53 protein-coding genes (2 of these 53 cut by a window edge) are annotated in these 57,671 nt (G+C 45.5%); 11 read left to right on the forward strand and 42 right to left on the reverse strand.

Annotated elements, in window-relative coordinates:
- The 4 genes from AZ46_RS17960 to AZ46_RS17975 all read right to left on the reverse strand — a co-directional run.
- Nucleotides 1–711 carry the 5' portion of a sensor histidine kinase gene (locus tag AZ46_RS17960; protein WP_029285798.1) on the reverse strand. Its footprint begins 330 nt before the window's first position, so 711 of the gene's 1,041 nt are visible here — the first part of the coding sequence; its start codon is at nt 709–711; its stop codon lies beyond the left edge, outside the window.
- The gene (liaF, locus tag AZ46_RS17965) at nt 708–1,439 is read right to left on the reverse strand and encodes a cell wall-active antibiotics response protein LiaF (RefSeq protein WP_029285796.1); all 732 of its coding nucleotides are present in this window, start codon (nt 1,437–1,439) and stop codon (nt 708–710) included. The genes AZ46_RS17960 and liaF overlap by 4 nt, the downstream gene beginning before the upstream one ends.
- A gap of 504 nt (nt 1,440–1,943) precedes the next feature.
- Nucleotides 1,944–2,585, reverse strand: coding sequence for a PspA/IM30 family protein (locus AZ46_RS17970; protein ID WP_029285794.1), 642 nt, complete (start codon nt 2,583–2,585; stop codon nt 1,944–1,946).
- A 21-nt stretch (nt 2,586–2,606) separates the two neighbouring features.
- Nucleotides 2,607–2,957 (reverse strand): lmo0954 family membrane protein, encoded by a 351-nt coding sequence (locus tag AZ46_RS17975; RefSeq protein WP_029285792.1) that lies wholly within the window; start codon nt 2,955–2,957, stop codon nt 2,607–2,609.
- 554 nt (nt 2,958–3,511) lie between these two features.
- On the opposite strand from AZ46_RS17975, the gene AZ46_RS17985 reads away from it, so the two are divergent.
- From AZ46_RS17985 to AZ46_RS22470, 4 genes are all read left to right on the forward strand, one after another.
- Nucleotides 3,512–3,712, forward strand: coding sequence for a DUF3311 domain-containing protein (locus AZ46_RS17985; RefSeq protein WP_029285788.1), 201 nt, complete (start codon nt 3,512–3,514; stop codon nt 3,710–3,712).
- Nucleotides 3,712–5,199, forward strand: coding sequence for a sodium:solute symporter family protein (locus tag AZ46_RS17990; protein WP_029285786.1), 1,488 nt, complete (start codon nt 3,712–3,714; stop codon nt 5,197–5,199). Before AZ46_RS17985 ends, AZ46_RS17990 begins: the two co-directional genes overlap by 1 nt.
- Nucleotides 5,200–5,296: 97 nt before the next feature.
- Complete coding sequence (locus tag AZ46_RS17995; protein WP_029285784.1) at nt 5,297–6,076, forward strand: SDR family oxidoreductase; 780 nt, start codon at nt 5,297–5,299, stop codon at nt 6,074–6,076.
- Between the two features lie 63 nt (nt 6,077–6,139).
- Nucleotides 6,140–6,265 carry a hypothetical protein gene (locus AZ46_RS22470; protein ID WP_267881666.1) on the forward strand — a complete coding sequence of 42 codons (126 nt, stop codon included), beginning with the start codon at nt 6,140–6,142 and terminating at the stop codon, nt 6,263–6,265.
- 445 nt (nt 6,266–6,710) lie between these two features.
- On the opposite strand, the gene AZ46_RS18000 is transcribed toward AZ46_RS22470, so the two are convergent.
- From AZ46_RS18000 to AZ46_RS18040, 9 genes are all read right to left on the reverse strand, one after another.
- The gene (locus AZ46_RS18000; RefSeq protein WP_029285782.1) at nt 6,711–8,609 is read right to left on the reverse strand and encodes an ABC-F family ATP-binding cassette domain-containing protein; all 1,899 of its coding nucleotides are present in this window, start codon (nt 8,607–8,609) and stop codon (nt 6,711–6,713) included.
- A gap of 117 nt (nt 8,610–8,726) precedes the next feature.
- Nucleotides 8,727–10,151: an SLC13 family permease gene (locus tag AZ46_RS18005; protein ID WP_029285780.1), complete on the reverse strand. Its 1,425-nt coding sequence runs from the start codon at nt 10,149–10,151 to the stop codon at nt 8,727–8,729.
- Nucleotides 10,152–10,260: 109 nt separating this feature from the next.
- Entirely contained in the window at nt 10,261–10,659 is a 399-nt protein-coding gene (locus AZ46_RS18010; RefSeq protein WP_029285778.1) for a VOC family protein, read from the reverse strand.
- 13 nt (nt 10,660–10,672) lie between these two features.
- Nucleotides 10,673–11,287, reverse strand: coding sequence for a flavodoxin family protein (locus tag AZ46_RS18015; protein ID WP_029285776.1), 615 nt, complete (start codon nt 11,285–11,287; stop codon nt 10,673–10,675).
- Nucleotides 11,288–11,419: 132 nt separating this feature from the next.
- Nucleotides 11,420–12,577 (reverse strand): endonuclease, encoded by a 1,158-nt coding sequence (locus AZ46_RS18020; protein ID WP_029285774.1) that lies wholly within the window; start codon nt 12,575–12,577, stop codon nt 11,420–11,422.
- A 218-nt stretch (nt 12,578–12,795) separates the two neighbouring features.
- On the reverse strand, nt 12,796–15,075 hold the full coding sequence (locus AZ46_RS18025; protein ID WP_035319475.1) for an ATP-dependent DNA helicase: 2,280 nt from the start codon (nt 15,073–15,075) through the stop codon (nt 12,796–12,798).
- 418 nt (nt 15,076–15,493) lie between these two features.
- Complete coding sequence (locus AZ46_RS18030; protein ID WP_029285770.1) at nt 15,494–15,697, reverse strand: YbdD/YjiX family protein; 204 nt, start codon at nt 15,695–15,697, stop codon at nt 15,494–15,496.
- The gene (locus AZ46_RS18035) at nt 15,690–17,765 is read right to left on the reverse strand and encodes a carbon starvation CstA family protein (RefSeq protein ID WP_029285768.1); all 2,076 of its coding nucleotides are present in this window, start codon (nt 17,763–17,765) and stop codon (nt 15,690–15,692) included. Before AZ46_RS18035 ends, AZ46_RS18030 begins: the two co-directional genes overlap by 8 nt.
- A gap of 108 nt (nt 17,766–17,873) precedes the next feature.
- On the reverse strand, nt 17,874–19,127 hold the full coding sequence (locus tag AZ46_RS18040; RefSeq protein ID WP_029285766.1) for an ATP-binding protein: 1,254 nt from the start codon (nt 19,125–19,127) through the stop codon (nt 17,874–17,876).
- Between the two features lie 201 nt (nt 19,128–19,328).
- Between AZ46_RS18040 and AZ46_RS18045 the strand changes: the two genes are divergently transcribed.
- Nucleotides 19,329–19,517, forward strand: a complete 189-nt coding sequence (locus AZ46_RS18045) for a hypothetical protein (protein WP_051827396.1) — start codon at nt 19,329–19,331, stop codon at nt 19,515–19,517.
- A 121-nt stretch (nt 19,518–19,638) separates the two neighbouring features.
- Here AZ46_RS18045 and AZ46_RS18050 read toward each other — a convergent pair whose 3' ends face one another.
- From AZ46_RS18050 to AZ46_RS18065, 4 genes are all read right to left on the reverse strand, one after another.
- Nucleotides 19,639–20,676 (reverse strand): DUF4179 domain-containing protein, encoded by a 1,038-nt coding sequence (locus AZ46_RS18050; protein WP_081870234.1) that lies wholly within the window; start codon nt 20,674–20,676, stop codon nt 19,639–19,641.
- Nucleotides 20,666–21,196, reverse strand: a complete 531-nt coding sequence (locus tag AZ46_RS18055; RefSeq protein ID WP_029285763.1) for an RNA polymerase sigma factor — start codon at nt 21,194–21,196, stop codon at nt 20,666–20,668. Before AZ46_RS18055 ends, AZ46_RS18050 begins: the two co-directional genes overlap by 11 nt.
- 220 nt (nt 21,197–21,416) lie before the next feature.
- Nucleotides 21,417–22,943: a solute symporter family protein gene (locus AZ46_RS18060; RefSeq protein ID WP_029285761.1), complete on the reverse strand. Its 1,527-nt coding sequence runs from the start codon at nt 22,941–22,943 to the stop codon at nt 21,417–21,419.
- Between the two features lie 15 nt (nt 22,944–22,958).
- The gene (locus tag AZ46_RS18065) at nt 22,959–23,291 is read right to left on the reverse strand and encodes a DUF485 domain-containing protein (protein WP_029285759.1); all 333 of its coding nucleotides are present in this window, start codon (nt 23,289–23,291) and stop codon (nt 22,959–22,961) included.
- Nucleotides 23,292–23,506: 215 nt separating this feature from the next.
- Between AZ46_RS18065 and AZ46_RS18070 the strand changes: the two genes are divergently transcribed.
- Complete coding sequence (locus AZ46_RS18070) at nt 23,507–24,712, forward strand: MFS transporter (protein WP_029285757.1); 1,206 nt, start codon at nt 23,507–23,509, stop codon at nt 24,710–24,712.
- 56 nt (nt 24,713–24,768) lie between these two features.
- On the opposite strand, the gene AZ46_RS18075 is transcribed toward AZ46_RS18070, so the two are convergent.
- The 17 genes from AZ46_RS18075 to AZ46_RS18155 form a co-directional block, all read right to left on the reverse strand.
- Complete coding sequence (locus tag AZ46_RS18075) at nt 24,769–25,290, reverse strand: type 1 glutamine amidotransferase domain-containing protein (RefSeq protein WP_029285755.1); 522 nt, start codon at nt 25,288–25,290, stop codon at nt 24,769–24,771.
- Nucleotides 25,291–25,355: 65 nt separating this feature from the next.
- Nucleotides 25,356–27,179, reverse strand: coding sequence for an ABC transporter ATP-binding protein (locus AZ46_RS18080; RefSeq protein WP_029285754.1), 1,824 nt, complete (start codon nt 27,177–27,179; stop codon nt 25,356–25,358).
- The gene (locus AZ46_RS18085; RefSeq protein WP_029285752.1) at nt 27,160–28,902 is read right to left on the reverse strand and encodes an ABC transporter ATP-binding protein; all 1,743 of its coding nucleotides are present in this window, start codon (nt 28,900–28,902) and stop codon (nt 27,160–27,162) included. The genes AZ46_RS18080 and AZ46_RS18085 overlap by 20 nt, the downstream gene beginning before the upstream one ends.
- A 215-nt stretch (nt 28,903–29,117) precedes the next feature.
- Nucleotides 29,118–30,617 carry an alanine/glycine:cation symporter family protein gene (locus AZ46_RS18090; RefSeq protein ID WP_051827397.1) on the reverse strand — a complete coding sequence of 500 codons (1,500 nt, stop codon included), beginning with the start codon at nt 30,615–30,617 and terminating at the stop codon, nt 29,118–29,120.
- Between the two features lie 208 nt (nt 30,618–30,825).
- Nucleotides 30,826–31,557, reverse strand: coding sequence for a glycerophosphodiester phosphodiesterase (locus AZ46_RS18095; RefSeq protein WP_029285748.1), 732 nt, complete (start codon nt 31,555–31,557; stop codon nt 30,826–30,828).
- Between the two features lie 87 nt (nt 31,558–31,644).
- Nucleotides 31,645–32,988 carry an ABC transporter substrate-binding protein gene (locus AZ46_RS18100; RefSeq protein ID WP_407656393.1) on the reverse strand — a complete coding sequence of 448 codons (1,344 nt, stop codon included), beginning with the start codon at nt 32,986–32,988 and terminating at the stop codon, nt 31,645–31,647.
- 23 nt (nt 32,989–33,011) lie between these two features.
- Nucleotides 33,012–33,824: a carbohydrate ABC transporter permease gene (locus AZ46_RS18105; protein WP_029285744.1), complete on the reverse strand. Its 813-nt coding sequence runs from the start codon at nt 33,822–33,824 to the stop codon at nt 33,012–33,014.
- Nucleotides 33,821–34,753 carry a carbohydrate ABC transporter permease gene (locus AZ46_RS18110; RefSeq protein WP_029285742.1) on the reverse strand — a complete coding sequence of 311 codons (933 nt, stop codon included), beginning with the start codon at nt 34,751–34,753 and terminating at the stop codon, nt 33,821–33,823. The genes AZ46_RS18105 and AZ46_RS18110 overlap by 4 nt, the downstream gene beginning before the upstream one ends.
- Nucleotides 34,750–35,862, reverse strand: coding sequence for an ABC transporter ATP-binding protein (locus AZ46_RS18115; RefSeq protein ID WP_029285740.1), 1,113 nt, complete (start codon nt 35,860–35,862; stop codon nt 34,750–34,752). Before AZ46_RS18115 ends, AZ46_RS18110 begins: the two co-directional genes overlap by 4 nt.
- Nucleotides 35,849–36,460, reverse strand: a complete 612-nt coding sequence (locus AZ46_RS18120; protein ID WP_029285738.1) for a glycerol-3-phosphate responsive antiterminator — start codon at nt 36,458–36,460, stop codon at nt 35,849–35,851. The genes AZ46_RS18115 and AZ46_RS18120 overlap by 14 nt, the downstream gene beginning before the upstream one ends.
- Nucleotides 36,461–36,714: 254 nt before the next feature.
- On the reverse strand, nt 36,715–37,161 hold the full coding sequence (locus AZ46_RS18125) for a threonine/serine exporter family protein (protein ID WP_029285736.1): 447 nt from the start codon (nt 37,159–37,161) through the stop codon (nt 36,715–36,717).
- A gap of 14 nt (nt 37,162–37,175) precedes the next feature.
- The gene (locus tag AZ46_RS18130) at nt 37,176–37,937 is read right to left on the reverse strand and encodes a threonine/serine exporter family protein (protein ID WP_029285734.1); all 762 of its coding nucleotides are present in this window, start codon (nt 37,935–37,937) and stop codon (nt 37,176–37,178) included.
- Nucleotides 37,938–38,565: 628 nt separating this feature from the next.
- Nucleotides 38,566–41,262, reverse strand: a complete 2,697-nt coding sequence (locus AZ46_RS18135) for a hypothetical protein (protein ID WP_029285732.1) — start codon at nt 41,260–41,262, stop codon at nt 38,566–38,568.
- Nucleotides 41,263–41,583: 321 nt separating this feature from the next.
- On the reverse strand, nt 41,584–41,970 hold the full coding sequence (locus AZ46_RS18140) for an SseB family protein (RefSeq protein WP_029285730.1): 387 nt from the start codon (nt 41,968–41,970) through the stop codon (nt 41,584–41,586).
- Nucleotides 41,967–42,371 carry a hypothetical protein gene (locus tag AZ46_RS18145; protein ID WP_029285728.1) on the reverse strand — a complete coding sequence of 135 codons (405 nt, stop codon included), beginning with the start codon at nt 42,369–42,371 and terminating at the stop codon, nt 41,967–41,969. The genes AZ46_RS18140 and AZ46_RS18145 overlap by 4 nt, the downstream gene beginning before the upstream one ends.
- Complete coding sequence (locus AZ46_RS21100; RefSeq protein WP_051827398.1) at nt 42,364–43,686, reverse strand: hypothetical protein; 1,323 nt, start codon at nt 43,684–43,686, stop codon at nt 42,364–42,366. The genes AZ46_RS18145 and AZ46_RS21100 overlap by 8 nt, the downstream gene beginning before the upstream one ends.
- A 42-nt stretch (nt 43,687–43,728) precedes the next feature.
- Nucleotides 43,729–44,052 (reverse strand): hypothetical protein, encoded by a 324-nt coding sequence (locus AZ46_RS18155; protein ID WP_029285724.1) that lies wholly within the window; start codon nt 44,050–44,052, stop codon nt 43,729–43,731.
- 332 nt (nt 44,053–44,384) lie between these two features.
- Between AZ46_RS18155 and AZ46_RS18160 the strand changes: the two genes are divergently transcribed.
- Complete coding sequence (locus AZ46_RS18160) at nt 44,385–46,055, forward strand: glutamine--tRNA ligase/YqeY domain fusion protein (RefSeq protein ID WP_029285722.1); 1,671 nt, start codon at nt 44,385–44,387, stop codon at nt 46,053–46,055.
- Between the two features lie 645 nt (nt 46,056–46,700).
- Here AZ46_RS18160 and nadE read toward each other — a convergent pair.
- The 8 genes from nadE to AZ46_RS18200 form a co-directional block, all read right to left on the reverse strand.
- Complete coding sequence (nadE, locus tag AZ46_RS18165; RefSeq protein ID WP_029285720.1) at nt 46,701–47,522, reverse strand: ammonia-dependent NAD(+) synthetase; 822 nt, start codon at nt 47,520–47,522, stop codon at nt 46,701–46,703.
- Nucleotides 47,523–47,534: 12 nt separating this feature from the next.
- Nucleotides 47,535–48,149: a nicotinate (nicotinamide) nucleotide adenylyltransferase gene (gene nadD / locus AZ46_RS18170; RefSeq protein ID WP_029285718.1), complete on the reverse strand. Its 615-nt coding sequence runs from the start codon at nt 48,147–48,149 to the stop codon at nt 47,535–47,537.
- A gap of 27 nt (nt 48,150–48,176) precedes the next feature.
- On the reverse strand, nt 48,177–49,652 hold the full coding sequence (locus AZ46_RS18175; RefSeq protein WP_029285717.1) for a nicotinate phosphoribosyltransferase: 1,476 nt from the start codon (nt 49,650–49,652) through the stop codon (nt 48,177–48,179).
- Between the two features lie 16 nt (nt 49,653–49,668).
- The gene (locus AZ46_RS18180) at nt 49,669–50,217 is read right to left on the reverse strand and encodes a cysteine hydrolase family protein (protein WP_029285716.1); all 549 of its coding nucleotides are present in this window, start codon (nt 50,215–50,217) and stop codon (nt 49,669–49,671) included.
- A gap of 54 nt (nt 50,218–50,271) precedes the next feature.
- Nucleotides 50,272–51,045: an NUDIX hydrolase gene (locus tag AZ46_RS18185; RefSeq protein ID WP_029285715.1), complete on the reverse strand. Its 774-nt coding sequence runs from the start codon at nt 51,043–51,045 to the stop codon at nt 50,272–50,274.
- Nucleotides 51,046–51,621: 576 nt separating this feature from the next.
- Complete coding sequence (locus AZ46_RS18190; protein ID WP_029285714.1) at nt 51,622–51,852, reverse strand: excisionase family DNA-binding protein; 231 nt, start codon at nt 51,850–51,852, stop codon at nt 51,622–51,624.
- A 45-nt stretch (nt 51,853–51,897) separates the two neighbouring features.
- Complete coding sequence (locus tag AZ46_RS18195) at nt 51,898–53,241, reverse strand: DUF6612 family protein (RefSeq protein ID WP_029285713.1); 1,344 nt, start codon at nt 53,239–53,241, stop codon at nt 51,898–51,900.
- Between the two features lie 128 nt (nt 53,242–53,369).
- Entirely contained in the window at nt 53,370–53,663 is a 294-nt protein-coding gene (locus AZ46_RS18200) for a hypothetical protein (protein ID WP_139015485.1), read from the reverse strand.
- A 160-nt stretch (nt 53,664–53,823) separates the two neighbouring features.
- Between AZ46_RS18200 and AZ46_RS18205 the strand changes: the two genes are divergently transcribed.
- From AZ46_RS18205 to AZ46_RS18220, 4 genes are all read left to right on the forward strand, one after another.
- Nucleotides 53,824–54,786, forward strand: a complete 963-nt coding sequence (locus tag AZ46_RS18205; protein ID WP_029285711.1) for a D-2-hydroxyacid dehydrogenase — start codon at nt 53,824–53,826, stop codon at nt 54,784–54,786.
- A gap of 88 nt (nt 54,787–54,874) precedes the next feature.
- On the forward strand, nt 54,875–56,389 hold the full coding sequence (locus tag AZ46_RS18210; RefSeq protein WP_029285710.1) for a UDP-N-acetylmuramoyl-L-alanyl-D-glutamate--2,6-diaminopimelate ligase: 1,515 nt from the start codon (nt 54,875–54,877) through the stop codon (nt 56,387–56,389).
- A gap of 103 nt (nt 56,390–56,492) precedes the next feature.
- Nucleotides 56,493–56,882, forward strand: coding sequence for a hypothetical protein (locus tag AZ46_RS18215; protein ID WP_029285709.1), 390 nt, complete (start codon nt 56,493–56,495; stop codon nt 56,880–56,882).
- A 216-nt stretch (nt 56,883–57,098) separates the two neighbouring features.
- Nucleotides 57,099–57,671 carry the 5' end (the start) of a sensor histidine kinase gene (locus AZ46_RS18220; protein ID WP_029285708.1) on the forward strand. It continues 1,173 nt past the right edge of the window, so 573 of the gene's 1,746 nt are visible here — the first part of the coding sequence; the start codon lies at nt 57,099–57,101; its stop codon lies beyond the right edge, outside the window.

Genomic DNA, 57,671 nt, shown 5'->3' on the forward strand with positions numbered 1-57,671 from the left:
GCTGACTTCCATCGGCACCTTCTGTGAAAGTTCCTGAAGCAGATCTTTCATGCCTTCCTGAAGCGTTTTTCCTTTCAGGGCGGCTGGACGCAAATGCAGCAGGAGCGCTCTCATTTCAAGCTGTGATTGATGAATCATCTGCTCAACCATCTGCAGCTGTCTGTTTTCCGCCTCCGTTCTGCTGTCGCTTGATTCGTTGATCGCAGACATCATCATGGATGCTGCGAACAGCTGCTGGCTGACAGAATCGTGAAGTTCGCGTGCAAGCCTGTTGCGTTCTTCGGAGACGATTTTCTGAATGCGTTTTTCCTGTTCTTCTGCTTTTTCATTTGCGAGTCTTTGCGACAGCTTTGTCTGCTCCGTCAAATGCTTCTGCAGCTGGCGCAAGGAATGCCACATCTTCTCAAAATCACCTGATTTTTTCGGAAAATCACCATCAGCATACTTTCCCCGGGCAAGCTGGGAAATCTCCTCTGAAAGCTGTCCAATATCACTGCGCAGAAAAATGCCAGAAAAAAGCCCCAGCACAAGCCCAATAGCCACACTGACGGCCGGCACAAAATAAATAAACGGAAGATCAAGCATCTCTTTCTCCCAAAGAATGCTCCAGTCGTTCAGAGGAAACATGAAAAAGTAACTTGCCGAAAGAAAAACAAGGACAGAAACCGAAATCGCAGCACCCAGAGCCATCTGTCTTAGAATGCTGCTCATATCCGCTTCACCTCTAAGTCTCCGACAATAGAAGATGTAATAATTTTCACCTTCTGAACGGAAGCGTCATACCCTGCTGTCTGATAGGAGATGCTCTGATTAAACAACTTAGGCTCATGATGGCCGAAAACGCGGACAGCTCCGGCAAATGAGGAATGCTGGACAGACACATCCACTTCATAAGGGACTAGGATCTTTACATTCCCTATAAAATTGCGGATGACAATCATATTTTCCTCTTTCGGCAGTACCGTATTGCTTAAATCAACAATCGTATCGCCGATGCCATTCTGTATATTAATATCATTCCACTCATAAATATCTTCAGGCGTTGACTGCTGCCCAAATACATTATTACCAAGAATCGGCCGTTTATAGAGCACATCTTCTTTTTTCAAAGTAAGAGATTCTTTTACCTGGGGTTCAACAACTGCAGGTTTTTTTTTCGACTGCCTGTATTGAACAAGCAGATAAATCGCCAGGGCACAGATCAGAAACTTCACTGCCCACAAATTCATGATGGTGATGATTAAACTGATCAACCCAAACCAAAACAATAGCTTCCCCGTCTTTTTGCTGAGCCGCTTCTTCCCGAAATAAACACAGACAGACGACAGAAGCAGAAAAAAGATAAGTCCACCGTGATCAAAAAAGACTTCAAGCATTAAAAGAACGACCCCAATTAAAAGAATATACGTAATCACATCGGCGTTTGCTTTTTTGAGCATGTGGGCTTACCCTCCTTATTAGAAAAGCGGAAGCGGCCGGTTAGCTCCGGGAGTCAGATAAGAACTGAACCGAAAAGTCCGCTTTTGACTTTTTGGGGCAGTTTGTTCTGACAGAGGAGTTGGCCGCTGCAGCTAGACAGTGTGCAGAACTCTATAATCTTCTTTACTCTGAAATGCGGAAGCGCTCGTTTAGCTCCGGAAGTCAGATAAGAAATCACCCGAAAAGTCCGGTTTTGACTTTTTGGGGGATTTTGTTCTGACGGAGGATCTGAGCGCTGCAGCTGGACACTAGAAAAGCGGAAGCGGCCGGTTAGCTCCGGAAGCCAGATAAAAAATCACACGAAAAGTCCGCTTTTGACTTTTTGGGGGATTTTGTTCTGGCGGAGGAGTTGGCCGCTGAAGCTAGACAGTGTGCAGAATTCTATATTCTTTCAATTAATATCTGTACAAAACACCTTCCAAAAAAGGCGCAGAAACCCGCGCCTTCTATAGGATACCATGTTTTCAGCCGGCAGAATCCTCTTTTTTCAGTTCTTTTTCAAGCTGGGCGATCCTTCCGTCAATTGTGCTGCGGTAGTAGCCCGTATTCACTTCATTTTCAAGGCGGTCAATATAGCTTTCCAATTCTTCAAAGCGTGTATGTGCTCCTTGTGTATAGCTGCTGCTGTCGAGAACCTTATTCATGCGGTGAGAAGCGCGGGCTGTATTTTCACGGCCCATAAGCTCCATGCGCTTGATGTACATGTCCTTTAGTTTATGCTTCATTTCTTCGTACTTGCGTTCAAGTTCCGCAAGCTGGCCTGACACTTCTTTGAGAGACTCAGTGATTCGCACTGAGCGTTCCTGATACTGTTCATGCTCTCTCACTGCAAACTCATGCAGCTCGCTTTCTCCTGCCTGTGCGGCAATGTCAGCCTGGCGTTTGCGTTTCCCGGCAAGCTCCTCTGCCTGTTTTAATTCACGGGAAAACTCTTCTTTCAGCAAATACTGTCTCTCCACAAGCTTGCGGACTTTATCTGTTTCCTGTTCGCATTCTCTTAAATACTGGTTCAATAGCGAGATCGGATTTTTCTTTTCCTTTTGATCCAGAATTTCATGGAAGTCTGCTGCAAGTGTTTCTTTAATTCGTGTCAATAAATTGCTCATCATGTATCTCTCCTCATTTTATTAATTGTTTTTTTTCATTTCCGCCCATTGGCGTTCGAAATTTGTAAATGGATCAGATGATTCTTTTTCTGCCGTCACTTCTTTGTTGTTCCATTTTTTGTATACTACATAAAGGATATATGCTGCTGCTGCGCCGATCACTGCCGGAAGGTTTGAAGCTGATGCACAAAGAGCAATGATTCCGGCGATTACCCAGAAAATTTTCATTCCTTTTGAATCTGTTTTCACGAACCCTTTATATGCGTAATAAAGGATGACCAGGCTGATAGCCAGTGCAAGCATCGGTGCAAGGTTTGCCAGCAGCACAATCGCTGCAATCCCTCCAATGATCAGTAACCCGAATTTTTTCATGTTCTGTTCCTCCTTTCTATAGTTCTATCCTACCTTCCATGCGGTTTTCCCATAACGAGCCTGAGCTTTAATTTGAACTAAGACCTGAGGCTTAGCTTCATACAGACCTTTATGATTTTTGTGTAAAAAACGGCTGTTAACACATGAATCGGCTGCGCTGAAAGGGCATTTTACACCCAACTTTGCTCGCGTATCTACCAACTTTCCCCGATTTACAGCCAACTCCCTATCTGAAAGCCAATTACCTCTTTTTCTAGCAAGATCTTGGGCATTTGGCAGTTGATTTGCTGCACTGGACCTTGTCAGGCAGCTAATCATGCACCTGTGAAGTCCCTCTTAACAGAGCAGTGCTTCACTTCCTTATGACCCTTCACACAACTCTGACCAGGCTGAAAGGTCATATCTCACACCTGCACAATCCGCCTCCAAAATCCCTCAATAAAAAATCCAAAATAATAAATTTTTAAACAATTTTAAAAATTCCCTCTTGTCCAATACTTCTTTCCTTGTTATCATAGTGAACATTCAACGAAGACGAGACAGGAGGCATTTTAGTGAAAAAGAAATATTTAATAGGTATTCTTATTTTCATCCCATTTTTACAGATTCTTTTGCTTCCTTTTGCCAATAGAATTGAACCGGTAATTCTCGGACTTCCGTTTCTTCAATTTTGGCTCTTCCTGTGGATCGCGGTTACGCCGCTTTGCACGTGGGCAATTTTCAGAATCCAGAAAAAACAGGGAGGTCTTGAATAATGCAGCAGGGAAATACAACAGCACTGGGCATCACGATTTGTATCATCTTAACCGTTGTCTTGATCGGTTTTCTTGCAGGCCGTGACAAGTCTTCCAGAAGTTCTGTGGAAGAATGGTCAGTCGGAGGCAGAAAATTCGGAGGGCTTCTCGTCTGGTTCCTCGTCGGGGCTGACCTATATACGGCCTATACATTTCTTGGCCTGACAAGTACAGCGTTTCAAGCTGGAAGCGTAGCTTTTTTCGCTATTCCTTATTCCGTTTTAGCTTATTTTATCGCCTATTTCTTTCTTCCAAAGCTTTGGAGAACGGCAAAGGAATTCCAGTTCACGACGCTTGCAGACTATGCGCGTGATCGTTTTGACAGCAAGCTCCTTTCTTCGCTGATTGCGATTGTCGGCGTATTGATGCTGATTCCTTATATCGACCTGCAGCTGAGCGGCATCATGGATACCCTGCGTGTCGCAGGAACAGGCTACATCAATGTTACGGTTGTCGTGATTACATCCTTTTTCCTTGTTGCCCTGTACACGTTTTTCAGCGGAATTAAAGGACCTACTTATACCGCGATCATCAAAGATGTTCTTGTATGGGCCATCATGCTGTTTATGGTCGCCTCCCTGCCGATTATCCATTTTGGCGGATGGACGCCGATGATTGATAAGGTCATCACAGACGCACCGCAGCTTTTGACCATACCGCAATCAGGTCCTAAAGGCATGATGTGGTTTGCTACAGCAGCCATCGTGTCGTCACTGGCACTTTTCATGTGGGCTCACGCAGCAACAGGCGTCTTTACAGCAAAAAGCGAAGATGCCATCAGGAAAAATTCTATGTTCCTGCCCCTGTATAACGTAGTTTTAATTCTCGTGATTTTCCTTGGCTTTATTGCTTATCTGGTACTGCCGGGCGAAACAGATCCGCGGTTTGCATTGCTTACACTGATTCAAACATCATACGGCGGCATTGCCCAGGGACTTGCTTATTCAACAATTGCTCTTGCATCCCTGATCCCATGTTCAATTATGGCCATTGGTGCATCCAACCTGTTTGCAAACAACATCTACAGAGATTTGATTAACCCAGGCGTGAAGCCGGCAAAACTGACAATGATTACACGCAGCATGGTCTTTTTGGTTATCGGACTTGCCCTTGTATTCGGACTCCTGTTCCCGACAGCGCTCGTTTCGCTTCAGCTGCTTGGAGTATCCGGAATGGTGCAGATCTTCCCTGCAGTCGTTCTAAGCCTCTTCTGGCAAAAACAGACGCGGGAAGCAACAATCATCGGTTTGCTTGTCGGACTTGGCGTAACATTCACCGTCTACGGTACAGGTCTTTCATTTGGAATTTATGAAGGATTCTGGGGACTTTCTGCCAACTTCCTGACGTTATTTATCTTAAATCCTTTATTCAAAGCTAAATCAACAAACGTTTCCGCCTTTCTTTTCCGAAAAAAAGACGGGGATTCAGCTCTCAAAAAGGGCGCTTAAACAGCAGGCACATCATGTGCCTGTTTTTTTCTGGTTTCCTTCTTTTTAAAAAAGGGGATAATATCTCCATTACATATAACAAAGGGAGGCTAAACCATTGAATCTTTCAGGAAAAGTTGCCATTGTGACCGGAGCAAGCTCAGGAATCGGAGAAGCGGCAGCGATCAAGCTTGCCGAACAGGGTGCAAAAGTGGCGCTGCTTGATATAAAAGAAGAAAATGCGGAAAGCGTCAAAAAGAAAATTGAAGAGATAAACGGTGAAGCCATCATTCTAGAATGCGACGTATCTGATGCCGAAAGAATGGAAACCAGCTATAAAAAAGTCATTGATACATGGGGCAGGCTCGATATTGTTTTTGCAAACGCCGGGATCAACGGAAGATGGACTCCCATTGAAGATCTGTCTCCGGAAGACTGGGACCAGACGATCAATACAAATTTGCGAAGTACCTTTTTAAGCGTAAAATATGCGATTCCCTATATGAAGAAAAAAGGCGGCAGCATCATTATCACAAGCTCTATCAACGGGACCCGCATGTTCAGAGGATTTGGACGCTCCGCCTACAGCACGTCAAAAGTCGGACAGGTCGGTTTTGGGAAGATGGCCGCCCTCGAGCTTGCGGGCTATAAAATCAGAGTCAACATGATCTGTCCGGGAGCAATCGAAACAAACATCGACAGCAACACCTTTGCCGAAGAAGAAAACATTGAGAAAGTGGAAGTTCCGGTTGAATTTCCTGAAGGAGAGCAGCCGCTTGAACAAAAAGCAGGGTCGCCTGAGCAGGTCGCAGATCTCGTTTACTTCCTGGCATCTGACCTTTCAAGCCACATTACAGGCACAGAAGTGTATATAGACGGCGCGGAATCCCTTCTCTAAGGCGAATGAAAACCTCCCTCCGGATGCAAAATAAGAACCAGCTGATCATAAGGAGGAATTTTCATGACAAACAAAAACGATAACCGCGAATCTAAAAACAAATACCCAAATAATAAAAAGCAGGACACTGAGTTCTCAAAAGAAATTAATATCCGAAGTGAACAAACGAAAAAGGATTTGGGGAAATAAATCGTAAAGGCAGTCAGGCTGAGTCCTGACTGCCTTTTTTATTGGGGGAAATTGATTGAGGTTGATAAGTGACACCAAACCCTGATTTTTTTGTGTTGATGGTTCTTATAAGCCCGATAAGTACCACCAAACTCTGCTCCCTTTGAATTGATGGTTCTTATAAGCCCGATAAGTTCCACCAAGCTCTGATTCCCTTGAATTGATGGTTCTTATAAGCCCGATAAGTGCCACCAAGCTCTGATTTCCTTGAATTGATGGTTCTTATAAGCCCGATAAGTACCACCAAACTCTGATTTCCTTGAATTGATGGTTCTTATAAGCCCGATAAGTGCCACCAAACTCTGATTTCCTTGAATTGATGGTTTTTATCCGTCCGATAAGTGCCACCAACTCCGCATCAATAAAAAAATGCCCCGGCTCTTAACCCCGGGACATCATTTTTCATTCACTGCTTCGCTTTTTCAATTTCTTCTACCATAAGGGAGAGCTCTTCCCAGCGTTCCATTGTGGCTTCAAGCTCAGCTTCGACGGCCTGCTGCTGTTCCATCAGCTGCTGGATTTTTCCGTAGTCGCTGCCGCTTGAGGCAATCTGGGCTTCAAGTGCTTCATTTTTCTCCTCAAGCTCTGCAATTTTGTCCTCAATGACATCCCACTCCTGCTGTTCTTTGTAGGAGAGTTTTTTGCGCTGCTTCGGGGCCTGAAGGGTTTCCTGAGATTTGGCAGTTTCCTTTTTCTCAGGTTCTTTTACCTGTTTACGGGAATCCATGAAATCTGTATAGCTTCCCTGGAATCTGCTGACCGTTCCGTTTCCTTCAAAAACAAGCAGACGGTCTACCACGCGGTCGAGGAAGTAGCGGTCATGGGATACGGTTATGACAACACCTGGAAACTGGTCGAGATAGTCTTCAAGGACGCTCAGGGTTTGGGTATCCAGGTCATTTGTCGGCTCATCCAGAAACAGCACGTTCGGCTCCTGCATAAGGACCTTCAGCAAGTACAGTCTGCGGCGTTCTCCACCTGAGAGCTTTCGGATGTATGTCCACTGCATAGAGCGCGGGAACATGAACCTCTCAAGCATTTGCTCGGCTGTTATTGTCTGGTGGTCTACGGTCTGAACAACTTCTGCGACTTCCTTAATATATTCGACTACCCGAAGATCCTCATCCATCGCTTCATGATCCTGGGTGTAGTAGCCGATTTTTACCGTCTCGCCAATTTCTACTGTTCCGCTGTCAGGCTGAATTCGTCCTGCAATGATATTCAGCAGTGTTGATTTTCCGCTTCCGTTTGGCCCGATAATGCCAAGCCTTTCTCCGGGAACGACAAGATAACTGACATCCTTCATGAGAGTTCTGTCCTGGAATGATTTTGACACTTCCTGGAGCTCAATCACTTTTTTGCCGAGACGGGTGGAGCCGATGGCAAAGTCGACACTTTGCTTAGCGGCCGGCCCTTCTTGGTTTTGAAGCTCTTCTGCACGTCCGATGCGGGCTTTTTGCTTTGTTGTTCTTGCTTTAGCTCCTCTTCTCAGCCACGCAAGCTCCCTGCGCAGCAAGTTCTGGCGCTTGGATTCAGACTGTTCGGCGTTGAACTCCCGCTCTGCCTTTTTCTCAAGAAATACTTCATAATTTCCTTCGTATACGTAGAGCTTTCCATATTCCAGTTCGAAAATCTGGTTCGTTACCCGGTTCAAAAAGTAGCGGTCATGCGTAACAAGCAAAATCGACCCTTTATACTGGGCCAAAAAAGCTTCCAGCCATTCAATCGTTTCGTTGTCCAGATGGTTGGTAGGCTCATCAAGAATCAGCAGATCTGCAGGCTGGATAAGTGCCTTTGCAATCGCCACCCGTTTCTTCTGGCCGCCGGACAGCTGATGCACCGGCTTTGCGAAATCAGAAATGCCAAGCCGTGTAAGAACTGTTTTGGCAACCGTATTTGCTTCCCACGCATCATGTTCATCCATCTTTTGCTGAAGAGCAAGCAGCCTGGACTGCTTTTTCTCATCCTCAGGGTTTTGTTCAAGTTCTGACAGGGCAAGCTCATATTCACGCATCACTTTCATGATTTGAGAGTCGCCGTAATAGATTTGCTCAAGGACAGACAGTTCTTCTTCAAGTTCAGGCTGCTGCGGAAGATACTCGATATGAAACGAGTTGGAATGAATCAGTTTCCCTTCTTCAGCCGTTTCAAAGCCCGCAAGAAATTTCAGGAGTGTCGATTTCCCCGTACCATTCGTTCCAATCAGGCCAATCCGCTGTTTTTCAGCAATTGAAAAAGAAATGTGGTCAAACAATGTTTTTTCGCCGTATGTTTTATATAAATTCTCTACAGAAAGAATGCTCATGCCAAACTCCGCCCTTATTCAAGATTTCATTCCTTTCATTGTACAGCAGGCCGGGGGAGAAAAAAAGCAGATTTGCTTCACGTAAAAAGGAGAACGCCCGCGGCGCCCTCCTTTCATTCACTTAATAACAACCGGCAGCCAAAAATAGACGCCTAAAACGATGATGACAATACATACAATATTCATCCAGAAGCCTGCCCGGACCATATCTGATATCTTCAGCACATCAGCACCGAACACGGCGGCATTCGGAGGAGTGGAGATCGGGAGCATGAACGCACAGGATGATGCAAGCGCGGCAACAGCCATCAGACCGTATGGCTCGACCCCGATTGCAAGTCCAAGTCCGACAGTGATCGGAATGATCATATTGGATACAGCCGTATTGGACATGATTTCCGTCATAAACAGGATGGCGGCTGTCAAAATAATAATGATCAGCAAGTACGGAAACGCTTCCAATAAATTCAGCTTGCTGCCGATCCATTCCGTCAGCTTCGAGGCAGAAAAACCTTCTGCAAGAGAAAGCCCTCCTCCGAACAGAAGAAGAAGCCCCCACGGCAGCTGTTTCATATCATTCCATTCAAGCAGCCTTTCTCCTTTTTTGCTTGGTATCAAGAAAAGCAAGAGCGCCCCGAATATCGCTATAGCGGTATCCGATACAGCAAACGGCAGAATGAATTTAAACATCCACAGAAAAGCCGTTGCCAAAAAGATGACCCCGACCCATCTTTCTTCTGTACTCATTGAGCCCAGTGCTTTTAAGTCTTTTTTAATAAAATCCGTTTCCTTGCCGGTTTCAAAATCCACCTTGAATTGAAGCTTTGTCAAATAGAAATAGAGGATGACCAGCAGGATCACCGTAATCGGAAACCCGAATAAGAACCATTCAAAAAACATAATTTCACGATCGAGCATTTCCCGTGACATCGCTGCGAATACTGCGTTGGGCACCGAACCTACAAGTGTCGCAAGACCTCCAATCGATGCAGCGTACGCTACTGAAAGGAGGATCGATTTACTGAATTTGTGAAGGGACTCTCCTTTTAATATCTCCTTCGCCTTTACTTCTTTAATAAGAGCAAGAGCAACAGGAAGCATCATCAGGGCAGTCGCAGCATTTGAAATCCACATCGACAGAAACGCTGTAGCAAGGATCATCCCAAGGACAATCCGGTGGCTTTGAGTGCCAATGAGTTTCAGGATATAAAGGGCAATTCTCTTGTGAAGATTCCATTTTTCAATGGCTATGGCAATGATAAATCCTCCCATGTACATAAAGACAGTGGGATTCCCATATGCTTTTGCGGCGGAATCAATATCAAGCCCTCCTGTAATCGGCAGCAAAATGAGCGGCATGAGTGAAGCCGCCGGTATCGGAATCGCCTCTGTAATCCACCAGATCGCAATCCATGAAGTAACTGCGAGAACTGCACGCGGAGCATCTGAAAGCTCTGTGTCGGGTATTAGGAAAAATAAGAGTAAAAAACTGGCCGGCCCAAGAAATAATCCTGTCAGTTTGGGCGCTGTATAAACTTTCATCTTCTCCACCTCCATTTTCAGGATTTCTACAGAAATCAGCAAAACCCTTTAATTATTTCCACGGAAATGTCGAATGGCGGTGTTCTTTCATCAAAAAAAGAAGGCTGATTCAGCCCTCTTCCTGTCTTGTTTGCTCTACATTCAGTTCAATCAGATTGCCGTCCGGGTCATTCAGGAAAATCTGGTCAAAGCCGCTAACTCCATTGACATCTTCACGGAACTCGATATGATGCTTCGTCAGCCATTCAACAGCAGCCTGGAAATCTGCTATTCTAAGAGCCATGTGACCTTCTGTCGAGACTAGGTTATGCTGTTTTCTAAGTGTCTGAGAGTTTTCATCCACCAGCAAGTGAAGCTGCTGATTTCCGATTTTATACCAGACTCCCTCTGAGTCAAACGGAGGCCTGTCGATTTCCGTCAGACAAAGGACATTCTCATAAAAATGCTTTGCAGCCTGCAGATTTGTTACAGACAGGCTCACATGCTGTATAGCCTCATTCCAAATCATTTCCCACACTCCGTTAAAGGGTATTTCCCGCCGCAGGAATCGGATGCTCATTCAAAAGCCTTGCAAGGTGCACAAGATTCATGCTCATCGTTCGCGTGTTTTTGATTGTAAAGGCATTTTCCTTCCCTGCTTCCATATAGGAAGGTCCCGGTCCTGCTTCGCCAACCCAGTAAACATCCGCATTCGGCGGGATTAAAAAGCCGATGTGCTGAAGGCCGTAGAGAATGGAGCGCGACGCTTCTTTTGCGCCGTCCTCATTTCCTGTTACAGCCACACCGCCTACTTTATTATAATAAATAGACTGGCCTTTTTCATTCGTTTCACTGCTGGATGCATAAAGTCGTTCCATGACAAGTGCTGCAATGCTGCTTTTTTCGCCGAGCCATAGCGGCGTTCCTATGACCACAATATCCGCTTCGGCAATTTTCTTCAGGATCAGCGGCCACTCATCTTCCCGTCCCAGATCCTCTGCCATTCCAAAAGCAAGATTATAGTCGGAAATCCTCAGCTCTTCTGTTTTCACTCCTTCGTTTTCCAGATGCTTTTGAGACTGTCTCATGAGGGATTCGGTGTTTGAAGGCTCGCTTCCTTTCTTTAAGGAACAATTCAAGTAGAGGGCTCTAAGCATATCTCCGTCTCCTTTATTCATGGTTTATAGGTGTTTATTTCCTTTTTTACCAGGAGGTCAAACATATGCAGCAGGCTACCTGTTGCCTTTAAACGAAAATAACCTTCCCGTAAACCGGGAAGGCTTTCATCATTAATTCCAAATAGCGTCCACCCATTCAGGATGATCAATAAATGGATTGCGGTTATATTGATAGTCTTTATAGATGATGTCGTTTCGTCTCATTTCCCGGGCATCAACCGGGTCCTGCTTGTGCCATTGAATCAGGACAGACATTTTCCCGTGATACGGCGCCGTTCCATTGTTTACGCTGTTGTTCAGCTCAAGGTCCACTTCGCCGCTGTCTCCCTCATAGCGGACTGCCATGTAAAACAGCATCCTCGCTACATCGCCTTTTACAGCATCTCTCGGTTCCCATGAATCAGAATCCGTGTAATTTCCTAGTGCTTCCGAATGCTGTGTGCCGCCCATGTCAAAGTCTTTGTTTCCTCTAGAACTGTTGACACTCACATCAGTAGGGCGCAGATGGTGAAGATCTGTTCCGGGGCCCATAACCGTTCCGAAATCGCCATGGGATTTCGCCCAGACATGCTCTCTGTTCCAATCGTTTACATTTCCGCCGTTTGTCAATTCACTCTGTGAGCGGCCTGTATACAGAAGAATGACATTATTCGGGTTATTCGGGTCTTCATCTGTATTTCTCAGGGCATCCCAAACATTGTCATAAGAGAGCTCTCTATGATCATCGATAATATTATGAAGAGCTGATTTTAAAGAAGAGCCCGTTTTGCCGATTGCTGTTTGATAGTACGTACCATCATAAGGGGATGGCTCCGTACCCGGATCTGGGTCTGGATCAGGCTGTGTGCCGCCTCCTGAAATTTTCTCCATCGCAGTTGTGCTGATTACACCGCTGTGTGAAAAATAAGCGGCCAGTTTTCCTGTTACTTTGATTTGCGTTCCTTTTAAAGAAGGATTCGTCATCAGACCAAATTGAGAGCGGAAAGAAGACGGAATCTGCACGTAAATCATTTTGGACGTGCTTGTTTCTGTTGGGGAATCAGCAAGTGCAAGTGCATAATCGTTCGGATAATTGCTTGTGATGACTGTATTTGTCCCAGTCGGCTGTCCAACAACATAACCTTTGACCGATTTGACCGTACCGTTTTGATTGGCATTTGCTTCTGCTACCGAGTATGGATTTGTCAGTGAACCGTCTGCAGCATGAACCTGGGATGGAGTCGTCTGCAGAACAGGAATGAACAGGGCAAGCAGCATGACAAGCTTCATCAGTAAAATGGCAGGCTTATTTTTAAGCAACGTTTTTTCCTCCTTCATAATGGATTACCAAAAGAGAATACTATGAAATTATTAACTATTTATGATGTTTTTGTAAATTTACGTCAGATTCCTGCCGTTTTTGGAAAGATGAGAGAATGAGACTAGGAGACACTGAACCTTTCAGCACAGAAAAAAGATGCACCCGTCTGCATGTGCATCTTTCTTTCCTATATAAATGGCTTGTTCAAAAGATAAAAGCTGCTCCATTCATCAGGCAAGAGAGCCTGGTATTTCTCAGTCAGAAACCGGTCATCGACAAGCACAATGGTGCCGGTATCCTCCTCGGACCTGATCAGCCTTCCGCCTGCCTGAAGTACTTTGTTCATCCCAGGATAAACGTAGGCATAATCAAAGCCATTTCTGCCTGACTGCTGAAAATACTCCTTCATGACATTCCGCTCAAACCCGATCTGCGGCAGTCCGACACCGACCACAATCACTCCGTTCAGCCGGTTGCCGATTAAATCCACTCCCTCTGAAAAAATGCCTCCCATAACGGCGAACCCAATCAGCGTTTCGCTGCTGTCTTCCTGAAAAGCGTGCAAAAATGCTTCACGTTCCGCTTCTGTCATGTGTGCGTGCTGCAGCATCGTTTTAATAGGAAGATTCAGCTCCTCAAAGGTCTCGTAAACTTCTTTCATGTAGGCATAGGAAGGGAAAAATACCAGATAGTTCCCGTGCCGCTCCTCAAGCAGCTGTTTCATCATCACCGAAATGGGCATACGGCTTCGTCCCCTGTCGTGATATCTTGTGGAGACCGGCATGATATAGACTTCAAGATTCTCCTTTGCAAACGGCGACGGAATTTTCACCTGATAATCTTCTGATGTGCCCCCCAGCATATCCATATAAAAAGAAAGCGGAGAGAGCGTCGCAGAGAAATGGATGCTTGAACGATACGGTTTTTTCACCTGCTGCAGCAGAAAAGACGGATCAAGGCATACAAGCTTTATGATCAAATCTTTATTATCTGCTTCTGCCGTCGTTACAAAGCGTTCATCATACAGATTCGAAATCTTAAGAAAAGCCTGTACCTGAAAATAAACATCGAGCAGAAGTTCTGAGGCATTCCCAGACAGCAGCTCTCTTTCCGCCTCTTCTGAAAAGGACTGCAGCATTTCAAGCAGTTCTTCCGGTCTATCCTTCATCAGCTGCTCTGGCTGCTTCTTTTGTGCGATAAAGTAATCATTTATTTTTTTGGCAGATTGAAAGATTCCTGTATTTCCCGCTTTAAACTCCCGTTTCAGCTGCAGAAAATCGGATTTGTTCAGAGTGGCCGAGAACATGGACCTCCCCCTGTCAACGAGGTTGTGGGCTTCATCAATAAGTAGGGCCGTCCCCTTTTTTTGCTCATCGAAAAATCTCTTAAGAGAAACGCGCGGATCAAACACGTAATTATAGTCACAGATGATGGCATCTGCCGTATTTGAAAGATCCAGAGAAAATTCAAACGGACACACTGTATGCTTTTGTGCGTAGTGATGAATGACATCGGCAGTCATCCTTGTTTCACTTTTAAGAATATCGAGAACAGCCTCATTAATTCTGTCATAGTAGCCATTCGCAAACTCGCAGTACTCTTTTTGGCACCGGGTTTCTTCTTTTAAACAGACCTTGTCTTTAGCTGTTATCGTTACGCTGTTTAAATGAAGACTATTACTCTCCATAAAAGCCAGAGTATCCTCTGCTGCCTTTCGGGTAATCGTTTTGGCGGTTAAATAATAAAACGTATCGAGCTTGCCTTCACCTATCGCTTTCACAGCAGGAAAGACAGTGGAGATGGTTTTTCCGATTCCCGTTGAAGCCTGTGCAAACAGATCCGTTTTATCATCAATGGCTTTGTACACCGTGCCGGCAAGCTTTCTTTGGCCCTCTCTGTATGTTTCAAAAGGAAATTTCAATGCCTGTATGGACACGTTCCTTTTTTCCAGATGCTCCGCTCTTGCCTCGGCATACGGATGATAGCTGCTGATTAAACCGTCAATAAACGAGCTCAATTCTACGGCAGAAAACGTTTTTCTGAAGCGGACCTGTTCCCCTGACTTCACACTGACATATGTCAGCTGAACACATACAGCTTGGAGTCCGCGGTCTTCGGCAAGCATGTATGCATAGCATTTAGCCTGTGCCCAGTGCACGGGATACGCGTCTTCTTCTATCTCTGAAAGCTCCCGTGAAGTTGATTTAATTTCATCAATGACGGGAATTTTCTCTGACAGCAGCAGGCCGTCGCATCTTCCTTCAAGCAGGAACACAATGTCTTTATGGGTTACACTCGTTTTCAGCATGACTTCGCTCTGGTCGAGCTCATCATATGTTTTCTGAATGGCCTGATGGGCTTTCGTCCCTTCTGTCATCGTCGCTGATGTCCGAAAACGGGCATCAATGCTGCCTGCCCGAAAAACATACTCAGCAAGAGACCGGACTGAAATGCGGATTTCTCTCATGATTATCACCTGACTTTATTTTAGCATCAGAAAAGCGGAAGCGCCTGTTTTGTTTTGACTGTGGAGTACTGTACATAGTGCTCTTAAACCTGCTATAGCGCATTTTCCTCCAGGTTCCCCCTCCACTTTGTGCTCTTAAACCTGCTATAGCGCACTTTCCTCCAGGCTCACGCTCCACTTTGTGCTCTTAACCCAGCTTAAGCTCACTTTCCTCCAGGCTCACGCTTCACTTTGTGTTCTTAACCCCGCGGAAGCGCACTTTCCTCCAGGCTCACGCTTCACTTTGTGTTCTTAACCCCGCGGAAGCGCACTTTCCTCCAGGCTCACCTTCTACTTTGTGTTCTTAACCCCACGGAAGCGCCCGTTTAGCTGCTGCAAAAAAAACCGCCCATCACGAAGATGAACGGCACGTATTCCATCAGCAGCAGCGCGACACTTTTCCTCCCTTTGCATTGTATCGGGCGTCCTGCGCTTCGCAGAAAAACTCTTTCCTCGATTGAACCGGCTGATCGGGATGATGCTTTGTCATGTGCTCTACGTATTTTTCATAGCTTGGAACCCCTGCCAATAAGCTGATAAACTGTTTTCGCAGGGCCAGAATTTCCGTCAGTTTTTTAAACATGGGTGCTCACTCCTCCATCAGACCTTGTAATATACGGCGCCTCATGGAGCGTCGTTTTTTTATTGGTCAGGACCTGTATCCAGATGCGGACAGCCGCGATTAGGACTGCAATGACAACAATCATAAAGATGGCACAAAGGGCTGCGTCAACGTAATCGTTGATCAGTACCTGCTTCATCTGGTTTGCATTTGCAGCAGGCGCCAGCACCTCGCCTTTATCCAGTGCCCCCTTGAACAGCTCAGCATGGGAAAGGAAACCGATCTTTGGGTTTTCGTGAAAAAGCTTTTGCCAGCCCGCTGTCATAGTGACGATCAGTATCCATGTAGTCGGTATGAGCGTCACCCAGACATATGCTTTCTTGCCCATTTTGAACAGGATGGTTGTTCCAAGGAGCAGCGCAATTCCGGCAAGCATCTGGTTAGCAATTCCAAACAGCGGCCACAGCGTATTAATTCCCCCTAGCGGGTCTATGACACCTTGATAGAGGAAATATCCCCAGCCTAGCACACACAGGGCTGTAGCTAAAATGTTGGCAGGCAGGAAATTCGTTTTTGCAAGCGGCTTATACACATGTCCAAGGAGATCCTGAATCATAAATCTGCCGACTCGGGTTCCTGCATCTATAGTTGTCAGGATAAACAAGGCTTCAAACAGAATGGCAAAATGATACCAGAAGGCCATAAGCGCTTTGCCGCCGATGACTTCTGAAAAAATATAGGCCATGCCAATGGCAAGAGTCGGCGCACCGCCTGTTCTTGAGAGGACGGTCTCTTCTCCCACATCATCAGCAAGTCCGGTTAAATCATCAGGCGTGATCGTGAATCCCCAGCTTGAAACAACCGATGCAGCCTGAACGGCGTCTGTGCCAATTAAAGCAGGCGGACTGTTGATGGCAAAATAAATACCCGGCGTCAGCACACATGCGGCAATCATGGCCATAACGGCTACAAATGACTCGGTCAGCATGGCACCGTAGCCGATTGGACGGGCGTGTGACTCTCTTTCTATCATTTTCGGAGTCGTTCCTGAAGAAACGAGTGCATGGAAACCGGAGACAGCTCCGCATGCGATGGTAATAAACAGGAAAGGAAACAGGTTCCCGGCAAAGACAGGCCCTGTGCCATCTATGAAAGGCGTCACGGACGGCATCTGCAGATCAGGCGCCACAACAATAATTCCAACAGCAAGGCCCAGGATGGTGCCAATCTTTAAAAACGTGCTGAGGTAGTCCCTCGGTGCAAGCAGGAGCCAAACAGGAAGAACTGAGGCAATGAACCCGTATCCGATCATAAGAATGGCGATTGTTTCACCGCTGAATGTAAACATCTTTGCAAGCTCCGGCGTTTCTGCCACGTGCTGGCCGTAGTAGATCGACAGCAGCAGCAGGATCACTCCGATAATAGACCCTTCCCCTACTCTTCCGGGACGAATATATCTCATATAAATTCCCATGAAAATGGCGATTGGAATGGTGGCTGCTATCGTAAACATGCCCCATGGACTTCCAACGAGCGCTTTTACAACAACGAGTGCAAGAACAGCTAAAAGAATAATCATAATACCAAGAATTCCAACCATCGCAATAATACCCGTTATTGGGCCAATTTCTTCTTTAATCATTTCCCCTAATGATTTTCCTTTTCGGCGCATCGATCCGAACAGGATGATAAAGTCCTGGACAGCTCCCGCAAGAATAACCCCGACGATGATCCAGATTGTTCCGGGCAAATACCCCATTTGCGCGGCAAGAATCGGTCCTACAAGCGGACCTGCTCCGGCAATCGCCGCAAAATGGTGGCCAAACAGCACCCATTTGTTTGTCGGCACATAATCTTTTCCATCATTATGCGTTTCTGCTGGTGTTTCGCGGTTATCATCAAGCTCAAACACTTTTTTTGCGATAAATCTGCTGTAAAACCGGTAGGCGACAGCGTATGAACAAACCGCTGCCACTAGCAGCCAAATGGCATTGATGCTTTCTCCCTGGCTGAGGGCAATGACACCGAATCCTGCAGCCCCGAGAGCAGAAACGATTCCCCAGATTAAAATTGACTTAAGCGCTTTCATTATTACCCGCCCCCTCTTTTATGTACAAGCTCTATTATAAGTGCTTTATTCAGAATTTTTAAATATCTTTTGACCTGTTTTTGCCCCGCTTTCGCGCCAAGCGGGGCTCTATTTGCTCTTTATGTACTTCAGCGGCAGAATCATCGTGACCTCGGTTCCAAGACCAACTTCACTCTTATAGGCGACCCTGCCTTTCATTGTTTCAATGATGCGGATTGACACCGTGGTTCCAAGGCCGGTGCCATTGTCTTTAGTTGTATAAAAAACAGTTCCGATCTTAGACAGCTGATCGGCGTTCATTCCCTTTCCTGTATCCGTAATCACGGTGAAGGCGCTCATATTTTTTGAGTATAGGTGAACCCGGACGCTGCCGCCTGCCGGCGTGGCTTCGATCGCATTTTTTTGGAGATTAACGAGCGCCTGCTTCAGCTGGCTTCGGTCTGTTTCGATATAAAGTCCCGGCTTCAGCTGATGGGAAAGCCTGACACCTCGCTTCGCTGCCAGAGGGTGCAGCAGCTGGACGACTTCCATAATCAGTTCTGAAAGCTGAAATTCTTCGATTTGCTTAAGCTTTGGTTTAGCGAAATTCAGGTAGTCAGTAAGAATGCTCTCCGCCCTTCCAAGTTCACTCATGATCAGGTGCATGTACTGTTCATCATTTTTATGATTTTTACCCATCAGCTGCAGGAACCCTTTAACAACTGTCAGCGGGTTTCTGACTTCATGTGCGATTGATGCAGCCAGTTCGCCTATCGTCGTTAATTTTTCCGTACGGATCATTTCTTGCTTCATCATCTTGCGTTCAATTCCCGCTTCAAGCACCTTTGAGGATACCCCAATCGCCAACACCTGGAGAAAGCCAAGGATACAAACATAAATGAAAAGCTCGTTTCCGGTTTCCATGGTGCTTGCGAGCAAATAGGCAAGCAAAATGGACAGCTGGATCAAGGTTGGCCAAAAGCTGATAATAATGGATAATTGCACCCTTTTTTTAGGCTTATATTTTCTGAAGCGCTTTGAAAATAAGAAAGGAACAATCAGGGAAAGACTTGCGCTCAAATAGCCAAACCAAAGAGCATCTCCTCCGAGATATGTTCTTGCGGCCAGAATAAACCCGAATGCGATAAGACCTGCACCCGGTCCGCCGTACAGCATCGCAAGCACCATGGGAACATAGCGCAGATCCCAGTAAAGCCCATATTCATAGTATGCAAAAATCATGCACAAAAAAGATGCTGCTCCGTATAGAATTCCTGAAAAGTAAGGAGAAGTGACCATCCGCCTGTTTTCAAAAAAGACAGAATAAATCAGGACCGGAACCAGCACAATCAAGATATGAAGCATAAGTTTCTCTGCAAGCATCGCAATTTCCCCAATTATTTTTTATATAGTATGGTTGTATTCGACAAAAAGCGCAAAATTCCTTTCCTTTTTTAATAGGACGCTTTTTTTAATTAACGCTCTTAATCCTGTACAGACTGCAGAAATTCTTTTAAACAAACGTTTGATTAAGGTTTCAATCCTCTTTATATCAGGTATTTTTACCATATGGAGGTGATGATCTTGACACAACGCAAAGAAAAGCTGAAACAGGACAACCCCGAACAAATTCCAGGCAGGGACGGTAAGACCATTCTTGAGCAGAAAAATGATTTGAACACAGATCCCGTTCCGCTGCAGGAGCTGAAGCTCAATGCAGAAGATGAGAAGAATAAACATAAAACGAAAAATAAATCTTCCAGTGAAGAGTGAATAACGAGCAGAGCCGTTTGAGAGAAACTTCACTTGATGGCATTGTAATCACTGTCCGCGACAAATAAAAAATTCCCGAATCATTCTTATCGTAAATAAGATGATTCGGGATTTTTTCCATCTATTTTCTTGCCAGGTCTGCTTCGCCAATTCCCTCGATAATCAGTTTAAGCTTGGTTGACTGATTATAAGAAGTGACGGGAAAGTTTGTTGAAATAATGGTTTTGTTTGTTTGTCTATCCATGCTGAAGCCGCTGTCTGCCTTGTATTCATTTCCATCTTCATCAATCATTTTCATACGGTGCGCAAAAAGATTTTCATCTTCATATTCCCCCTCTAAAGAAAAGATCAGATTCAGTGAAGTTGGATTTGCCTCAGCTTTAGAAACGTTAATCGCAGATGTCCCGTCCTTCATTACATATTGAACGCTAAAATTTTCTTTCAGCATATTGCTGTCCGCTGCAGCTAATTCCCACTTCCCGTCAATTTTTTTCATATCATTCGTTCCGTAAAAGACGTTGACGCTTTCTACTTCTACAACAGCTCCCTTCAAGGCTGGAATCTGCCCCTTATGGGATTCACCAATGACATCGTACTGGATTTCCCCTGACTCTTTATCCATCAGCGGATTTCTTGAATCGGATATAAACAGGTGACTGTTGTTTCCCTTCAAAGCCTTTGTATCCGGAATAAATTCTGCGATATATTCACCATTCCCGTTTTTAACCCGATAATCCATAGTTACTTCTTGTGCGCCAACCAGAATGGACGGATCTTCAAATGTAAGTTCAAAGCTCATTCCTGCTTTATTCTTATCCGAGAAATAGCGGGACAGTGCTATGTTAATGTTCTGATCGGCTGCTGTACTAGTATTTTCTTGTATAAATCCATGATCTGCAGCTTGCTCGATCCCTTTATCTCCAAAGGAAAAAAATTCGTTCACTCCAGCCATTACATGCTCATTGGATAGGACAGCCCCCGTAATGAATAGAGCGCAAGCGGCGGCTGCAGCTTGTTTCCAAATGTAGCTGACTTTCTTCTTCTTTGATTTGACGCGGATTAAATCATAAGACTGCTCTATAGACTGTCTTACTTTAGCGGGAATCTCCCGTTCTTTGTTCATCGCCTGATTCATCTCATTTTCGAAATTATCTTTCATGTACCATCACTCCTTCGGTTTTATAATAAGTCGTTCTCAAAATTGATTTAGCTCTGGAGAGTCTCGATTTAATCGTCCCTTCCGGCTCTTTTAAAAATTCACTGATTTCTTTTACATTCAATCCGACAATGTAATATAAAATAAGTGCTAATCTGTACACATCATTTAAACTGTTAAGTGCGTCCTCCAATTCAAGCTTCCCGTATCCATCATTTTTTTCCGCCGGAAGCAGATGATCGTGAAAAACAGCAGCGCCTTTGTTCTTTTTCAGCAGACTGTTGCATTTATTGATCAGGATTTTACAGATCCATGTATTGAAGTACTCGTCGTTTTTTAACATATGGAGTTTTTCGTAAGCCGAGATGATCGTATCCTGCATAGCATCCGCCACATCTTCATCGTTGTTTAACAATCTGCTCGCCGTTCTGTACAATACATCTTCATATTGTCTGACAAGTAAAACAAATGCTTCGCCATCTCCCTTTTTTGCCTTTTTTACTAAAGCTTTCAATGATCCCATTCAGGCACCCCCTTACCGATTGTTTTGTTTTTCTATTGATTAGATAAGGCACCACATCAATTGGTTGCATAAATTTATCGACTGTCCTTCATTTGTTTGACTATGTATGCTATTAGCTTCATAATTTCTTAGATTCTTGAAACAGCTCTATGATAGAATACCAAAAAAAGGCGGCAGCCCCTCCATAAAAGAAGGGCTGCCGCCTTTTCATTTTTCTAGATCACTTCATTCCCGTATTCGCCTTTACGAGAATTTCATCAAATTTCTTTGCATCTTCTTTTTTACTCGACACAATCGTTCCAATGTATGCTCCTAAAAAGCCAAGCGGTATGGATACAATGCCCGGGTTTGAGAGGCTGAACAGCGGCTCTCCCGTTAAGATTGCCGCTCCTTCAGGCGACCATACGTTAGGACTGATGGCAACCAGAAACAAAGAGCTGAACAGGCCTGTCAGCATTCCCGTTACGGCACCTGCCGTGTTAAACTTCCTCCAGAAAATAGTCAGAACTAGAATTGGAAGGTTCGCACTCGCAGCAACCGCAAAGGCAAGCGCAACGAGGAAAGCGACATTCATATTTTGAGCAAAGAGAGCCAAAAGAATGGACAGAACAGCCACACCGATTGAAGCCCATCTTGCTGCCACAACCTGCTCTTTCTCTGTTGCCTCCCCGCGGCGGAGGATATGACTGTAAAAATCATGGGCAAAAGCGGAAGCCGCTGAAAGCACGAGACCGGCCACTACTGCAAGAATCGTCGCAAAGGCAACAGCCGATACGAATGCAAACAGGAAGTCGCCGCCAATCGCTTCAGCGAGAAGCGGTGCCGCCATGTTTCCTGCCGCATTTGCAGCCACAATGTTGTCATAGCCGACAAACGCCGCAGCGCCAAAGCCAAGAAAGACCGTCATTACATAGAAAGCGCCGATAATCCATGTTGCATAAACAACTGATTTCCGGGCCGTAATCGCATCCTTTACTGTGAAAAAGCGAATCAGGATATGCGGAAGTCCTGCCGTACCCAGGACAAGCGCAAGATTCAGGGAAATCGTATCAAGCGGATTTGTGAATTTGTTCCCCGGATTCAGGAAGCTTTCTCCAAGCGGAGTAGCTGTCTGCATCTCAGAGAACATTTTCGCAATGCTGAAATCAAATTTTGCAAATACAATAACAGATATAATAAACGTCCCAATCATCAGCAGAACGGCTTTAACAATCTGAACCCAGCTCGTTGCGGTCATACCGCCGAACACAACGTAAATCGTCATCAGCGTTCCTACGATCAGGACAGAGTACACATAATCAATGCCAAGCAGGAGATGAATGAGGCCGCCTGCACCTACGAGCTGCGCAATCATATAAAATATCGAAATGGAGATGGTATTAAGGGCTGCCACACCGCGTACCTTGCTGTTGTTAAACCTTGCTGCGATCATATCCGCCATCGTATACTTGCCCAAATTGCGGAGCGGCTCAGCGACTATGTATAACACGACAAGATATGCCACAAGAAAACCAATACTGTAAAAGAAGCCGTCAAATCCAGAAAGCGCTATCATTCCTGCGATACCCAAAAAGGACGCCGCAGACATGTAGTCTCCTGCTATAGCCAGTCCATTCTGAAACCCGGTGAGACTGCTGTCTGCTGTATAGAAATCACTCGTTGTCTTCGTGCGCTTTGAGGCGAAATAAGTAATGAATAAGGTCATAATGACGATCCCTAAAAAGAGGGAGAATGCCAGCATATTCATGGTTCGGTTTCCTCCTTACCTAGTTGACTCTGATTTGATTGTTTCTACGATCTCGTCAAATTTCCTTGCTTTGCGGGAATACATCATACAAAGAGCCCACGTCATGATAAACTGTGCAAATGCGAATACCCACGCCCAGCTGACGGGTCCTGCTGCAGGCTGATTTAAAACATCGGAATACGCCGTAAGGACCGGCAGCGTAAAATAAAATGCCAAAAAGAATAAGGACATCGGGAGAATAAAACTCCGCTTGGCTTGAAGCAGCTTCTGAAAGGACTCGGACTGTACAATTTTTGTGTAATCGACTGCAGATGGGGCCGCTTTAACTTGTTTTTTTCCATCGTTCACGCTACATTCCTCCTCAGGTTACAATCTGGCCGTTAACCTTCCTTTCCTTCCATATTTTCACACTCTCATTATATAGTTACCTGAAAAGTATGTAAATTCAGAAATCTTAACTTTTAAAATTAGCATCTTTCGAATCATACAAAGATAGATAATCTCGGCTAGGTAGACTAAAATAAAAAGGATTACTGAATTACGTTTTTTTACAGGAGGATATTATGGAGAAGAACCAATCCCTTCCGACCAGGAAATTGCTTGGCATCGCCGGTCTCGGGTGGCTGTTTGATGCAATGGATGTCGGCATGCTGTCGTTCATTATCGCGGCTCTTCAGTCTGACTGGGGACTCAGTGTAAAGGAAATGGCCTGGATCGGGAGCATGAATTCGATCGGCATGGCTGTGGGCGCCCTCGTGTTCGGGCTGCTTTCAGATAAAATCGGCCGGAAACAGGTATTTATTATTACTCTACTTCTATTTTCTATCGGCAGCGGTTTGTCTGCCTTCACAACGACTCTTACTGCCTTTTTGATCCTGCGCTTTTTTGTCGGCATGGGGCTTGGAGGCGAGCTTCCAGTGGCATCTACCCTGGTGTCTGAGAGCGTTGCACCTGAAAAGAGAGGAAGAATCGTCGTCCTGCTTGAAAGCTTCTGGGCTGCAGGCTGGCTGATTGCTGCCCTTATTTCTTACTTTGTTATACCGTCGTACGGCTGGCAAACAGCGCTTCTGTTAAGTGCGCTGCCTGCGTTTTACGCGCTTTACCTGCGGCTGAAGCTTCCTGATTCGCCGCAATTCCTTGCTATAAAGAAAGAACAGCGTCCTTCTGTGCTTGAAAATATGAAAACGGTCTGGTCGAAACAATATGTCCGTCAGACGACCATGCTTTGGATCTTATGGTTCTGTGTCGTCTTCTCTTATTACGGCATGTTCCTTTGGCTTCCGAGCGTCATGGTGCTGAAGGGGTTCAGCCTGATCAAGAGCTTCCAGTACGTTCTCATCATGACTCTGGCCCAGCTTCCGGGTTATTTTACCGCAGCTTGGTTTATTGAAAGGTTCGGCCGGAAATTTGTGCTGACAACGTATCTCACAGGAACGGCCATAAGCGCGTATTTCTTCGGAACAGCTGAATCACTTGCGCTTCTGCTCACTTCGGGAATTTTCCTTTCATTCTTCAACCTGGGGGCATGGGGGGCACTATATGCGTATACTCCAGAGCAGTATCCGACTGCCGTAAGAGGAACCGGTGCAGGAATGGCCGCATCGTTTGGACGGATCGGCGGAATTCTGGGTCCGCTGCTTGTCGGCTACTTAGTGGCTGCCGAAGCATCCATTACGTCCATCTTCACCATTTTCTGCGCCTCCATCTTGATTGGAGTCCTTGCTGTTATCGTACTCGGAAAAGAAACAAAGGCAAAAGTTCTTTCTTAAAGAACGCTAAAAAACCTTCCGGCAGCTCCGGAAGGTTTTTATCTGTTTATTTAAAGTCAATCAGCAAGAACATCCGCAAATGCCTTCACATAAGGCGGCAGATCCGGCGGCCTTCTGCTTGAGACAATGTGGCCGTCCACAATAACTGGCACGTCATGCCAGATGGCGCCTGCATTTTCCATATCATCTTTAATGCCCGGTGTACTCGTGACATTTCTGCCCTCAAGAATTTTCGCAGAAATCAGCACCCAGCCTGCGTGGCAAATCTGCCCGATCGGCTTTTCTTTTTCGTGCATGTCCTTAACCATCTGAAGCACTTCAGGATACCTTCTAAGCTTATCAGGAGACCAGCCTCCAGGAACCAGGATGGCATCATAATCATCAGATTTGATGTCTCCAAAGGCGAAGTCCGATGTAGCAGGAACTCCATATTTTCCAATGTACGTCTCGTTTGCTTTTTCGCCGACAAGATGCACCTCTGCCCCTTCTTCCTGCAGGCGAAGCACAGGGTACCACAGTTCCAGATCCTCAAACTCTGCACTGACAAGAGCAATCACTTTTTTATTTGCTAAACGCATCGAACCACCTCCACCATCAGTATAGCATGTCCTTTTGAGGAATGAAAAAACAGGCTACGCTAAGCTCAGCCTGTTTCCTCCTTCAGCTGGCTGTGATACAGCCCGTAATAAAATCCTTTTTGCTTTAATAAAGATTCATGGCTGCCGCTTTCAATCAGAGCTCCGTTTTGGAGCACTAAAATCTGATCGGCCTTCTGAATCGTGTTCAGCCTGTGGGCAATGACGAAGCTCGTTCTCCCCTTCATCAGCCGCTGCAGGGCTTCCTGGATTTTCAGCTCAGTGATGGTATCAATGCTGCTTGTTGCTTCATCTAGCACAAGCATCACCGGGCTTGAAAGAATGGCCCTCGCAATAGAAAGCAGCTGCTTTTGTCCCTGGCTGATGCCGCTGCCTTCCTGTGTAAGAACAGTCTGGTAACCATCTTTCATCTTCATGATAAACGAATGGGCATTTGCTTCTTTTGCGGCGTTCATGACTTCTTCATCCGACGCATCGAGGCGTCCGTAGCGGATGTTTTCCATAATGGTGCCTTTGAAAAGAAACGGATCCTGAAGGACAAAGGCCATATGCTCTCTAAGGCTGCTCCTCCTGATATTAATGCTCGGTGTTCCATCAATCAGAATCTCGCCTGAATCCGGGTCATAAAACCTGGACAGAAGATTGATCATCGTGGTTTTCCCTGCCCCGGTCGGACCGACAATCGCCGTCGTTTCCCCCGGAGAAGCGCGGAAGCTCACATGCTCAATTGTCTGCTGGTCATCTTCATATGCAAAAGAAACGTCTGAGAATACGACCTCTCCTTTTACATCCTTAAGATTGACCGCCTCTTTTTCATCGAAGACTTCCTCCTCTTCATCCAAAATCTCAAATACACGTTCAGCTCCGGCAACTGCCGACAGAATGGTGTTGAACTGATTGGCAAGCTCGTTCAGCGGGCGGGTAAACTGTCTGGAGTATTCGGTGAAAATAACAATAACACCAATGGTCACTGCACTGTTTAAAGCAAGGATACCGCCAACTAAAGCAACGACTGCGAAGCTCAGGTTATTCAGCATATTCATCAGCTTCGGTATGAATCCCGATATCGTCTGAGCCCAAAATCCGGCTGCTTTCAGGCGTTTCCCTTTTTCAAGAAACTCGGAAATCACCCGCTCCTCTTGAGAAAAGGTCTTCACAATCCGCTGCCCTGAAATGGTTTCTTCAATAAACCCGTTCAGGTCACCGAGATTGCGCTGCTGCTCTTTAAACAGTTTTCCGGTTCGATTTGTGATCCACCTCATTCCAAAATACATAATTGGAATGATTGCAAACGTAATCAGGGTCAGGAGCGGACTCAGCCAAAGCATGACGCCTATCGTCCCAGCAAGCGTCAGGATGCTTGAGAAAATCTGAATGACTGAGCTGTTTAATGTAGAACTCACATTTTCAATGTCATTTGTCACCCTGCTCATCAGCTCCCCGTGCTGCCGTTTGTCAAAATATGAAATCGGCAGGCTGTGGAAATGCCTGAAAAGCTGGGTTCTCATCGTAAAGACCGTATGCTGCGCAATCCCGATCATCCATACGTTCTGCAAAAGCAGCGCGGCGGATTGAATGAGATAGATAAACGCGAGGGCAATCAGGAGCTGAATAAACCCGCCGCTTTCCTTCGTGACAATGTAATCATCGATAACCATTCCAATCAGATAAGGACCTAGCAGGCCAAGAAAAGAACTCAGTACGACCATGAGCAGAACCAGTATGAGGAGCCCTTTTTTCAAAGACAGATAGGACCATACCCGCGTGATCGTCCCAAACCAGTTTTTCGGTTTTTCCTGCTTCTTTTTCGGCTGGACGTTTTCCGGCTTAATCCTCGGGTATGAGAATGGCTTACTTAGCTCTTTGAACATGCTGCACGGCCTCCTCTCCAAACTGCGAAGCAAAGATTTTTCTGTAAAGAGATGATGTTTCCATCAGATCATCATGCGAACCCTGCGCAAGAATTTCCCCTTCATCAAGCAGAAGAATCTTTTCTGCTTCCATGGCGGTGCTGATTTTCTGGGTGATCAGGAAGGTTGTGCATTCATAGGTTTTCAAAGCCTTCAAAAGCTTGGCTTCTGTCTTCAGGTCAAGCGCACTCGTACTGTCATCAAGAAGAAGAATTTTCGGTTTCCGGACGAGGGCCCTTGCAATTGACAGCCTTTGTTTCTGTCCGCCTGAAAGGTTTACTCCCTTTTGGCCGACGCGTGTGTCATATCCGTTCGGCAGCTTTTCAACCGTTTCATGAATTTGAGCATGCATCGCCGCTTCCTTTATTTCATTGAGTGACGCATGTTCCCTCCCCCAGGCAATATTTTCTCTGATCGAGCCTGTAAACAGCAGCGACTCCTGGGGAACAAAGCCGATTTTGCCCCTTAAACTTTTCAGCTTCATATCCTGCAGGTTTACTCCGTCAATCGTAATTGCCCCGGACGATACGTCATAAAGTCTCGGTATTAATGTGAAGATGGACGATTTTCCGGAGCCGGTCGCTCCCATAAGCGCGACAGTCTGCCCCGGGGAAACTTGAAAAGATACATTTCTCAGCACATTCGCATCCGATCCGGGATATGAAAAAGAGACATTCTGAAATTTAATCTCTCCTTGTTTAATCACGTGTTTCTCTGAGGAACCGGCCGTATCCGTCAAATTGGCTTCTGTCTCAAGCACTTCTCCTATCCTTCCTGCAGATGCTTTCGCACGCGAAAACGCCATAATAATAAAGGAGAAAATCGAGAGAACAGATGAAATCCGCAGAGCATAGTTGACGATGGCGACAATTTCGCCTACTTTCGCATCACCTGATCCGACCCGCACACTTCCGAACCAGAGAATGGACAGAATGCTGATATTCATGACGAAAAGCAGAATCGGCATCACAATTTCCATCAGCCTGAGAGCTGAAACTGTGTCCTCCCTCAACTCCTCATTTGATTTTGAGAAGCGGGTCATTTCGTGATTCCGTCTCAAGAAAGCCTTAATGATTCTCATGCCTGTCAGATTTTCCTGCATGACACCATTGACTGAGTCAAGGCGCTCCTGGACCGCTTTAAAAAGCCCGCCGCCCTTTTTCATCATCCAAAGCAAAAAGATAACAAGCAGCGGTATAGAAATAAGCAGAATGAGAGCAAGCCTGAAATTAACGATCAGAGCCATAATGGTGCCTCCGATGATCAGCAGCGGCGCCCTGAGCATGATCCGAAGACTCATGAAAATGGTGTTTTGCAGCTGTGTCACATCATTTGTCATCCTGGTGATGAGAGAAGATGCCGGAAACAGGCTGAAGTTTGCAAAAGAAAAGGACTGGACCTTCTCAAAAAGCTTTTTCCTGATATCAAATCCAAAGCTTTGACTGACGTGAGCTGCATAAAAGGAATTGGTCACACCTGCTGCGAATGCTGCAAGTGAAATACCCGCCATGATGCTCCCCCAATAAATCACAACAGATAAATCATTTTTCAAAATGCCTTCATCAATGATTTTCGCCATCAGAAAAGGGTGAAGCAGCTCCACCCCGAGCTCAATCAGCATGAGGGTTAAGGCCACACCAACTGCTATGCGGTATGGCTTAAGTAAAGAAAAGACGTTTGACATACAGTTGCCTCCCTGCGGTGCAAATCATTTAGCTTATCTAATATCTCGAATTCTATTCATTTAATTCTACTCCTAAATCCTAACATTTTGAATATTTAGTCGATAGAAAGATAGTATTTATTTTAAACCCGCCCTATAAGTTTGTAAATTATTGTAACCCCAAAGGACAAACGGCACAGAAAAGGACCTCCCGCATTGACGGGAAGTCCCAATGATTAAGAATTCAGGTTTTGATCTTTTTTACCTAAAACAGAAGGATTCGGAGAGTCCTCGTGCTTATATTCATGCTCCCAGAAATCCGCATTTTTTATTCCGAGCTTAACCGGGTCAAAAACAGGATCGAGACCCTGCTTCTTCTGCTCTTCGTAATCTTTTAGAGCAAGAAGGGCCGGCTTTGCCAGAATTAGAATGGCGATCAGGTTCAGCCAGACCATGATTCCAAGCCCAACGTCACCGAGTCCCCATGCAAGGGTTGCCGTTTTAACAGATCCATAGAACGTTGCTCCAAGAAGGACGACTTTTACAAGGAACATAGGAATCTTGTTGCTCTTTCCTCTTGTTAAATACGCAATGTTGGTCTCAGCGATGTAGTAGTAAGCCATAATCGTTGTGAAAGCAAAGAATAGAAGAGAGATGGCCACAAACCCCGAACCAAAACCAGGAATCGGAATAACCGACTCAACGGCAGCCTGTGTAAACACCGGCCCCGGCTCAACATCTGCACCAAGCTGATTGACGATAAACGTTTCATCAGGTGCCTGCGTATTGTACATGCCTGTGAAAAGAATCATGAAGGCAGTCGCAGAACAGACAAACAGCGTGTCAATGTAAACAGAAAAAGCCTGGACAAGACCTTGTTTCGCAGGGTGGGAAACCTCTGCAGCCGCTGCAGGGTGAGGACCTGTTCCCTGACCAGCTTCATTGGAGTAAATTCCGCGTTTTACACCCCATGCAATCGCCATACCGACAATTCCGCCAAAAGCAGAATCAAGTGCAAAGGCACTTTTGAAAATAAGGGCGATGACACCCGGCAGTTCAGTAATGTTAAAAGCAATGATAACGAGTGAAACAAGAATATAGCCAACTGCCATGAAAGGGACGACAACCTGTGCAACAGTAGCGATCCGCTTTACACCGCCGAAAATAATAAGGGCTAAAAGTACAATAAGTCCAAGTCCTGTTATGACAGGGTTAATTCCAAATGCATTATCAAGACCAAGAGCGATGGAGTTGGCCTGTACACCAGGCATGAGCAGGCTCATTGCAAGGAGGGCGGCAAATGCAAAAGTAATGCCGTACCATTTCATTCCTGTCCCTTTTTCAATATAGTAAGCCGGACCGCCTCGATACTGTCCGTCCTGTTTGACTTTATAAATTTGAGCCAGAGTGGACTCGATAAAAGCGCTTGAAGCTCCGATGAAGGCAATCGCCCACATCCAGAAAACAGCACCCGGTCCGCCGAAACCGATAGCCGTTGCAACACCGGCAATGTTACCTGTACCTACGCGGCCGGACAATGCAATCGATAAAGCCTGAAAAGAAGAAACTCCCGCTTCAGAGCTTTTGCCCTGAAACATCAGAAGCACCATATCCTTGATATGCCGCACCTGCAAAAATCGGGTCAAGATGGAGAAAAGCAATCCTACAGCCAAACAAATGTAAATCACGGGTGTGCTCCACAGAACACTGTTTAAGCTATCAACAAACGCCTGCAATCAAAATCCCCCTCTTTAAAACAGAATTTTCTTTCTTTTTAGATTATAAGGGATAAACCAGGACTGTACAATCACTATTTTGATAGAATATGTGCCATATGTAGTGCTTAATTCTCTTGTAAGCGGAAACAACCTTGTAAAAACGGCTTATTTTTTCTTACACACGATGTTAAAAAACCTTACATTAACGTCATTTAAAAAAGTGCGCCTATAAAGGCACACTTTTGTTCCCGAGAAATAAATCGGGGTAATCGGTTATGATGGCTGAAACACCGGCTTTTTTAAAGGCCTCCAGCTGATCTGTCTGATTTACCGTATAAACTCTCAGCGCGTACCCCGCTTCTGCCGCGCGCTTGCCTGCCGGAGACGCTGCATACGCGCTTTCACAATGAAGGGCGCTCGCCCGCACTCTTTTTGCTTCTTCCATCATGTTGGAGGGGATCCCCTGAAAGAGGAGCGCCGTTTCAACATCAGGAGCGAAATCACGGATTTTCCCCATGCTGCTGAATTGAAAAGATGAAAGGATCACCGATTTCTCCATACCCGATCTTTCAATGCATTGCAGCACGTTCTCCTCAAGCCCTTCATATGGGAACACATCGTTTTTAAGCTCAATGTTCACTTTCATATCCGGCCTTTCGGATTTAATATAGTCCAGAACATCCCGAAGGGCAGGGATAGTCTCTCTAGAGTAGCGTCTGTTAAACCAGCTCCCTGCATCAAACAGCTTCAGCTGTTTATACCTGAAGTCTTTGACAAAACCTATGCCATTTGTCGTCCTGTCGATTCTTTCATCATGAATCACAACCGCTTCGCCGTCCTTGGTGAGCTGAACATCCAGCTCTATTCCGTCTGCTCCTGCTGCACAGGCAGCCCGAAATGCCGCCATCGTGTTTTCCGGATGCTCTCCACTGCAGCCTCTGTGTGCAAAAATCTCCATGTACCTTTCTGCTCCCTTCTGCGGTCTCTATAATAAAACGGAAAAGAAGAACTGATGATTCTGCATGCAATCATCAGTTCTCTCCCCTTATTTCCCTTGCTTTTTACCTGCTGTTTCAAGCGCACGGTCGGTCTCAGCCGCTGCCTGGTCCAGCGCCTTTTGAGGATCCATGCCCTGATACAGGCTTTCCATTCCGGAAACGACTTTTTGTCTTGATTCAGGGAAAACGGAAATGAGCGCGCCCTGTGTAGCTGTGCTTGCTTTCGTGTCATGAAGCTGGTCAACTGTCACCTTCAGCTGCGGGTATTTTTCCCACTGCTCTTTCACAATTTCCTCTTCGTAAGCTGCAGGGTTTATTGCAAAGTATCCTGTTTCAACGTGCCATTTCGCTTGTACTTCAGGTGTAGAAAGATACTTCATAAATTCCCATGCACCCTTTTGCTTTTCTTCGCTTATGTCTTTAGACATCCAAAGAGAAGCACCGCCGATGACAACACCCTCGCGTTCTGCTTCATCCGGTACAGGCAGGTAAGAAACTCCGACTTCAAACGGCGCATTATCAACAAGGGCTTTAACGCCTGCTGAAGAATCAAGGAACATAGCCATCTTGCCTGACTGGAATGCCGCTCTCATATCGTCCCAGTTTTGTCCGGCATTGTAGAACGTTCCGTCTTTGTACATGTCTTTGATCAGATTAAATACGTTTAAGCCTTTTTCGTCATTGAACGTTGCTTTTACAGCATCTCCGCTTCTTCCATTCTCATTGTCTACGTATTCGCCGCCCTGTGCAGCAAGCAATTCTTCAAAAAACCATCCGTAATTCAAGATTGAGAATCCATACTGTGACGTATTTGAACCTTCTTTAACCGTCAGTTTTTCAGCAGCAGCTTTCAGCTCGTCATACGTCATCGGAGCTTTTTCAGGATCAAGGCCTGCTTTTTTAAAGGCATCTTTGTTGTAAACAAGAACAGGTGTTGAAGAGTTAAACGGCATTGAATACTGCGTGCCGTCAACAGTGTAGTAATTTGAGATATTCTTTTCCCATTGAGCTGTATCAAAATTTTCTTCATCGATAAACTTTTGGACAGGCTGGATTTTCCCGCTGTCGATCATGTATTTCGTTCCAACTTCAAATGTCTGCATGATGGATGGCGCCTCTTCTGTGCCCGCAACCGTGTTGAATTTAGTCAGTGCTTCTTCATACGTTCCCTGAAACACAGGTTTCACTTCTACCTCGTCCTGTGATTCATTAAAATCTGCGGCTAAATCGTTCAAAACAGTTTCAAGCTCTCCGCTCATGGCATGCCAGAAAATCACTTCCGTTTTTCCTGCTTCATTCTCACCAGATGCTTTACCTTCGCCGTTTGTACCTGCAGAATTGGAACATGCACCAAGAATGATTAAGAGAATAGAGGATAAAATAACTGCCAGTTTCTTCAATTTACTCGCTCCTTTTATTTGATTGCACCTTGAGTTAAGCCTTTCTGGAAATGCTTTTGCCCGACAAATAACAGTACTAGCGTCGGCAGAATCACGACTACGGCTGCTGCCATCACCACCCCCCATTGAGACGAGATTTCCTGCGACTGCATCTGCTTCAGCCCGATTTGAACGGTTCTGACTTTTTCATTGTTTGTCACAAGCAGCGGCCACAGATACATGTTCCACGTTGTTAGAAAACTGTAAATCCCAAGAGTGATCAAGCTTGTTTTAGATACAGGCAGAACGACCCTCCAGAAAAAAAGGAACCGGCTGATGCCTGCAACCTGGGATGCTTCATATAGCTCAAGAGGAATGGTTTTAAATTGCTGCCGAAGGAGAAACGTACCGAAAGCAAGCGCAAAAAACGGAATCGTCAGACTCGAGTACTCATTGATCCATCCAAGCTTCTGAACCGTTAAGAAGTTCGGGACCATCGTAGCTTCCCACGGAATCATCATCGTTGAGATGAAGACCATAAACAGCAGATTTCTCCCTTTAAAGGAAATAAACACAAAGGCAAAGGCGGCAAGGCTCGAAACAGCAAGCTGGCCGATCATGACAATGACCGAAACAAAGAAGCTGTTCCAGAGGAACTGAAGAAGCGGAACCTTCTCAAAGGCTGCCGTATAATTATCAAGCGTCACTTTTTCCGGCAGCAGCTTGCCCTGAAGCACTTCTCCTCCCTGCATGAAGCTGATTAAAAAGGCATAGATGATCGGAAACATCATCAGAAGGGCTGCCAGAATCAGCAAAGCATACATGAGGAATTTCTTAGCTGCACTCATCTGTAATGCACCTTCCTTTCACCGATCTTAAACTGAAGAATTGTCATAGCAAGTATGCCGAGGAAGAGAATAACCGCCTGGGCACTCGCTGAGCCGATGTTGTAATTAATAAAAGCATCCTTATAGATGGAATACACAATCACGTTTGTTGATTCCATCGGTCCGCCCTTCGTCAAAATATCGATTTGTCCAAATGTCTGAAATGCATTAATGAACGAAACCGTAATGACGAAAAAGAGCGTTGGAGAAAGCATCGGAATCGTGATTTTTCTGAGCTGATAGAAATAGCCCGCCCCTGATATTCTCGCACTCTCGTAAAGCTGCTCATCGATATTCTGAAGGCCTCCCAATAGAATGAGAAAAGAGAAACCGGCATTCATCCAGATGGTGGATACCGAGACGGCAAGCAGGGCGTATTTAGGATCAAGCAGCCATTGAACCTCTGTAAAACCAAGAGTCCCTACAACTTTGTTGATCACACCGATGGCCGGATTGTACATAAACATCCAAATGACAGATGATGCGGCCACACTCATTCCCATTGTCGAAGAGAAGAGCGTTCTGAAAAAGCCGATGCCCCTGAGCTTTTCATTGGCAATCAGCGCCAGAAAAAGGGACAGGACAACACCTGCAGGCACGGTGTACACCACAAACAGCAGCGTTGCTTTCATGCTGTTCTGAAAAGCAGGAGACTGCAGGAGATACGCATAATTCTCAAGTCCGGTAAAGCTTATCGGCACTCCTTGTCCGTCTGTCAAAAAGAAGCTTAAATAAATCGTTCTGAACATGGGATAAAACAAGAACACCGAAAACAGCACAATGGAAGGAAGCAGATAAAGCATGCCTTCTCCAAATGAACGCAGCTGAATCCTCTTTTCCTGCCGGACTTCCCCGCGCGCTAAAGCAGCAGGAGCTTCATTCAAGTTCATATGAAGGCCTCCTGTCCAAGCACCCGGCCAGACTCCCTCGGATGTGAAAGGAGGCATTCACCGGATTGTCTGTCAAAAAGAAACACATCTTGTTCAGCTACATAAAACGGAAGCATCGAACCCACCTTCACGTCCCACTGGCCATTCCATTTCGCAAGCCACTGCTTGCTTCCGCCAATAAAAAATGAAATAAGTGTTTCCGTGCCGAGAATTTCGACATTTGCCACTTCAGCAGAAAAGGTCGTTTTACCTGAAGCAGGCTGAATATGCTCAGGCCTGATTCCCGCAGTCAGCTTCCGCTCAAAAGCCGGAAGACTGCCTGTAACCGGAATGGTATGCTGATTTTCAACCATGATCGCACTGCCCGTGATATCTGCCGGCGCGAGATTCATAGGGGGCGCACCGATAAACGATGCCACAAATTCATTTGCAGGATTGTTGTAAATCTCAAGCGGCCTGCCAATTTGCTGAATTTCTCCGTTATTCAAAATCATCATCGTATCTGCCATCGTCATCGCTTCCGTCTGGTCATGCGTGACATAGATCATCGTAATGCCAAGTTTGCGCTGAATCTGGCGGATCTCTGACCGCATTTTCGCTCTCAGCTTGGCATCGAGATTGGAAAGAGGCTCATCCATCAGACAAATAGGCGCATGAGTGACGATTGCTCTTGCAAGAGCAACACGCTGTCTCTGACCGCCTGACAGCTGTCTTGGCTTGCGCTTGAGCAGGTCAGATAACCCGAGCATCTCGGCAGCCTCAAGGCATCGCTGCTTTTGCTCCGCCTTTTTTATTTTTTTCGTATGCAAACCGAAGGTAATGTTTTCTTCAACCGAAAGATGGGGATACAGCGCATAATTCTGGAAGACCATCGACAGGTCCCGCTTGCTCGGGGGCAGAGCGTTCGCCGTTTTCCCGCCAATGACAAGCTCGCCGCCTGTCACATCTTCAAGCCCTGCGATCATCCTTAACATCGTGCTTTTCCCGCAGCCGGACGGACCGACAAGGACGAAGAATTCGCCCGGTTCAATCACTGCGCTGATTTCTTTTATAACATCCGTTTTCGAATCATAAGATTTCGAGACGTTTTTCAGTTCAACTTTTTTCATCTGCCGTCATCCTTTCCTTCTGCGCATATTTCTTCCAAAGCCATGCTCTGCCCGTTGAGGCCGCAAGAGCTCCGCTTTCAAGCGCCTCTTCAATATGCCCCGCATTCTGGATCAGGCCTCCCGTAATGATGGGGACGTCTGTTTCATGCTTTACTTTTCTGATCATTTCAGGGATAAGTCCCGGCATGATCTCAAGTGCATCCGGCTCAATTTCATTCACCGCTTTCAGTCCGTTTGCCAGTGCGTCTGAATCAATCAGGAACAGCCTCTGAATGGTCAGCAGCCCCTCGTTCTTAGCCAGCTGAATCAGAGAACTTTTCGTCGTCACAATCCCTGTCGGCCTGACAAACTTAGCAATGAACCTCAGCCCTTCCCGGTCATAGCTGATCCCGGGGATCTTTTCAAGGTGCAAAAAGACATGCCGATCGTTTTTTTTCAGAAGATCCACATACCGCTTAATGACACTGATGTTCCCCATCAGCAGAAAAGCAGACTGAATATCCGTCTCAAGGAAGCGGTCAAAGCTTTTGGGATCTTTAATAGCTGCAATCAGCCTGTCTTCATGAAGCCGGCTGATAAATTCCTGATGCGTATCCAATGCTTTTTCAGCTCCCTTTTTTCATATATAGGCAAAACAAAAACCATAAAAAAACGCGGGCTCTCTAAAAACACCTATGTTTTTTTATGGTTTCTCATATTCTCAACCGAAGTTTATTCACTTGTCCTTCACAACTCCAATCTTACCTGCCGAACGTAAAGCGCGTGTGAAGGTGATGTGGATTTGTGTGAAGGGAGTGTAAGGTATTTGTAAAACAATAAAAAACCTCCCGCTCAAAAAACGGAAGGTTAACGTTATTTCACTTTTGTCCGAAGCTGGGATTTTCTGATCACTTGATTGATCACTTCTGAGAAGACAAGACCGATTGCAATAGAACCGGAAATCATAAAGGCCTTTGCTGCAAGTGTAATTGCCGTATTGTAGTCATTTTCCACAAAATTGCGCATCGCATCATAGGCCATTCCCCCCGGCACCAACGGAATGATTCCGGCAACGCTGAAAATGATGATCGGCGTCTTGTAGATCTTGGCAAACATCTGGCTTGCAACCGCCACAAACACAGCAGCGATGACCGTCGCAGGCACTGCGTCATATCCGAGCCCGACGACTGAAATGTAAATAAACCACCCGCACATCCCGACGAGTCCACATTTGACCAGAGACGGTTTTGGCGCCTGAAAAATAATGCCGAAAGCAGCAGTCGATATAAACGCTGTCAGCAGCTGTCCAATTACCCACATCATTCATTGCTCCTTTAAAATAGTAAAAATACAACCGCAATCCCCGACCCGATCGCAAATGCCGTCAAAAACGCTTCCGCTCCTTTTGAAAGTCCTGAAATCAAATGTCCGGCCATCAAATCCCTGACTGCATTTGTAATAAGCAGACCCGGAACAAGCGGCATCACTGAGCCGATGATCACCTTATCCATCTCTGAGCCAAAACCCGTTTTCACAAACAAATAGGCAAACAGCCCTATCACGAAGGATGCCAGAAATTCAGAGAAAAACTTAATCGGCACAAGGCGGTGAAAATAAATCACAGAAATAAATCCCAGACCGCCCGCAAAAACCGCAGGCATAAAATCAGACCACTGCCCCTGGAACATAATTAAAAAACAGCCGCTCGCTATTGCTGCTGCAAGCACCTGCAGCCCAAGAGAATAAGTGGAATTCGCCTCTTCAATCTCTTTTAAAAGGTCATAGGCCTGATCCACATTAAGCTCGCCGCTGCTGATTCTCCTGGAAATGGCATTTACCTTCGTCACCTTATCCAGATCTGTCGTCCGTTCCATAATCCGAATCAGCTTCGTCTTCGTTGGCTCTTCCGTTTCAATGGAGAAAATAATGCCTGTCGGCGTCACATAGCTGTGTGAGTTCCTTACACCGTATGAGGCTGCAATCCTCATCATCGTATCCTCCACCCGGTATGTTTCCGCGCCGCTGATCAGCATAATCTTCCCCGCCAGAAGGCAAACCTCCATAATTTCATAAGAATAATTTTGCTGCGTCTCCATCTATCCGTTCTCTCCAATAGGCTTTTAGTTTTGATGTTAGGTTCCAGTTTAGCTGAGTTTTTGGGGATTATCAATTTTTGTATGAAAATATGGGGGAGGCGGGGGTTGAACTTCCTGTTTGGAACAGCCAAACTTTGTTTTCCATCTCTTGAGGGTTCTTATCATCTTGTTTAGGACCACCAAACTTCCATTTCCGTCTCTTGAGGGATCTTATCCGCTTGTTGAGTACCACCAAACTTCCATTTCCGTCTCTTGAGGGATCTTATCCGCTTGTTGAGTACCACCAAACTTTCAATTCTGTTCTTTGATGGTCCTTATCCGCTTGTTTAGGACCACCAAACTTCCATTTCCGTTCTTTGATGGTTCTTATCCGCTTGTTGAGTACCATCAAACTTTCAATTCTGTTCTTTGATGGTTCTTATCCGCTTGTTGAGTACCACCAAACTTTCAATTCCGTTCTTTGATGGTTCTTATCCGCTTGTTTAGGACCACCAAACTTCCATTTCCGTTCTTTGATGGTTCTTATCCGCTTGTTGAGTACCATCAAACTTTATTTTCCGTGTTTTGAGGGTTCTTATCCTCATCCAAAGAAAAGAGACCTCCTCTAAAATAGAAGGTCTCTTTTCACTCATCCTATAATATAAGCACTCTCTTCATTCGCCTTAACCATAAACTCAGACTGCAGCAGTCTTACTTCGAAGAGGCGCAATGGATCGTAGTAAATTTCCGGATTTGATTTCATTTTTTCAAGCGCAGCTTTGCTGCTTGAGATGCTTGTTTCTGACTCCCGGATTGTTTCATCTACGTAAAGAATCGGGTCCTGATAGAAGATCACGATGTCGGATTTGAGCGCTTTTTCAAAGAGATCAAATTCCAGGAAGAATTTCTTTGAGATCTCCGCTGTGATTTCTTCATAGTTTTTGCTTTCCACATATTTTTTATATTGTGTGTAAAGCATAGATTTGTTTTGCGGAAGGGCAGCAAACAGTTTCCCTGCACTTTTCAGGAGGAATTCTGTCGGCTTGAACCGGAGCAGGATGTTTTGTTCTTCAACGTCTGCTCTGCTCGTCATCCGGTTCAGGTCCCTTTTCCAGTCTTCTAATACCTTAAAGTCACAGACAAGCTTCATTTTTTCTTCGCCGTACAGGCCGTTAAATGATGTGCTCATCTCGTTCAGATAGCCCTGGCTTTCATTGAGCTCTTCGTTTGTACGGACAAGCCATTCGCGAAGGGCTGTCTGTAGTTTAGGAATCAGATTGTCATGGACATATGTCCCGATTTCCTCGTTCATTTTACGGTTCAGCGTAATGTGAAGCTGGCTGAAGTCGCTGTCCTCTTTAATGTGAGCTGAGCAGCCGCGCAGGATTTTTGGAAGTTCGAGCTTCAGGTCACGCTTCATTTCAGCTGTTGCTTCGCGGTATGAAGCCGTAATTGCTGCTGCTTTTTCCTGCTCGACGTCTCTTAAATGATTCATAAATCCGTTAAGTCTCACTAAAATATCTTCGTTCCACTTGACGGTTTCCACTAGGTGGTTTTCTGTTTGCACACGCTTGTTCAAGAGGTCAGTAAGCGTTCTGCGGATATAATGCAGCAGTTTCGCTGTGCGTTTCTCTTCATGCTTCGCTCCGCGAGCGCTGAATACAGTTGAAAGGAATTCACCCAGTCCTTTCATATTTCCGGATGAAAAGGCGAATACCTGGGACTGAGGGAAAAACTGATGAATGGTCCCCTGAAGATCCTCTGCAGCTCTCCATTCGGCCGTATTCAGGATAAAATGGAACGGCGTGTTAAGCGCATATTCCTGAAGCTGCCTTAAAATTTCAAGCTCCTGCTCATTAAAAGGCGTGTTTCTGTCAAGAACAAACAGCATTCCATCTGAAAGCGGCAGAAACTCTGCCGTTTGTGCGATGTCGCTGTTCCGGCTGATTTCAGCTGTATGCAGGAGAGCCAGACGGTTGTCTTCAAGCAGTTCTGCAGGCCACTTCACTTCAGTCCAGACATCCGGGGAATCAATCAGCTCCGACTGATCGGAGCGCTTTTCTGTTCCGGTGTCTGTAATCTGGTTCATCTCAGCCAGATCACCCTCCGAGCGGACGAAAACCGGTGAACGTGTTTCTGTTACAAGGTTTTCGCCAAGGATGCGGTTAATCAATGCAGCTTTTTCGCCTTCAGGTGTTCCGCTGACAAGAACATGAGAGGTGTTTAAATCTGCAAGCTCGGAAATAAGCCATTTACTCTGATATCCGACTTCTAAGTGGTTATTTTCAGCCCAGGCCACGAGTGACTTGAACAAATCAAGGCTGTAGTCAAATCTGACGCTGTCGTGCTCTGAATCAAAGATTAATGTTTCTGCTCTTTTCAGTGATTCTGCATCCATGGAGGCAGGGAAAATCTCGTTCCAGGCAAGCACTGCCGTAGCTGCAAACAAAGCTTTCGACTGATTGGCAAGCTTCTGCCAGTTTGAAAGAAGAACAGGGACGATATCCTCCAGTTCTTTCACAAGATACGTGCCGTTTATGATGCTTAAATAGGTATTCTGATGAATATCAGACATTTTTGACCAGCTCTCAAACGGCTGAACCTCCACGTTCAGGAAAATCGTATTGACCGTTTTCAGCCATGAAAGATAAAACTCTCCGTTCCGGTAGCTGTCCCAAAGAGAGGCAGTGACACGCTGGAACAGTTTCTGGTTTTTGCGGTAAAGAGAAATGAGCGGCTGATAGAAAAATTCCGGGTCGAATGATTTTGTGTAGCCCGCCTGAACATATTCATCAAGCAGTTCGAACCATTCCGGCTCCTCTGTCCGCAGGCCTTCATTAACAGCAAGCTCTGCAGCCATTTTCCAGTCCTGCTGGTCTTCATAAAACGACCGGGCAAGATCGGTGACATTCGGATAATCGGGATCCAGATCAAGAGCTTTTTTAATAACCTTATAGGCAAGCTCGATTTTCTCTCTCAGAAGATAGAGAGAAAACAGCTCCAGCGCGACCTCCATCTTTAACGTCTTGGAGTCGCTTTTAATGCCCGTATAAATATCTTCGGCTGCAGAAAGATGGCCTAGCGCATAATAGGAATCGGCAATATTTTTTCTCGCCCACGGTTCAAGCTCATTGCTGATGTTCTCCCATTTAAAAATCGCTGTTTCATAGTCTTTGTTATGAAAATAAATCTCGCCCTGGGCATAACGGATATAGGAAAGATCGATCACTTCTTTTGCCTGCTCCTCAAAGTGAAGCTCACCGAGAACCTGAACAGGCTGTTCCGTTCTGTCTTCCATAAAACGTTCGAAATATGATTTATGAATCAGCTGTTTATCGTTTGTCATAGTATCCTCCACCTAACGTACGCTAGAAACTTATATAATGATCTATTCTATCAAAACTTTCTCCTATATGGCTTAGTTTGTGTTACCCCTTTTCTGAGGGTTTCACACCGACTATCGATCTAGTTAGTGGGATATTCATCCAAAAACAGCACAGCAAATACGATGAATACGGGTTTTACGCCGACATAATTGGCTGAAATTAGAAAATACCCGCTGAATTGTTTTGCCGTTTGTGAAGATCATCATACGAAAGACTTATTTTGTTTTAGCCGTTTTCTTATAAAAACAAAAAGAGAGATTCCTCTCTCTTTTGGCTGAATGCTATTTAAAATAGTTTTGCCCTCTCTTCATCATTCCGAGTTCCTGCGGAATGAGAAGCTTTGAGAGGGGAGTATCAGGGTTCAGGATGATTCCCGTCTGATCATCAAGCATCTGCAGAAGCTCTCTGAACGGAACCTGAACAGCCGTGTTTTTCTGAAACATTTTCCGGATGGGGAATTCCGATGAGAAGACCGGAAGAAGTTTTTTTTGTTTCTTCTCCATGATGTGGACGTGATCCAGGGAAAATGGACTGTTCTTTTGGAGGCCCTGCTTTTGGACAAGCCAAACGCTGCTGTCTTTTAAAACGTCGTAAAAACCGGCGACTTTCTCATTGCTGCTCATGGCATCGATCAATGCTTTTTCTAAGGTGTTGAATGGTGTGCTCATTTTTCGCCGAATCCCAGAATCGGACTTTTCTTTTCTTGAATCTGGACGTCATCCACGCTTACTTTTTTGATGTATTCATATTTGCCTAACGAAGAAAAGCCGAGTTTGTCGACAGACTCAGGGTCCATCGACTTGAGGATAATCGTTCCGTTCTCTTCGTTTACACCTTCAATCGCAAATTCCTGGCCGCGGTAGTTGGCAGACAGCTTGTATTCATACGCATTTTCAAGCTCTGACTGGTCAATTTGCTTAATGAATACGTTCTTTTTTAGCCCCGCTGCCTGAAATCCGTTCTGAGCAGAAGCTTTATCACGCGTCCGAAGAGTCACTTTTCCGCTTCCTTCGGGAATAATCGAGTATTCCTCGCCTTTGTAAATCCCGTATTCTCCTTTTTTAATCATCGCTGGTTAACTCCTCTATGCTATAAAATCGCTGATCATATTTATCGTACATGCCGACAAGTTCTTCTGTGCCGTCCCTTACAATATAAATTTCTGCGGCGCTTGGACGAGCATTATTGCCGTAAATGGTTTCGTATTCAGGCACTATTTTCCCGTTCTCGGCAGCTGTAAATCCATGGCCTGTCTGCGGATAGCTGATGTATTCGTTCGGTTTGGCTGCATGAGGACTGTTCATTTCCTCCGCATAAGGTATCTTGAGCCGGTCGCTTTGATCCGTTGTAAATCGGATAACGGCATATTCTTTGTCCGGCGCAAACGGAGTATTCGGATAGTCCATTCTAAGAGAATGGTACATATCGTCAGATGAAACTATATCGCTGACATCTTCCATTTTGGCAATACATCCGCCGACATCTGTTATATCACCGGATAAATATAAAGCAAGCTTGTCCCCGTCAATGACTTTTTGCAGGACAGTCGTGCTTGTGACAGGCGGAACCGCCTCCCGCACACGATGCATGCTGTCCAGTTCTTCAGGCGTAAGATCTTTATAGTAGGATGACTGTAGGTCTAAAAACTCATCCTTCGTCAGTCCAGCCTCATCCAGCACCTCGCCAATCTCTGCAGCAAACCCTTTTCCCTGCGGAAGCTTCGCAAAATCAAAACTTGTGTCCATGCCGTGAGTGACAGTTGTAACTTTGGGGGCAGACGGCGCCTCGTCAGGCACTTTAGTAAGCTTGGCGGCTTTGCCGAGCTTGTCAATTCCTTTTCCTCCAAGAAGACCAAGCCCAATGGAGACAATCCCATATGTAAAAAATTCCGTCCGGCTGTACACATCTCCATTGATCACTTTTGTCTCCCACGCTTCAGTCAGCGTGTTCCACATCGTTTCAAGGGTTTCAAGGGGATGGATAATCGCCTCCCACATCGCTTCGTACGTTTCCCATTCAAACAGGGACACAAGCCCGTCCCATGCATCTGTGAGGCCGTTGCTTGCTCCGTCCCACAGCCCCGAGAAAAAACCGCCCCAGCCCGAAGAAGCAGATGCTTTTGCGGCCTCATCTGCTTCCCTCATGCCCGACGCAGTATTTTCAATATGTTTCTTGGCATCTTCGGTTAATGTATGAAAACGATTGACCAAGTGCCTGATTTCTTCCTGAAGATCGAGAGCTGTGCTCACTCTGGCGACAGATGTGAAGCGCAGCCTTGCTGATTCCCAGCTTAAAAGATCCAATGCATCACCGGTATAAGAGCGGGACCTGTCAATTCGGCTTGCGAATGTTTCAAGTTCTTCCGGTCTGATTTTTATTTCCATGAATAGCTACCTCTCCTTTATCCCGTGAATGCGGATCTTTCTTTATGCGAAAGTATCTGCAAGATGTCTGAGTCTTGCAATTTCCCCTCTCAGTTCCTGGTACAGCTCATCTTTGACATCATCTATTTGAAAAGCAACAGAACGGATTTCCGCATGGATGCTTTCATAGGCAAGCTTTGCCTGCCCTGTCCATTCATCTGCATACTGCTGATGGCTCGTTTCAAAATGAAACACCCCGTCATCAAACGTGCCCATGGCATTTTTGATGGCAGCAAGATACGCTTCAAGTTCATCTGCATCCCGGTTGTACTCAGCCTGTTTTCTTTTCCTCTCCAAGTCTTCAAAGAAGTCCTCGATCGTATCCAACAAGTTCTTTCCACGTCCTTCTTCCTGTTTTAGAAGCATCTTACTAGTTATGTTAAAATATGGGGATGATTCGTACAACTATCTATTAAACTATTTTTGCATATAGGTGAATATGACTAGAAACCCGATTCACCTTTCCTACTATTAGAATATATAGAAAACTCCGTACAGTTTATTCCTTCCTTTAAAGGTTTATTTTATACAAAAAAGCCCCGCAAGCCAAGAAACAGCTGAATTCATTTGAATAAATGCCGCGGGAAACTTATAATTGTAAAATGAACTGATGATTTATGGATATAATGAAGGTTACATAGAAGAAAGGACGATACATTTTGGAAAATAACTCGTCAAATTTTATTAAAACGATCATGAAAGAAGATCTGGAAAGCGGCAAGCATTCGACTGTCATCACACGCTTCCCTCCCGAGCCAAACGGCTATCTTCATATCGGACATGCAAAATCGATCCTCATCAATTTTGAACTTGCCGATGATTTCGGCGGCAGAACAAATCTCCGTTTTGATGACACGAACCCTCTCAAAGAAGATCAGGAATACGTTGATTCCATTAAAGAGGATGTAAAGTGGCTGGGGTATGAATGGGACGAGCTTCGTTTCGCATCCAACTACTTCGAGGAAATGTACAATCGTGCGGTTCTGCTAATTAAAAAAGGAAAAGCTTATGTGGATGACCTTACGCCTGATGAAATCCGCGAATACCGGGGCACCCTTACTGAGCCGGGAAAAGACAGCCCGTACCGCAGCCGTTCTGTGGAAGAAAACCTCGACCTGTTTGAGAAGATGCGAAATGGCGAATTCGAAACAGGAACTAAAGTGCTCCGCGCTAAAATTGACATGACGTCGCCGAACATGAACATGCGCGACCCGGTCATCTACCGCGTTTCACACGCTGTTCACCATAACACAGGTGATGCTTGGTGCATCTATCCGATGTATGACTTTGCCCATCCTCTGGAAGATGCGATTGAAGGCGTTACTCATTCCATCTGCACAACCGAGTTTGAAGACCATCGCCCTCTCTATAACTGGGTTGTTGAAGAATGTGAAATGGAAACGAAACCGCAGCAAATCGAGTTTGGACGCCTGAATATCACAAACACGGTCATGAGCAAGCGCAAACTGAAACAGCTTGTGGATGAAGGTTTTGTAGACGGCTGGGATGACCCGCGCATGCCGACTGTATCCGGTTTAAGAAGAAAAGGCTACACGGCTGATGCCATCCGCAATTTTGTAAGAGAAACAGGCGTATCAAAAGGGTACGGCGCGGTTGACGAGGCGATGCTCGAGTACTATGTGCGCGAGGATCTGAAGCTGAAAGCACCACGTACAATGGGCGTGCTCAAGCCACTTAAAGTCGTGATTACCAACTATCCTGAAGGACAAACGGAAATGCTCGATGCAGAAATCAATCCGGAAGTACCTGAAATGGGCTCGCGCCAAATTCCATTCGGACGTGAAATCTACATCGAACAGGATGATTTCATGGAAGATCCTCCGAAAAAATATTTCCGTCTTTTCCCTGGCAACGAAGTTCGTCTGAAGCATGCTTACTTCATCAAATGTGAAGAAGTCATCAAAGATGAAAACGGCCAGGTCATTGAGCTCCGCTGCACATATGATCCGGAAACTAAGAGCGGCACCGGCTTTACAGGCCGTAAAGTAAAAGGCACCATCCACTGGGTGGAAGCATCGCAGGCCGTTCCAGCAGAATTCCGCCTGTACGAGCCGCTAATCCGCGATGCAGACCTTGAAGCTGAAAAAAGCGAAGAAGAAGCAGAGGAAAAAACATTCCTCGATTTCGTCAATGAAAACTCCCTGGAAGTGGCGCAAGGCTTTGTCGAGCCAAACATGAAAGAAGTAAAGGCACACGACAAGTTCCAGTTTTTCAGACACGGATACTTTAACGTTGACCCTAAAAACTCGACTCCTGAAAAAGCGGTCTTCAACAGAATCGTATCGCTTAAGAGTTCGTTTAAATTATAATAAACCTGAAAAGACCTGATTTCACGAGCTGAAATCAGGTCTTTTTCCTATTTTTATTCAAAACATTTCTTCATCTTTCGTCAGCGGTCCATGTTAAAACCTGTCGCTTCATGACAGGTGAAGTCGAATGCACCTGAGATTCTTCCCATTTCCCCATCAGCGCCCCGAACTTTGATGAACATTGTGTGGTTTTACATATTTCGGAATGCGGTATAAACGTACTAACAAAGAAAATAAACGATTGCCCAAATACATAATTATTCGAAGGGAGGAACGTGAGATATGAAGATCAAGGCAGGGAGCTGGAGAATGCTCAGCGCGAAGGAAAAACAGTTCATTTTACAGGCCGTCAGCCACCGGGTGAAAAAATAATGAAATAGCTGTATTTAGCGCGGGGATTCCAGTATGCCCTGCCGAAGAACAAAAGCGGAAGTGCCTTGGTCAGATCCGATAGGCAGATAAGAATCCGTCGGAAAAGTCCGGGTTTGACTTTTTTGACGGATTTGTTCTGACAGAGGATCTAGGCGCTTCCGCTTGCCGAAGATAACTTTGTTATGTTATGCAAAGCCTTTTATTCTTTATAATTCCGATAACAACATAAAAAGCAGCCGGAAATCCTCCGGCTGCTTTCTTAGTGCGCGCTTCTTATTTCCACCATCCGTCAAACTTGCTTGCAGGCAGCTGGCGCTTGTGTTCAGTCATCACATAGCGCTTCTCTACTTTAGAAGCAACTTCTTCTGAAACCGGCTTGCCTTCCAGATAATCATCCAGCTCATCGTAGGTAATGCCGAGCTCTGTCTCATCTGCCTGCTGAGGTTTATCATCAAGCAGATCGGCTGTCGGCACCTTCAGATACAGTCTTTCATCTGCACCAAGCTCCTTAAGCAGACTTCTGCCCTGACGTTTGGACAGTCCTGCAAGCGGCAGCAGATCGGCACCGCCATCTCCGTATTTTGTAAAGAAGCCTGTTACCGCTTCGGCTGCATGATCGGTTCCGATTACAAGCAAGCCTTCCTGTCCGGCGATTGCGTACTGTGTGATCATGCGCGTTCTTGCTTTCACATTGCCTTTGTTAAAGTCGCTCAGATTGTCATCAGCTGCCTGAGCGTACTGACTTTCAAAAGATTCAACTGTTGATTTAATGTCAAACGTGACGGATTGGTCCGGCTTAATGAACTCAAGGGCAAACTGGGCATCATCTTCATCATGCTGCACACCATGAGGCAGTCTGACCGCAATGAATTTTGCCTCTTGCATGCCTGCTTCTCTCAATTCTTCCACTGCAAGCTGTGCAAGACGCCCTGCAAGCGTAGAATCCTGACCTCCGCTTATGCCTAGGACGAATCCTTTAGCATGTGCTTTTTTCACATAGGCTTTTAAAAAGTCGATGCGTTCTCTGATTTCTGCCTTCGGATCAATTTCAGGTTTTACATTCAAGTCATTTCTAATTTTCTCCTGCATGCTCATCTTCATTGCCTCCTATTGATATAAAGAATGTTTTTTGATGTATTCGTAACAGGCATCAGGCAGCAGATAGCGCGGCTCTCCGCCTTTTGAAAACTCATCTCTGATGTATGTAGAACTGATTTCCATTGCAAGCCCCTTGTCAATCAGATGAAAAGTGAACCCGTCATCATGGTTTCTGAGAAGAGGCGAACGGGAAATGGTCCGCAGCATATCAATGCCTTCCCTTGCCATGACGATGAATTTATTGCCTGCGACCAGCTCCTGATCGTACTTCCACTTGCCTTCCGCAATATCCACAAGCAGATCCGCACCCATAATAAAATAAATCTCATCATTCGGGTACTTCTTTTTAAAGTGCTCAAGTGTGTAGTACGTGTATACATTCCAGGCCTCCTGATTAATTTCATAATCGTCGGCGAGGAATTTATCGTTTCCTTCAAGAGCAAGCTGAAGCATATTCCAGCGGTGAAGATCGGACGTTTTCATTGCTTTGTCTTTCCTTTTTCCTGAACACGGCAGGAAAATGACCTTATCCAGCCTGCAGCGGTGTGCTACTGTACTTGCTGTCCACAAATGAACATTTGTCACCGGATCAAATGATGATCCGTAAATTCCGATCTTCCCCATTTTGTTTCTCTCCCATCAAGCTTCTGTTTAGTTGTTTCCCTCTTCAATCATTTCTTTAACCTTTGTTTTTACTTCTTCAATGTTTCTCATTTTGTTCTCCCAGCACGCTTCGCTCAAGTCAACCGGATACTCTTCAGGGTGCATCGTCCGCTTATACTCATCCCAGAGCACTTCCATGTTGCTTGCCGCATATTGCTGGATGTCCTGAAGTTCAGGCAGCTCATACACTAGCTTTCCATCTGCAAAGATATCCTGGTGAAGATCCTTCGCTTCAAAATTTGTCACAAACTTGCTTACAAACGTGTGAACCGGATGGAACATTTTCAGGCGCTTTTCTTCTCCTGGATTTTCATCCTCAAGAGCAATGTAGTCCCCTTCTGATTTATGGTTCAGGGTATTGATGATCCGGTAGACCTTCTTAATGCCGGGTGTCGTCACTTTCTCCGGGTTTCCGCTGATTTTAATCGTATCCTGCATCTTGCCGTTCTCATCTTCAATTGAAACAAGTTTGTAAACAGCGCCAAGAGCAGCTTGATCGTAAGCGGTAATCAGCTTCGTGCCGATCCCCCAGGAATCAATTCTTGCACCCTGTGACTTCAGGTTGATAATTGTATTTTCATCAAGATCGTTTGAAGCAATAATCTTCGTTTCAGTGAATCCCGCCTCATCCAGCATCTTTCTTGCTTTTTTTGAGAGGTACGCAAGATCGCCGCTGTCTAAGCGGATGCCTTTGAAATTAATCTTATCGCCGAGCTCCTTTGCAACCTTAATCGCATTCGGCACGCCTGATTTCAGCGTATCGTAAGTATCAACTAGGAACACGCAATCCTTATGGCGGCGCGCATATTTATGAAAAGCAGTATACTCATCGCGGTAGGCCTGAACCAGAGCGTGAGCGTGCGTCCCTGCAACCGGAATGCCGAACATTTTCCCTGCGCGGACATTTGATGTTGCATCAAATCCGCCAATGTAGGCAGCACGCGTTCCCCAGATAGCTGCGTCCATCTCATGCGCCCGGCGCGTTCCGAATTCCATTGCGCTCTGCTCCCCGACCACATGCTTAATACGTGAAGCTTTTGTTGCAATCAATGTTTGGTAATTCACAATGTTCAGCAGCGCTGTTTCAACAAGCTGCGCTTCAGCAAGCGGTGCCTCAATCCGGAGAATCGGTTCATTCGCAAAAACAAGCTCTCCTTCAACCATCGACCTTACATTACCCGTGAAACGCACTCCTTTTAGATACTCCAAATAGTCTTCTCTATAACCAAGCTCATCACGAAGATACTCTATATCACTCTCTGTAAAAGAGAAATTCTGCAGGTATTCAACAATCCGCTCAAGACCTGCAAAAACCCCATAGCCGTTGCTGAAAGGCAGCTTTCTGAAAAAAACCTCAAACACCGCCCTGCGGTTATGCATATTGTCTTCCCAGTAGGTTTCTGCCATATTAATCTGGTAAAGATCTGTATGAAGCATCAAGCTGTCATCTGTGTATTTCATCATTGGAACCTCCATCTATCTATTCAACCTTCGCATTCAGGCTATGTTTAAAATGAGAAAGCGCCCAAGCATGCCCATCCTGATTAAAACTTGCCGTTGCTTTTTCATAAACCGTTATGCCGAATCCCTTATTAAAAGCATCTACAGCTGTATGCAGCACACAAATATCTGTACAAACCCCGACCAGATGAACCTCTGTTATACCTCTTGCGCGAAGCTTTAGCTCAAGATCCGTTCCTGCAAACGCGCTGTATCTTGTTTTATCCATCCATTGTACATGACTTTGCTCTTTATTCTGTTCATAAACCTCTTCAAGCTTTCCAAAAAGCCTGCGTCCGTCTGTTCCTTTTAGATTGTGAGGGGGAAACAAAGCTGTCTCAGGATGAAAAGGATCATTTTGCTCGTGCATATCAATTGCGAAAACAACCAAGTCACCCGCTGCAAGAAAGTCTTTCGTTACGTTTACAATCTCCTCTTCTATTGCCTGACCCGGCTTTCCGCAAGTTAAAGCCCCGTCATCTGCTACAAAATCCACCGTATAGTCAATGTTAATTAACGCTCTTTTCATTAAAGTCCACTCCCCTATAGTATTTAACACTTAATGAATTGTTAATTATCAAATCTAGTAACGCGCTGTGTAAATCGGTTTCACAACATCCATTTCAACAAATGTATAAAGCTGTGTAGGCTTTTTTGATGTTCTCGAAGTCTTCCCCTCTGCCTCTTTAATAAATGGCAGTGTTTTAATTTTCCGCGAAAAGGACTGCTCGCTTATAATCGCCGGATCATTCGTGACCGTTTTAAGCACTGCCTGCAGCTCAGAGTAAGTGAAAAATTCAGGAAGGAAATTCTTCGCCACAGTCGTCTGCAAAAGATCATTTGTGATGACATTGATTGCATCCTCAATAATCTTGCGGTGATCAAAGGCCAATTCGAGCTTGAGCACTTCTTTAACAGAAAACAGCTCAACATCAGCTGCATCATCCTGCGCTTTTCTCAATGAGAGGGAATGCTCAGGCACAATCGCATAATGAGCATTCGTGATGATCCACCCGCGCGGATCGCGCCCAGGCTGATCATACACACCAAAATGCTTCACATGCACTCCGGAAACACTCGTTTCTTCTTCAAGTTCCCGCTTGGCTGCTTCAAACGCTGACTCATCCTCCTGAACAAACCCTCCGGGAAGCGCCCACTTGCTCGCCTCAATATTCGGATTGCCCTCTGCATCCAGGGCAGCACGCTGAATCAGCATCAGCTTCAGATCCATCAGCGGCGGTTTATACTCCCCGTCAAACTCAGACACAATCGTAAACACACAAATATCGGACGTATACCCATCAGGAGTTCTGTATTTTTTTATATCATACTTCTTAAGAGCTTCATCATTGGACATTTATACAAACTCCTCCGGTTTTTATAATTAACAAGTTGTTAATTGTTAATTTATTTATACTCTATTCTTCGGAATGTGTCAATGGATTATGTGCGGAAAATAAAAAAACTTTGGAGGCGATTTTTAGAGCACTTTCTGCGGCGCGCGCTTATCGGTTTCTGCTGTTAACTGGCTTTTACAACACTTTCAGACGCTCACGCTTCACAGTTTCTGCTGCTAACTAGCTTTTACAACACTTTCAACCGCTCACGCTTCAAAGTTTCTGCGACTAACTCTCGTTTACAACACTTTCAGACGCTCACGCTTCACAGTTTCTGCTGCTAACTAGCTTTTACAACACTTTCAACCGCTCACGCTTCAAAGTTTCTGCGACTAACTCTCGTTTACAACACTTTCTGCCCCACACGCTTCAAAGTTTCTGCTGTTAACTCACTTTTACAACACTTTCAACCGCTCACGCTTCAAAGTTTCTGCTGCTAACTCTCGTTTACAACACTTTCTACCAAACACGCTTCCCAGCTTCTGCTGCTAAACTCACGCACTTACACAAAAAAAGAAATGCACAGTATGCATTTCCTAGTCTTCATCCTTGATGTCGATGTCTTCAGGGATTGGCTTGCTGAGCCACTCGTCAAGCTGTTCTTTGTATGTTTCCATCTGCTCGAGATGGGTGGTGAACTGGTCTTTATTGATCAGGTACTGCTCACCGTCATGCACGGCTCTGATTTTTTTCTGAAGAATCAGCGCTTCGATGTAGTTTTCAGGCATGGACAGATGCTCTGCGGTTTCTTTTATCGTCAGGTACATGTGATTTTCCGACCTCTCTTTCAGCTATCCCCTATTATAGTAAGATTACTGAACAAAAGAAAGAAGGTATTCATCCTGCAAAAGCACCTCATAATGGCCCTCTCCGTTTTTGATGACGTTAACAGATGCCTTTACAGGCGGCTCAAGCGGAACCGGTCCTTTGAAGCGATTCGCTGATGCTGTTATCAGCTCATCCACAAATTCTTCGTTTGTCAGCTCGCCGTTCTGCTGCTTTTGCATGACCGGCTGCACAGCTTCTGCGAGAAGACGGTTTTCACTGAAGCCCTGGATTTCAAGATCAACCGTATATGAGTCGGAGCCAGGATTATAGACTGCACCATTCACTTTATATTTGGTTTGCTTGATTGCCGCCAGGAATCCTTCTGTGTAGAGATTGATTTGGTCCTCCGAAACGGCAGCAGGCAAGCCCTGAAAGTTATTCGCCGTATTGGATTTATAGATTTCTACAAAAGCAGACTTCTGGAAGTCTCCTCTTTTTCTAACAGCTTCCTGATCAGGTGCCTCAGGGTGACGTTTCATAAACTCATCCGTATTCTGATAAACCGTTGCCTGGATCAGTGCATCGACATATTCGGCTGCTTCCTGAGCTGATGCTTCCTGTTCAGGTGTTGCCTCTGGTTTGGCCTCAGCCGTGACCGCTCGGATGCTGTCAATCGTGTTATAAGCATAAGCGTGTGTTTTGTTCACACTCTGCTCCTGCGTTTTCCCGTTTACTTCAAGAGAAAATGCGTGGTTTCTTTTCATTTCTTTCACACGAGATGTTTCTTTATCAACCGTCACCTCGAGCTCAAACCCTTTTCCTTTTATGGATGAGATGTCCACTTCTGATATGCCTGCTTCTTTTTGAATTCCGGTATAGTAATCTTTCGTCAAATCACTCATCAGTTTCTTCGCTTCTTCTGATGAGCCTTCATATGTAAGGATGTATTCACTGTCTGTTTCTTCAAGCTTCAATTTTTCCGAAAAATCGGGATCGTATTTTTCATAGAAGGCAAGCGGATTTTTGTGCAGGTCAAACTCATACTGCTCGACATAGAGCATATAATCGCTGAGTCTTCCTTCGAGCACCTCTTTTTTCGTGCCATCATCAAAGGTGACTCCATCTTTGCCCGATGAGATTTTAGTGATTCGCTCCCCGTCGTCATATTCCGAATAGGAAAGGCCCTTTTCAAGATCCAGCTGCCTGGTTCCTTTCAGATCGTAGTCATCAGGTGAGGCTGCTTTTTCTTTAAACTTAATCTCCATCGTTTTCACGTCTTTATATGCTTTTTCCATATCAGAAGACGCTTCTTCTGCGGTTTTCCCCCCGCACGCTGCAAGCAATAGTGCCATCCCTGCAACGATCAGCCACCCTGTCATTCTTTTCATGTCAATCCTCCCAGTTTTCATAGATTCCAATTTTACCATGTGAACTAGTAAGTATTTACACTTATTTTCCAATAATTAAACTATTTTTTCCATAAAAAAACCCTCACTTGAAAAAGCGGGGTTCATCATTATCTCGCCTTGCAGATCCGGTTGAGCTTTCCGCTTTCATGATCCACTGCAAAATAATAGTCCGGCCAGCATCCGTCAGCATCTGCCTCCTTATATCCGCAGACAACAGCGGCTTCTGCCATCGTATGAGAACATAAATAAAGAAATGAGTAGCCTTCAGGACTTGGCACATGAAACACCTGATTCCCATCTACATCATAGCCGACAAGGTACTCCGGGGCATCTTCCTTTTCCCCTGCAAGCGCCAAAACCCTTCTGGCACTCGGGTAAAACCGTTCTTGAAGAATTTTCATAGCAAGCAAGTCCACCCCTTGAAATATAGTTCGATACCACTAAGCAGCATATATCTACAGGTTTATTTACCCAGTTTTTCACATTCCTAACGAGAAAAACAAGAAATAAAAAACAAAAAATTCTGTTAAGATAAACCTATTGATAAAGGGAGGAATGACGGTGTCTAAAAGAAAAATGATTATCGCACAAGATTTGCAGGAGAAACATCTTACTGAGATCAGGGAGCTTGCTTCAGGCTGGGAGGTAATCGCCGGGCGGGATGAGTCTGTTTGGAGGAGCCATCTGGCTGACGCTGAGATTATTGCCGGCTGGAAAAAGGGGATGGAGGAGACATGCCTCCATGAATCATCCAAATTGCGCTGGGTGCAGTCATGGAGTGCCGGGGTAAACAGCATGCCGCTTCAAGCTTTGGCAAAGAAAGAAGTGCTTCTAACAAGCGCAAATGGCGTTCATGCAAACCCCATTTCCGAAACCATTTTTGCTCTTATGCTCGGATTAACAAGGAAAATTCATGCCTATGTCCGCAATCAAAGCGAGAAAAAATGGCACCATGAGAACATGAAGCTTGAAATTCACGGCAAAACGCTTGGTGTGATTGGTGTTGGCGCAATCGGGCAGGAAACAGCCAAAATCGCAAAAGCTTTCGAAATGACTGTTCTTGGCGTGAGGCATTCAGGCAAACCCGCAGATTTTGTGGATGAAATGTATACCCAGGGTGACCTCAACACCATTCTGCCAAGATGTGATTATGTAGCTGTGACCGTGCCGTTGACGTCAGACACAGAACGCCTTTTTACATATGAACAATTTAAACAGATGAAGCCTTCTGCTTACTTCATCAATATTGGCCGCGGTGAAGTGGTTGAAGAAGCAGCGCTTATACAGGCTCTTGCGGAAAATGAAATTGCAGGAGCAGGCCTTGATGTGTTTGAACACGAGCCGCTTGGGGTAAAAAGTCCATTGTGGGAGTTTGAGAATGTCATTATCACCCCCCATACCTCCGGATCAACGGAGTTTTACAACGAGCGCCTTACAGAGAACATCCTGATTCCAAACTTGAAAACCTACCTGTCAGATCGCGTCCCATCTGTAAATTTTGTCGATTACAAAAAAGGATACTGACAGTCTGAAATTTTAAGTATAGGAAGAGCGCTTGTATTGGAAAATAAAAAAACGAATACAAATCTGGATTCATAAATGAGGAACCTACATGAACATACAGTTTAATGATCTGGAAAACGTGGCGTTTAAACAGATTTTCGGACAAGCCTCACAGGAAATCACAAGCCTGTCCTTTCACTCTAAACAAGTCAAACCCGGTGGACTTTTCTTCAGTATTGTCGGCGGCGAGCATGACGGGCACCAGTACATCGACGAGGCCATTTCGCGCGGTGCTTCTGCTGTAGTCGGAACCAGCCATGAAAAGCTTGAATCACTGAGCAAACATTACCCTGAGCATACCTTTCTTCTTGCAGACAATGTCCGTGAAACAATGGCACAGTTTGCAAAAATGTTTTATGGCTGCTCAGATGAAAAGCTGAAAACCGTCGGAGTAACCGGCACAAACGGAAAAACAACCGTTGCGGCATACGTACGCTCCCTCCTGACACTGCTGGGTCTTCCTGCCGGTTCGGTAGGAACAACAGGCATTTGGGCTTCAACCCATAAGCTATCTTATAAAAAAAGCACGCCTACTACACCTGAATCAACCGATCTTCACCAAATTTTCCATGACCTCCTCGAGCTCGGAGACAAAGCGGCGGTGATGGAGGTATCCTCCATAGCAACGGACCAGAAAAGGGTTCACGGCATGGAGTTTGATACAGCCATTCTAACCAATTTTTCTGAAGAGCACCTGGAGTACCATAAAACGATGGAACATTATAAAAAGTGCAAGCTTGCTCTTTTTGAACAATCTAAAACAGCCGTCATCAACATTGACGACATGGAAATGGGCGCAGACCTTGCAGAAACATTCCAGGGACGGAAGATTACGTACAGTCTCGTACCGGGAAGCGGAGCTGATTTGTGCGCAGAGGACATCTCGTTTTCAGATGTCGGCAGCTCGTTCACACTGATATACAAGGGCCAGCGCCACCATGCAGCTGTGCCTGTGTTTGGCACCTATAATATCGCCAATGCTCTTTCTGCCATTGGAACTGCCCTGCTTTTCGGATATAAAATAACGAATATTCTTCAGGTCCTTCCAATGCTGGAAAGTCCTGAAGGCCGTTTCCAAGTCATTACAGGCCCTGACAACAAGAAAATCATCCTGGACTACGCCCATACACCGGTTGCGCTGACACGGCTTGTGGAAGAGGTCAAAAAAATGAAGTACAACCGTCTGATCGTCATGATTGCCGGAATCGGAATCAGGGATTTCAACAAAATGCCGAAAATGGCTGCTGCCATTGAAGGGCACGCGGATGAAGTGATCGTTACCGTGGACCACCCTGGACACCACGATCCGCAAATCATCATTGATCAGGTGATGAAAGGATTTACCGAACCTAAATCCCCGAATATAAAAGCGGCACTTACCCGCAAAGAAGGGGTTATGGCTTCACTTGCAGCTGGAGCACCGGATGATATCATCCTTCTCACCAGCGGCTGCATCAACGGAGCCCAAATCGTCAAAGGAATGGAAATCCCTCACTCAGATGAAGAGATTATTCAGTCCCATTACGATTCATATTCAGAAGTACGCCATGAGCTTGAAGCCTAAAGCCCATGGCTTTTTTGCGCGCAATTGGGCAGCCGCCCTGTCACCATGGGCAGAACCGCATAGGCTAATGAAGGATTCACTAATAAAAAGGAGACTTCAACCTATGAACCCATACCATTTTTATCAAGGCTATGTGCCTCAGCAAACCGACTATTACATGAACTATCAATACAATCCCTATCAGCCTCAATACCAGCAGGATCAGTTACAGCAGGATCAATTGGACCCAGACCGCCAGCCGTTTCAATTTCAGTCACTCGAAAGAAGGATTAACCAGCTTGAAAGACAAAACGAGCAGCAGTCCAGAGAAATAAACCGTCAAAATCAGGAAATTCGCAACCTCCGCCGCGAACTCAACCAGACAAACCAGGAAGTCACACGACTCAACCAGGTTGTCGAACGCCACACAAGACGACTCAACCGCCTGAACCAGCGCCTGAGAGCCGTCGAAAACAGACTGAACATACCGTTTACAGCTGAGGATGGATTCTAATTAGAAAAGCGGAATCAGCCGTTTAGCTCCGACAGGCAGAAAAGAAATCCCCCGAAAAGTCCGGGTTTGACTTTTTGGGGGATTTTGTTCTGGCGGAGGAGCTGGCTGATGGAGCTGGACACCAGAAAAGCGGAGTCGCTTTTTCCAATCCTATTTTCTTATTCACCCGCCTTCGATTACAATAAACGATATAATCAATTGTAAAGGGGCGGGCATATGTTTGAACTTCTCATCACCATGCTCGAACGCCTGGGCATTATCGTAACGATTGCCTTTATACTAACGAGGTTCCGATTCTTCAGGAGCATGATGTATCAGGACAGGCTTGACCGGAGCCAGCAGTATAAGGCCATTTTGTTTTTTGGCTTCTTTGGCATTACAGGAACCTATTCGGGTCTTTCGCTGAGTACGGAAACGATGGAATTCGGCCGTTTTGCATCGGGACTCGCTGCGGATGAGGCTATTGCCAATTCGAGGGTCATTGGAATTGTCCTTGCCGGTCTTCTTGGAGGATATAAAGTTGGGATTGGCGCGGGATTAATTGCGGGAGTTCACCGCTTTACACTTGGAGGATTCACCTCCCTTTCCTGCGGCCTTGCTGCTATTTTAGCAGGACTGATTGCAGGTGCCTTTTACCGGAAAAATACTCATGTAAAGCTGTCGTCCGCTTTTATAATCGGAGTTCTTGCTGAAACTGTTCAGATGCTCGTCATTCTCGCTGTTTCAAAGCCATTTGACAAAGCGCTTTCACTTGTCGAGATGATTGGCCTCCCTATGATTTTGGCGAAT

It is taken from the genome of Metabacillus indicus LMG 22858 (assembly GCF_000708755.2).
Taxonomy (GTDB): domain Bacteria; phylum Bacillota; class Bacilli; order Bacillales; family Bacillaceae; genus Bacillus_P; species Bacillus_P indicus.

What these genes read in the sequence shown, in the direction of transcription:
- liaF (WP_029285796.1), bottom strand. Translation starts at nt 1,439, where the DNA reads ATGCTCAAAAAAGCAAACGCCGATGTGATTACGTATATTCTTTTAATT.
- AZ46_RS17970 (WP_029285794.1), bottom strand. Translation starts at nt 2,585, where the DNA reads ATGAGCAATTTATTGACACGAATTAAAGAAACACTTGCAGCAGACTTC.
- AZ46_RS17975 (WP_029285792.1), bottom strand. Translation starts at nt 2,957, where the DNA reads ATGAAAAAATTCGGGTTACTGATCATTGGAGGGATTGCAGCGATTGTG.
- AZ46_RS17990 (WP_029285786.1), top strand. Translation starts at nt 3,712, where the DNA reads ATGCAGCAGGGAAATACAACAGCACTGGGCATCACGATTTGTATCATC.
- AZ46_RS22470 (WP_267881666.1), top strand. Translation starts at nt 6,140, where the DNA reads ATGACAAACAAAAACGATAACCGCGAATCTAAAAACAAATACCCAAAT.
- AZ46_RS18000 (WP_029285782.1), bottom strand. Translation starts at nt 8,609, where the DNA reads ATGAGCATTCTTTCTGTAGAGAATTTATATAAAACATACGGCGAAAAA.
- AZ46_RS18005 (WP_029285780.1), bottom strand. Translation starts at nt 10,151, where the DNA reads ATGAAAGTTTATACAGCGCCCAAACTGACAGGATTATTTCTTGGGCCG.
- AZ46_RS18010 (WP_029285778.1), bottom strand. Translation starts at nt 10,659, where the DNA reads ATGATTTGGAATGAGGCTATACAGCATGTGAGCCTGTCTGTAACAAAT.
- AZ46_RS18015 (WP_029285776.1), bottom strand. Translation starts at nt 11,287, where the DNA reads ATGCTTAGAGCCCTCTACTTGAATTGTTCCTTAAAGAAAGGAAGCGAG.
- AZ46_RS18020 (WP_029285774.1), bottom strand. Translation starts at nt 12,577, where the DNA reads ATGAAGCTTGTCATGCTGCTTGCCCTGTTCATTCCTGTTCTGCAGACG.
- AZ46_RS18025 (WP_035319475.1), bottom strand. Translation starts at nt 15,075, where the DNA reads ATGAGAGAAATCCGCATTTCAGTCCGGTCTCTTGCTGAGTATGTTTTT.
- AZ46_RS18030 (WP_029285770.1), bottom strand. Translation starts at nt 15,697, where the DNA reads ATGTTTAAAAAACTGACGGAAATTCTGGCCCTGCGAAAACAGTTTATC.
- AZ46_RS18035 (WP_029285768.1), bottom strand. Translation starts at nt 17,765, where the DNA reads ATGAAAGCGCTTAAGTCAATTTTAATCTGGGGAATCGTTTCTGCTCTC.
- AZ46_RS18040 (WP_029285766.1), bottom strand. Translation starts at nt 19,127, where the DNA reads ATGCTTGCAGAGAAACTTATGCTTCATATCTTGATTGTGCTGGTTCCG.
- AZ46_RS18050 (WP_081870234.1), bottom strand. Translation starts at nt 20,676, where the DNA reads ATGAAAGATAATTTCGAAAATGAGATGAATCAGGCGATGAACAAAGAA.
- AZ46_RS18055 (WP_029285763.1), bottom strand. Translation starts at nt 21,196, where the DNA reads ATGGGATCATTGAAAGCTTTAGTAAAAAAGGCAAAAAAGGGAGATGGC.
- AZ46_RS18060 (WP_029285761.1), bottom strand. Translation starts at nt 22,943, where the DNA reads ATGAATATGCTGGCATTCTCCCTCTTTTTAGGGATCGTCATTATGACC.
- AZ46_RS18070 (WP_029285757.1), top strand. Translation starts at nt 23,507, where the DNA reads ATGGAGAAGAACCAATCCCTTCCGACCAGGAAATTGCTTGGCATCGCC.
- AZ46_RS18075 (WP_029285755.1), bottom strand. Translation starts at nt 25,290, where the DNA reads ATGCGTTTAGCAAATAAAAAAGTGATTGCTCTTGTCAGTGCAGAGTTT.
- AZ46_RS18080 (WP_029285754.1), bottom strand. Translation starts at nt 27,179, where the DNA reads ATGTTCAAAGAGCTAAGTAAGCCATTCTCATACCCGAGGATTAAGCCG.
- AZ46_RS18085 (WP_029285752.1), bottom strand. Translation starts at nt 28,902, where the DNA reads ATGTCAAACGTCTTTTCTTTACTTAAGCCATACCGCATAGCAGTTGGT.
- AZ46_RS18095 (WP_029285748.1), bottom strand. Translation starts at nt 31,557, where the DNA reads ATGGAGATTTTTGCACACAGAGGCTGCAGTGGAGAGCATCCGGAAAAC.
- AZ46_RS18105 (WP_029285744.1), bottom strand. Translation starts at nt 33,824, where the DNA reads ATGAGTGCAGCTAAGAAATTCCTCATGTATGCTTTGCTGATTCTGGCA.
- AZ46_RS18110 (WP_029285742.1), bottom strand. Translation starts at nt 34,753, where the DNA reads ATGAACTTGAATGAAGCTCCTGCTGCTTTAGCGCGCGGGGAAGTCCGG.
- AZ46_RS18115 (WP_029285740.1), bottom strand. Translation starts at nt 35,862, where the DNA reads ATGAAAAAAGTTGAACTGAAAAACGTCTCGAAATCTTATGATTCGAAA.
- AZ46_RS18125 (WP_029285736.1), bottom strand. Translation starts at nt 37,161, where the DNA reads ATGTGGGTAATTGGACAGCTGCTGACAGCGTTTATATCGACTGCTGCT.
- AZ46_RS18130 (WP_029285734.1), bottom strand. Translation starts at nt 37,937, where the DNA reads ATGGAGACGCAGCAAAATTATTCTTATGAAATTATGGAGGTTTGCCTT.
- AZ46_RS18135 (WP_029285732.1), bottom strand. Translation starts at nt 41,262, where the DNA reads ATGACAAACGATAAACAGCTGATTCATAAATCATATTTCGAACGTTTT.
- AZ46_RS18140 (WP_029285730.1), bottom strand. Translation starts at nt 41,970, where the DNA reads ATGAGCACACCATTCAACACCTTAGAAAAAGCATTGATCGATGCCATG.
- AZ46_RS18145 (WP_029285728.1), bottom strand. Translation starts at nt 42,371, where the DNA reads ATGATTAAAAAAGGAGAATACGGGATTTACAAAGGCGAGGAATACTCG.
- AZ46_RS21100 (WP_051827398.1), bottom strand. Translation starts at nt 43,686, where the DNA reads ATGGAAATAAAAATCAGACCGGAAGAACTTGAAACATTCGCAAGCCGA.
- nadE (WP_029285720.1), bottom strand. Translation starts at nt 47,522, where the DNA reads ATGAGCATGCAGGAGAAAATTAGAAATGACTTGAATGTAAAACCTGAA.
- nadD (WP_029285718.1), bottom strand. Translation starts at nt 48,149, where the DNA reads ATGGGGAAGATCGGAATTTACGGATCATCATTTGATCCGGTGACAAAT.
- AZ46_RS18175 (WP_029285717.1), bottom strand. Translation starts at nt 49,652, where the DNA reads ATGATGAAATACACAGATGACAGCTTGATGCTTCATACAGATCTTTAC.
- AZ46_RS18180 (WP_029285716.1), bottom strand. Translation starts at nt 50,217, where the DNA reads ATGAAAAGAGCGTTAATTAACATTGACTATACGGTGGATTTTGTAGCA.
- AZ46_RS18185 (WP_029285715.1), bottom strand. Translation starts at nt 51,045, where the DNA reads ATGTCCAATGATGAAGCTCTTAAGAAGTATGATATAAAAAAATACAGA.
- AZ46_RS18190 (WP_029285714.1), bottom strand. Translation starts at nt 51,852, where the DNA reads ATGTACCTGACGATAAAAGAAACCGCAGAGCATCTGTCCATGCCTGAA.
- AZ46_RS18195 (WP_029285713.1), bottom strand. Translation starts at nt 53,241, where the DNA reads ATGAAAAGAATGACAGGGTGGCTGATCGTTGCAGGGATGGCACTATTG.
- AZ46_RS18200 (WP_139015485.1), bottom strand. Translation starts at nt 53,663, where the DNA reads ATGAAAATTCTTCAAGAACGGTTTTACCCGAGTGCCAGAAGGGTTTTG.
- AZ46_RS18210 (WP_029285710.1), top strand. Translation starts at nt 54,875, where the DNA reads ATGAACATACAGTTTAATGATCTGGAAAACGTGGCGTTTAAACAGATT.
- AZ46_RS18215 (WP_029285709.1), top strand. Translation starts at nt 56,493, where the DNA reads ATGAACCCATACCATTTTTATCAAGGCTATGTGCCTCAGCAAACCGAC.